The organism is Kribbella sp. NPDC050124 (assembly GCF_044460355.1).
Lineage (GTDB): Bacteria > Actinomycetota > Actinomycetes > Propionibacteriales > Kribbellaceae > Kribbella.
The window spans coordinates 55,530-105,827 of the sequence record NZ_JBITJU010000029.1 but is presented as its reverse complement, the minus strand read 5'-3'; the positions used below and the strand labels follow the sequence as shown (position 1 = coordinate 105,827).

Below are 50,298 nucleotides of genomic sequence, written 5' to 3'. Positions count from 1 at the left end.
TGGTGGTCGGCGTAGAGCTGGGCGTGTTCGAGGAGGCGGGCGTCGAGGCGGTTGGCCTCGGCGCGGTGCGCGGCGGCCGATTCCAGCAGGTCGGCCGTCGCGAGGGTGGTCAAGTCTCCTTCGAACATGTGTTTGATTCTATGGCATGGTGCGGGTTGATTCCAACTCGGTTGTGGCTGGAATCTGTTATCCACAAGGGGAAACGTCACATCCAGCCGAGCGGGCAAAGCGGGTATGCAGGCGAGGTCTCGGGTGGGTTGGTCGATGGGCTGCGTGACGGCCGGGGCGGGCTCGTCGCGGTGGGACCTGTGACGGAGTGTTGCGGTGCGGTGGTGTTGACGGGGAGGCGGCGACTGCGGCTCGGATGGTGGTTGTGTGAGCCTGGTGAGTTGAGGCGGGTCGCGTGGTTGGCGGCGGTGGGGATTGGTGCAGACGCGTGGTGAAGGGTGCTCAGCCACGGATGAAAGTGAAGGCTGCGCGGCGCGGCGCGGGTGAGGATGGGGTGGGACATCGCGTCGGAGGTCCTGGGGCGACTGGACGGTGCTCGGAAGTGGTGAGCGCCAGGGGATGCAGCGTTGCAGTGGGTGGGGACGTGAGCCGCGCAGTTGGTGGCAAACGTCGGAAGCTGTCTGGTGGTGACGTTCGCTGAGCAGCGTCGGGACACTTGAGGTGCTGTGGAGCTGGGGCGGCTCTGCCGTGCGCCCTGACCCACGCAGCTCAGTCGCCGATCGCAGTGCGTCTTGTCCACGGTTGCGGTGGTCGTCCAAAGTTCGTTCGCCGCTTGGGTGGGGCGTGTCCACGGTCCTGCGGCGCCGCCGGAGGCGGCTCCGGGCAGGCAGCCGCCGCGGGGTGGGTCCGGGTTGTACCTGGTGGTAGGTACAGTCGGGGTGTGGAGACGGTGGAGCGGTTGATTCGGGGGGCTCAGGAGTTGTTGTGGGAGCGGGGGTATGTGGGGACGAGTCCCAAGGCGATTCAGCGGGCTGCGGAAGCCGGGCAGGGGAGTATGTACCACCACTTCGCGGGGAAGGCTGAGCTTGCGAAGGCGGCGATCGAGCGGTCGGGGGTGGAGTTGCGGGCGGCGGCGGACGAGCAGTTCGACGCCGGGGGTACGGCGACCGCGCGGATCACGGGGTATCTGGAGCGGGACCGGGAAGTGTTGCGCGGGTGCCGGATCGGCCGGTTGACGGCGGATCCGGACGTGATGGCGGATCCGGAGTTGCGGAAGCCGGTGGCGGAGACGTTCGAGTGGTTACGCGCGAAGCTCGCCGAGATTGTTGCTGAGGGCAAGCGCAATAAGGAGTTCCCGGACACGCTCGATCCGGAGCAGACCGCGGCGACGATTGCGGCTGTGCTGCAGGGTGGGTACGTGCTGGCCCGGGCGGCCAACTCCGACGAGCCGTTCGAGCTCGCCGTGCAAGGATTGATCAACCTGCTCGAGGAGGCCGCGAAGTGAAGATCGGCGCCGTGTTCCCGCAACTGGAGATCGGCAAAGATCCGGACGTCGTCAGAGAGTGGGCAACGACAGTAGAGCGGGCCGGCTACACGCACGTGCACGCGTACGACCACGTGCTCGGCGCCGACCCGAGCAACAGACCCGGCTGGACCGGCTACACGGACAGGTCCTTGTTTCATGAGGTCTTCGTGCTGTTTGGCTACCTCGCGGCGATCACACGCACACTAGAGCTGGTGACCGGCGTGCTGGTGCTACCGCAGCGGCAGACGGCGTTGGTGGCCAAGCAGGCGGCTGAGGTTGACGTGCTGAGTGGCGGCCGCATGAGGCTGGGTGTGGGCATCGGGTGGAACCAGGTCGAGTATCAGGCCCTCGGTGTGCCGTTCAAGCAGCGCGGGGCCTTGCTGGAGGAGCAGGTGGACGTCCTGCGCCGCCTGTGGACAGAGCCGGTGATCTCGTACGACGGCAAGTTCCACCAGATCGAGGAAGCCGGGCTCAACCCGCTCCCCACGAGCACGATCCCCATCTGGTTCGGCGGCAGCGCCGACGGCGCACTGCGTCGTACCGGACGGATCGGCGACGGATGGATGCCGCAGGGCAAACCCGACGACCGTGCCCGCGCCCAGCTCGCCACGATCCGCGAAGCGGCAGCCGAGGCCGGAAGGGATCCGGCGACCATCGGCATCGAGCCCCGCCTCACCCTGGCCGAGATCCCCGAGCGCAGCTGGCCCGACTTCGTCGACGGCTGGCGCGAGCTGGGCGCGACCCACCTGGCCGTCAACACCATGAAGCTGGGCCTGTCCAAACCCGAGGATCACGCGGCCCTGCTCCAGGAAGTCCTCCCCAGGCTAACGCCCACCGGTTGATCCCCGGACCACCAGCGGGCACGGCAGCGTGATGATCTCGGTCGGCCGCTCGGGGTCCTCGATACGGCGGCGGAGCAGGTCCACACCGGTTTCCACGATCGCGTGGATCGGCTGCGAGACCGACGTCAGGTCGAACGCCTCCCACGCGGCCAGTGACGTGTTGTCGAAGCCGATCACCCAGACGTCGTCCGGCACGCGTACGCCGAGCGCGCGAGCGCCGTCCAGGATGCCGAAGGCCAGCAGATCGGTCACGGTGTAGATCGCCGTCGGCGGCTTCTTGCGTGACAGCAGCTTCTGCGCCGCGGCATGGCCGTCCGCGTGCGGTACGCCGACCGACACGACGTTGCTGGGTTTGATCTTCACCCCCGCGTCGGCGAGCGCAGCGCGGAAGCCGAGGTCCCGGTCGCGGGAGGTGTTCCCGGTGTGCGTCAGCGTGACGAGGCCGATGTCGGTGTGGCCGGCCTCGACCAGGTAGCGGCCGGCGTCGTACGCGCCCTGCCAGTTGTCGCCGACTACCTGGTCGCAATCGAGTCCGTCGATCCCGCGATGCAGCAGTACGGTCGGTGTGCCCGACTCGACCGCCATTGTGTGCAAGGACGAGTCGTACGTCGCCGACGTGAGCAGGAACCCGTCGACCAGGCGCTGCTGGATCACCTTGCTGACCGACTCCTCCGGGTCGTGCTCGATGTTCCACAGGATCATGTGCAACCCGAGCGCGCTCAGCACCCGCCCGATCTCATCCAGCAGCTCGGCGTGGAACGGGCTGGTCACCCGGGTCATGAACACACCGATGGTGTCGGTCCGGCCGGTCTTCATCGCCCGGGCCAGCGCGTTCGGCGTGTAGTTCGCCTCCTCCAGCACCCGCAGCACCCGGGCCCGGGTCTCGGCGTTGACCTTCGGGTTGTTCGTCAGCACCCGCGAGACCGTCGCCTGGGACACCCCGGCCAGGCGTGCCAGGTCCCGGCTGGTCGGTTGTCGGCCCATCGCCCCCGCCTCCCCTCCTGGTTCCGAGATCCGAAACCCTACTGAAGAGTGTCGCCGTTCGCCGTTGACCACGCGCAAGACGGTGTGTATACGTATTCATTGTATACGTATTCATCCCTCGCGGATGGGAGATTCCGGTGCAGACAATCCACTCCAACCTGAGTCGCCGCAGGTTTCTCGCCGGACTGACGGGACTCGCGGCCGGCGGCATGCTGGCCGGCTGTGGCGGCAACGGCAACGCAAGTGGTGGCGGTGACGGGAAGGGCCTCACCTTCCTCAACTGGCAGCAGGTCAAGGGCACGCCGCTGGAGCAGGCGATCCAGGCCTACGAGAAGTCGTCCGGCGCGAAGGTCACGGTGCAGCCGGCCGTCACCCAGGAGTACGACACCAAGATGCGCACCCTGCTGGCCGGCGGCAGCCCGCCGGACGTGATGCGGATCAACGACGACTTCGTCCGGGGCTTCTCCGAGCAGGGGGCGCTGCTCGACCTGAAGCCGTACCTCGAGAAGGACGGCGTGGACACCGCGGCGTTCGCCAAGGAGGCGTTCGAGTTCCCGAAGCAGCCGGACGGTTCGCACACCGCCTGGGTGCTCGGCTACGAGCCGCGGCTGATCTTCTACAACGTCGATCTCTTCAAGCAGGCCGGCGTACCGCTGCCGCCGACCACCTGGTCGCCGGACGGCTGGACCTGGGCCGACTTCGCGGACCGGGCCAAGAAGCTGACCGACCCGGCCAAGAAGCAGTACGGCGCCCTGGTCTACCTGGACACCGGCTACGAGCAGACGTTCACGGTCAACCACGGCAGCGAGACCGGCATCTACTCCACTGACGGCGCGCAGTTCACGCTGCCCGGCGCCAAGGAGGTCGAGGCGCTGCAGTGGGCGACCGACCTGACCTGCAAGGACAAGGTGCAACCGCCGTGGTCCGCGCTACAGCAGGACAACGTGCAGAACCAGCTGTTCGCGCAGGGCAAGATCGCGATGATGTTCGCGACCTTCGGCACGGTGCCGTACATGCGGACCACGGTCAAGGACTTCACCTGGGACGTCGCGCCGCCACCGGCCGACGTGCAGCAGAAGACCGAGGCCAGCGTGATCGTGTTCTGCATCCCGAAGACGGCGAAGAACCCCGACCAGGCCTGGGAGCTGCTCAAGTTCCTGGCCGGCGAGGAGGGCGGCAAGATCCTCCTGCAGGGCGGCGCGTTCACCCCGATCAACAAGAAGGTCGCAGCCCAACTCGCGCCCGGAGGCAAGATGCCCGAGCACATCGGGCTGTTCGGTGAGGCCGCGAACCACCTGACCGCGACCAACCAGACCAAGAACACGCTCGGCGCCCGGGAACTGTACCGGCCCGCGCTGGACCAGGCCTACAACTGCGAGAAGCCGGTCGGCGACGTCCTGAACCAGATCAAGCCACAGGTGGAGACCGCCTTGAAGGGTTGAAGCCAATGGCAACGACAACGCAGGCGAGACAGCCGGTCGCCGAGGTCGCGGCGCCGAACCACCAGGCCGAGGTACGGCGGGCGCGCCGCAGGCAGACCCTGGTCGGCTGGTTGTTCATCAGTCCGATCGTGGTCGGCGTGGTGGCGTTCCAGTTCTTCCCGATCGTGGTCTCGATGGGCGCCTCGCTGACCGACTGGAACGGGATCTCGGCGCCGAAGTTCGTCGGGATCAAGAACTTCACCGACCTGTTCGGCGACGACCCGCTGTTCCTGCAGACGTTCAAGAACACCATCTACTTCACCCTGGCGAGCATTCCGCTGACGATCGGGATCGGCCTGGTGCTGGCGCTGTTGTGCGCCCGGCCGATCCGGGGGGTCGCGTTCTTCCGGACCGCGTACTTCGCGCCGTACGTGACGAACGTGGTCGCGATCGGGTTCGTCTGGTTCTGGTTCTTCCAGCCGGACAACGGCGTGGTCAACGGGCTGCTCGGGCAGGCCGGGATCACCGGGCCGCAGTGGCTGTCGAGCTCGACCTGGGCGATGCCGGCGGTGATCATGGTCAGCGTCTGGCAGGGCATCGGCTACCCGATGATCATCCTGCTCGCGGGGCTGCAGGGTCTGCCGAACGAGTACTTCGAGTCGGCGAAGATCGACGGCGCGAACGCGCTGCAGCGACTGCGGTTCATCACGCTGCCGTTGCTGACGCCGCACTTCCTGTTCCTGCTGATCACGCAGTTCATCACGTCGTTCCAGGTGTTCGGCCTGATCTACGTGATGACCAAGGGCGGGCCGGGCCACGCCACCAGCGTCTACATCTTCAACATCTACCAGAACGCGTTCAGCTTCGGGAAGGTCGGCTACGCCTCGGCGATGGCGTGGATCCTCTTCGCGGTGATCGCGGCCGTCACCTTCCTGCAGTGGAAGCTCCAGAAGAGGTGGGTGTTCTACTCATGAGGCTGGTGAGCCGGACCTCGCAGTACGTCGTCATGTCGCTGTTCGCGGTGGTCTTCCTGGCGCCGCTGGTCTGGATGATCAGCGCGTCGCTGCGACCGGAGGCCAAGGTGCTCTCGGTGCCGCCGCAGTTCCTGCCGAAGGACGCGCAGTGGGAGAACTACCGGCAGATCTTCGAGCTGATCCCGGTGTTCCTGTGGAACAGCGTCAAGCTGGCCGGGCTGAACGTGGTCGGCATCCTGATCGTCGCGTCGATGGCGGGGTACGCGTTCGCGCGGTTGCGGTTCGCCGGCCGGGACTTCGCGTTCATGGTGCTGCTGGCCACCTCGATCATCCCGGGGATCGCCTACCTGATCCCGCAGTACATCGTGTTCCGCCAGATCGGCTGGGTGGACACGCAGTACCCGCTGTGGGTGCCGAAGGTGCTCACGCCGGTGTTCGCGACGTTCCTGATGCGGCAGTCCTTCCTGACGATTCCGCAGGAGCTCGAGGACGCGGGCAAGATCGACGGGGCGTCCACGTTCGGCATCTACTGGCGGATCATGCTGCCGCAGACCAAGCCGGCGCTGGCCGCGATCGGCGTGTTCACCTTCCTCGAGTCGTGGAACGACCTGTTCGGTCCGCTGATCTACATCAATTCCGAGAACCTGCAGACGCTGCCGGTGGCGCTGGCCCAGTTCCAGGGCGAGTACTTCACCCAGATCAGTCTGCTGATGTGCGGGGCGACCGTCTCGGTGGTGCCCGTCATCGCCGTCTTCCTCTTTGCGCAGCGCTATTTCATCCAGGGCATCACGATGACAGGAATGAAGGGGTGAGCACCGTGCCGGACCGGCTCGTTGCCATGCAGATCGGAGCGGTTTCGTTCGTCGACGAAGGCGTCGACCAGACACTGGACATCCTGGCCGACCGCGGCGCGGTGAACGCGCTGTTCCTGGCCACACCGACCTGGACCCGGGGCACCGGCGGACGCCAGATCCCCGGCCACCCGATTCCCGACCACGGCGGCGCCGAGTACGACCTCGGCTGGGTCGGCGGCAACTACGCCACGCCGCATCCGCAGTACTACGGGAACACCGTGCTAGGCGCGGTCGGCAAGGCACCGGAGAACCCGGAGTTCGACCTGCTCGGCGAGGTCGTGCCAAAGGCCCGCGAGCGCGGGATGAAATCGTTCGCCTGGATGGAGGAGAGCGGTGGCGCCCGCCAGCTGCGGACCTACCCGAACTTCGTCAAGGTGCTCGAGGTAGACGCCTGGGGACTGCCCGGCCGCCGGCCGTGCTTCAACAACCCGGACTACCGCAACTGGCATCTCGGGTTCGTCGAGGACTACCTGCAGAGCTACCAGCTGGACGGACTCGCCTGGTGCTCGGAGCGACCGGGTCCGCTGAACATGCTGATGCAGGGCACCGTCGACGTACCCGAGATCGGTTGCTTCTGCCAGCATTGCCGGCAGATCGCTCGTGACCGGGGGATCGACGTCGAGCGGGCGATGCGGGGATACCGGGAGTTGGTCGAGTGGAACCAGCGAGTCGGCGCCGGTGAGCGGCCGGTCGACGGGGCCTTCGTGACGTTCTGGCGGATCCTGCTGAACTTCCCCGAGGTGCTCGCCTGGCAGACGCTGTGGACCGAGAGCCAGCGCCAGCTGTATCGCGACATCTACGGCGTCGCCAAGGCGATCTCGCCCGAGGTCCAGGTCGGCTGGCACGTCTACCACAACATCTCGTTCAGCCCGTTCTACCGGGCCGACCAGGCCTACACCGAGATGGCGAAGTTCTCCGACTTCATCAAGGTGGTCATCTACAACAACTGCGCCGGGCCGCGGTTCTTCACCTGGGTGAAGAGCATCTGCGGCGCGCTGTTCGCGGACGCGGACCCCGACGACGTCTACCCGCTGATGATGAAGCTGCTGCAACTCGACGAGGGCGACTACGAGAAGCTGCCGCGGACCGGGTTCACCGCCGACTACGTCCGCCGCGAGACTGCGCGCGCCGTCGCGGGTGTCGCCGGGCAGAGCGCGATCTACCCCGGCATCGACATCGACATCCCGGTCGGCGTCACGAAGCAGCGGCTGGAGCAGCCTCGCGACCTCGGGACGAAGATCAACTGGGACGACAACGAGGGGGAGTTGACCCAGTGCACCCGCGAGTCCGTGCGGGACGCGACGCTGGCCGCGTTCGAGGGTGGCGCGGAGGGCGTCGTACTGAGCCGGAAGTACTCCGAGATGCTGCTGGAGAACCTGTCCGGTGCGGGGGACGCGGTCCGGAGCCTCCCGTGAAGCCTTGGTACCAGCGGACCCTGCGGTGGGCGCAGACCAACCTGACCGAGAAGGACCCGGTCCGGTACGACGCCGAGTGGTGGCGGGACCACTGGCGTCGTACCAAGGTCCAAGGGGTGATCGTCAACGCCGGCGGGATCGTCGCCTACTACCCGAGCGAGTTCGAGTTGCAGCACCGCGCGGAGTTCCTCGGCGATCGCGACCTGTACGGCGAGATCGTCGAGCTCGCCCAGCAGGACGGCCTGACGGTGCTGGCCCGGATGGACTCCAACCGGGCCCACCAGCCGCTGTACGACGCGCACCCGGACTGGTTCGCGGTCGATGCCGACGGCAACCCTCATCGGGCCGGGACGCTGTACGTCGCGTGCGTGACCGGGCCGTACTACGAGGACTTCCTGACCGGGATCCTCGAGGAGATCATCGAGCGGAGCGCGCCGGACGGGATCACCGACAACAGCTGGAGCGGTCTCGGCCGGGACAGCATCTGCTACTGCCCGAACTGCCGCGACAGCTTCGGCCAGGAGCTGCCGACGGGCGTCGACTGGGCGGATCCGGCGTACCGGCAGTGGATCCGCTGGAGCTACGAGCGGCGGCTCGCGGTCTGGGATCTGAACAACGAGGTGACCCGGCGCGCAGGCGGTCCGGACTGCCTGTGGATCGGGATGAACGGTGGCGACCTCGTTGCGCAGAGCAAGCGACTGCGTGACGACGTGGAGATCTGCAAGCGCACCCCGATCTTCATGCTGGACTCGCAGTGGCGGCACGAGGAGTCCGGCTTCCAGGCGAACGCCGACAGCGGGAAGCGGCTGCACGGCCTGCTCGGCTGGGACACGCTGATCCCGGAGAGCACGGCCATGTACGACGCGGGGACGCCGACGTTCCGTCTCGGGAGCAAGCCGGAGCCGGAGGCCCGCATGTGGGCGGTGGAGGGGTTCGCCGGCGGGATCCAACCGTGGTGGCACCACATCGGTTCGGTGCACGAGGACCGGCGGCAGTACGCGACGGCTGAGCCACTGTTCGGCTGGCATGCCGCGCACGAGACCTACCTGGTCGACCGCGAGCCGGTCGCCACGGTCGGGTTGCTGTGGAGTCAGCGCAGTGTGGACTTCCACGGCAAGGACTCTCCGGAGACCACGAGCCAGTTGCCCTATCGGGGGTGGGTCGACGCCCTGGTCCGGGCCCGGATCCCGTACCTGCCGACCCATGAGGTCGACTCGCGCTTCGCCGTACTGGTCGTGCCGAACGTCGGTGTGCTCACTGATGTGCAGTGCGAGGCGTTGACGGCGTACGTCGAAGGCGGCGGGCGGCTCGTGGTCACCGGGGAGTCGAGCCTGTACGACGAGTGGGGGGATCGGCGGGACGACTTCGCGCTCGCCGAACTGCTCGGCGTCCGGCATCAGGGCAAGCGGCTCGAAGCGGGGAAGGTGGACTGGGAGACGTACGACGCGCACACGTACCTGCGGATCGAGGACCGGGCGATCGCGGACGGCTTCGACGGCACGGACCTGCTGCCGTTCGGTGGGCAGTTGGAGCTCGTCGAGGCGGCTGCGACTGCGGCGGCGCTGACCTACGTCCCGCCGTTCCCGATCTATCCGCCGGAGCTGTCGTGGATGGCGGAGCCTCGGAGTGACATCCCGGCGCTCGTGGTCGGGGAGCGGACGGTCTATCTCGCGGCGGACCTCGACCGGCAGTACGCGCTGCACCATCATCCGGACCACGGCCGGTTGCTCGCGAACCTGGTGCGGCACGACGGGATCCCGCTGCAGGTCGAGGGCACCGGCGTACTCGACTGCCAGCTCTACAAGAAGGGTGACGCGCACATCCTGCACCTGGTCAACCTCGACCAGGGCGGTGCGTGGCGGGGTCGGCTGGAGGAGCTCACGCCGGTCGGGCCGTTCACCGTCCGGGTGCGGGCGGGCGGCAACCGGGCGCGCTTCCTGGTCGCCGGGGTGGAGGCGGAGGTGACCGAGCAAGACGGCTGGATTACGGTCGGAGTAGACCGGATCACCGATCACGAAGTCGTAGTACTCAGCTAAGGAGCCTTCTGTGTCAATCGACGTCACCGGGCCGATGAACGAGCGGTACGACGAGATCCTCACCGAGCGCGCTCTCGGGCTGATCGAGACGTTGCACCGGGAGTACGGCGCTCGCCGGCTCGAACTGCTCGAGCGCAGGCGGGAGCGGGTGGCGGCGATCGAGGGCGGGGCGTCGCTGGAGTTCCTGCCGGAGACGAAGGACGTGCGGGACGATCCGGACTGGCGGGTCGCGCCGGCGGCGCCCGGGCTGGTGGACCGGCGGGTGGAGATCACCGGTCCGACCGACCGGAAGATGACGATCAACGCGCTGAACTCCGGCGCCAAGGTCTGGCTGGCCGACCAGGAGGACGCGAACACCCCGCTGTGGGAGAACGTGATCGGCGGCCAGCTGAACCTCCTGGACGCGATCACTCGGCGGATCGACTTCAGCACCGACACCAAGAGCTACGCCCTGAAGCCGGACGACGAGCTGGCCACCATCGTCGTCCGGCCCCGGGGCTGGCACCTGCCGGAGAAGCACCTCGTGGTCGACGGCGAGCCGGTGTCCGGTTCGCTGGTCGACTTCGCGCTGTACCTGGCGGCCTGTGGACAACTGCAGCTCGACCGCGGCCAGGGACCGTACTTCTACTTGCCGAAGATGGAGTCGCACCTGGAGGCGCGGCTGTGGAACGACGTGTTCGTGACCGCGCAGGACTACCTCGGGATCCCGCGCGGCACGATCCGGGCGACGGTGCTGATCGAGACCTATCCGGCCGCGTTCGAGATGGAGGAGATCCTCTACGAGCTGCGTGAGCACTCAGCCGGGCTGAACGCGGGGCGCTGGGACTACATGTTCAGCGTGATCAAGACGCACCGGACCCGGGGTACGAACTTCCAGCTGCCGGACCGCAACAGCGTCACGATGACGGTGCCGTTCATGCGCGCGTACACGGAGCTGCTGGTCCGGACGTGCCACAAGCGTGGTGCGCACGCGATCGGCGGGATGGCGGCGTTCATCCCGAGCAAGGACCCGGCGGTGAACGAGCAGGCGTTCGCGAAGGTGACCGCGGACAAGCAGCGCGAGGCCGGTGACGGGTTCGACGGGTCGTGGGTCGCGCATCCCGGGATGGTTGAGACCTGCCGGACCGTGTTCGACTCGGTGCTCGGTGCGGAGCCCAACCAGCTCGGCAAGCTGCGGGAGGACGTGTCCGTCACCGCTGCGGACCTGCGCGACGTTGCCGCGACACCGGGTGCGGTGACCGAGGCGGGGCTGCGGAACAACGTCAGCGTCGCGATTCAGTATCTGGCCGCATGGCTGGAGGGCACCGGCGCAGTCGGCATCTTCAACCTGATGGAGGATGCCGCGACGGCCGAGATCTCCCGCTCCCAGATCTGGCAGTGGCGCCAGAACAACGTGGTCCTGGACACCGGCGAGACCGTCACAACCGACCTGGTCCAGCGGATCGCCGACGAGGAGATCGCCAAGCTCGGCGACGACCCCGATCGCTTCAAGGCGGCTCGCGAGCTGTTCCTGGAGACGGCGCTGGCCGACGAGTACACCGACTTCCTCACGCTTCCGGCGTACGAACGCATGTCCTGAGCGTCAGCGTGGCGGACCTGGCGGCGGCGGGCCGAGGCGGATCCGCGTCTGCGCGTCCGCCACGGTGAGCGCTTGGGTCAGCAGCCAGTTGACGCCGTAGCGCTCGTACTGGCGGAGGCTGGGCTGGGTCGGCTCGGTGGCGTCGGTGTTCCCGATCAGGACGAGGTCGAACGGACGAGCGGATCGCGTGGCCTGCAGGTCGGCGCCGATCGCGGCGTACGTCTCGAGCGGGATGACGACGGTCGGCCACTGCTCGCTGGCAGGAGCGAAGCCGTCCCAGCGGGCGGCTCGGCGGCGAGGTGCGCGGTACGAACCGCCGGCGCCGATCCAGATCGGGATCCGTGGCTGCTGGACCGGAGTGGGCCGGAGGGCGGTGCCGAGGCAGTTGTAGAAGTTGCCTTCGAAGTCCACGCGTTCCCCGGTCCACAGCCGGGTCACGAGGTCGAGGAACTCGTCGACCATCGCCGCCCTGGTCTTCAGGTCGGCATCGATGCCGAAGGCGGTGAACTGGTCGTCCGGATGGCCGAGCCCGACCCCGAGGATCAGTCGGCCGCCGGACAGTCGGTCCAGCGTCGCCGCCTGCCGGGCGAAGGCTTCCGGCCGCAACCGGGCCACCGCGGTGACGAGCGTGCCGAACCGGATCCGTTCGGTCGCCGTCGCCACCGCGGTCAGCGCTACCATCGCGTCCGCTGCATCGTCGGAGTCGCCGAGTGTGGCCGCAACCGCCTCGCTGTGGCCGTGCAACGGCAGCAGCTCGTCCCAGATGAAGAACCCGTCCCAACCCGCCGCCTCGGCCAACCGTGCGAGCTCGACCAGTACGGCGGGATCCGCGAACGGTCCCTGGTTCGGCAAGTAGATTCCGTGCCGCATCCACCCCACCCCCCACCGGCCAGCGTACGCCGGGACCCCGGTGGGAGCGGGGTCCCGGCGAGCTGATCAGCGCTCGGCTGGGTAGGCCGCGTCGACCTCGACCTCGACCAGCCAGCCGTTGACCGGCAGGTTCTCGATCTCGAGGGCGAAGCGGGACGGGCGGGCCTTGTTGACCACGAACGGTTTGGCGGGCGCCGCCGTACCGAGTGGGACGGGAACGAACTGGCCCGTGGTCAGGTCGGTGTTGGCGAAGTACTGACGGTAGGCGCGGTTCCAGCCGGCGAAGTCGGCCGTGGCCGCGCCGGACGGATTCTGCAGGAACACCCGCATCGTGTAGACGTCGTCGTACGAGAGGCCCTGTGCCTGCAGGTTCTCGCCGATCCGCCGCAGCACGTTGATGCCCTGAGCCTCGGTGATCGTGACACCGGCCGGCAGCGTCCCACCCGGGAAGACGACAGTGTCGATGTACGCCGCCTCCGTCCCGGCCGGAGCGCCGGTGTTGAGTGCCGACGGCCCGAGTCCGCTGGTCTTGTAGATCGGTGTGTTGGCCCCGATGCCGACGCCGCTGGCGATCATCGGGTTGGCCTGACCGGCAGGCAGGACGGGGGCGACCGTGCCCGGCCGTGGCGGCTTGGGCATGTCCCACCAACCGGCCGCCGTACCCGCGCCGGCACTGAAGGAGATCACGACCGCGGCCACGCCGGCGATCAAGGCACGCTTCCTCATCGGCTCGCCACCACCCGGCTGTGCAGAGCGGTCACAGTCGCGCGGGCCGACGTCATCGCGCCGTGCTGCCAGGCGATGGCGTGCGACAAATGGTCACCGGCGAAGTAGATGTTGCCGGTGGCATCGAGCAGCCGGGCGTAGATCCCGTCGGTCTGCGACGGCCAGCTGACCCACGCTGCTTCGGAGTACTTGGTGCCGAGCCAGTTGACCGAGAACGCCGCCTTGACGTCCTTGCCGTACACGCCGCCGTGGATCTTGGTGCCCTGCATCAGAGCTCGCTCCAGTCTCGCGGCCGGCGTCAGCGCGCCGTACACGTTGGCGTTCGCGCCGGTGTTGTAGTAGCCGATGACGGTGCCGCGCCGGCCGTGGAAGCCGGTCGACGGGTACCAGGTGTTGACCGTGTCGAGGTTGCTGTTGGTGATCCCGCCGTAGATCCGGTGGTCCTCCTCCCACCAGCGCCGGCCGTACTCGATGCCGATCTTGCCCGCGTTCGTCGGGCGGGCGTACTTGAGCGCGTCGACGATCGGGGTGGGCAGGTTCGACGGGACCTTCGCGGCCAGGTGCGGCGGCAGCGTGCAGATGGCGTAGTCCGCCGCGATCACCTGGGTCCGGCTCCCGGTCTGGTAGGTGACCTCGACACCGGTCGTGGTGTTGCGCAGACCGGTCACCTCGGCGCCGTACTGGATCTTCTCCTTGCCGATCGCCTTCTCGAACGCGTACGGGATCCGGTCCATCCCGCCGACCGGCTGGAACATCATCATCGCCTGGTCCCAGCCGAACTCGAACGAGAAGTAGTTGCCGACCCCGCTGGCGAACACGTCACTCAGTGCGTACGGCGCGGCCGTCGTACCGCCCTCCAGGCCGGCACCGGGTTCGACCGTGTAGCCCCGGCGGCCGCTGGTTCCGGTGTAGGCGAAGCCGGCGGCCTTGTTCCCGATCGCACCGAAGCTGGTGAGGAAGCCGATCAGCGCCTCCTTGTCGGGCGCGGTCAGCTGGGCATCGAGCGCGCCCTGGTCCGTGGCCTTGGCGAGCATCTCGGCCACGTAGCCGTAGGCGTCCGCCTTGGCGGTGCGGTGCCGGATGGGCTTGTTGGACAGGGCTGTGGTGCCCTCGCGGTACAGGTAAGCGTCCGCGTTCTGGTTGACGAACGGCTCGATCGCCACACCGAGCTCGCGACAGTAGTCGATGGTCACGTGGTGCTGCGGCAGTCGGGCCGGTCCTGCGTTCATGTACTGACCGGACGAGAACGAGGCCCGCTGGGTGTTACCTGCCAGGTCGGTCTCCACGGTGCCGCCGCGCACCGTCCAGTTCCGGCCGCCGGGCCGCATGCGGGCCTCCAGCAGGGTGACCTTGTAGCCGGCCTTCAGCAGCTCGTACGCCGAGGTCAGTCCGGCGATCCCGGCGCCGAGGATGACGATGTGCTTGCGGCCTTGGCCGTTCAGTTCGATCCGCGACGGGGCGGCGTACGCGGGCGTCTCGGCGACGCTTGTGAGGCCGAGCGCCGACATCGTGGAGTACATGACACCGGCTCCACCGGTGATACCGACCTGCTGCAGGAACTGACGTCTGGTCTGCGCCATGCCTTCTCCTCACTGGGCAACGAAGTAGCTGACCAGAAAGGTAAGGACATGGTGTTTTCCCGCTGTGTCCGAGCGGTGACGACCTGAGACCGGTACTGACAGGTATGTTTCGGGTTAACGAACCTGTTGAGCCAGGGTCTCAGCCACTGGCGCGATTTCCGCGTAGACACCGCGGCGCGAGCAGAACGCCGCCGCACCACCGCCGGGTGGGCCGCGACGACTGCGAGTTCGTCAGCACCACCGCCCACGGCGCCTCGCTGACACTCGCCAGCGTCCCGCCGACGATCAGCCGCTTGTCCTCCGACGCGGCGACCGTCCCGGCGGAGACGAGCATCAGGATCCCGGCAAGCACAGCGGCCCGTTTCAACATGACACTGAAAGTAACCGATTAATTACATGGAGATCAGTACGAGGCTGGTGTACGTCGCCGTGTCGCGGGGCACCGCGAAGGCATGAGGCTGACCGAGACCGCGGATGTCTGGTGGAAGAACGCAGTGGTGTACTGCCTCGATGTCGAGACCTTCTTCGACACCGACGGCGACGGGCGCGGCGATCTGCGCGGCGTGAGCCAGCGGATCGACCACTTGGCCGAGTTGGGTGTGACGTGCCTGTGGCTGATGCCGTTCTACCCGACACCGGATCGCGACGACGGCTACGACATCACCGACTTCTACGGCGTCGACCCGCGACTGGGGACGCACGGCGACCTGGTCGAGCTGATCACGCTCGCCCAGGACCGCGGGATGCGCGTGATCGCCGATCTGGTCGTCAACCACACCTCCGACCAGCACCCGTGGTTCCAGAGTGCGCGGGCGTCGCGGGAGTCGCCGTACCGGGACTGGTACGTCTGGCGGGACGAGCCGCCGCCGGACGCGGACAAGGGCATCGTGTTCCCGGACCAGGAGCAGAGTCTCTGGCAGTACGACGAGGAGGCCGGCCAGTACTACCTGCACCGGTTCTACAAGCACCAGCCCGACCTCGACATCACCAACCCGGCGGTGCGCGAGGAGATCATGCGGGTGATCGGCTTCTGGCTGCGGTTGGGGCTGTCCGGGTTCCGCGTAGACGCCGTACCGTTCCTGATCGACCCGGCGGGTTCACTGGATGCGGCGGACCTGCCGGACCCGCACGACTACCTGCGTGACCTGCGGGCGTTCCTGTCCCGGCGCAGTGGACAGGCGATGCTGCTCGGCGAGGTCAACCTGCCCTACAAGGAGACCCGGCGTTTCTTCGGTGACGAGGACGGCGATGAGCTGACCATGTCGTTCGACTTCATCGGTATGCAGCGGCTCTACCTGTCGCTGGCGCGCAGTGACCCGGCCGAGCTGGTGAAGGCGTTGCGCGAGCGACCGGACCCGCCGGAGGAGGCGCAGTGGGGCACCTTCGTGCGCAACCACGACGAGCTCACGCTGGACAAGCTGTCCGACGAGGAACGGCAGGAGGTGTTCGACGCCTTCGGGCCCGAGGAGGACATGCAGCTCTACGGGCGCGGTCTGCGCCGCCGGCTGCCGCCGATGCTTGGCAACGACCCGGACCGGCTCAAGCTCGTCTACAGCCTGCTCTTCTCGCTGCCAGGTACGCCGGTGCTGTTCTACGGCGAGGAGATCGGCATGGGCGAGAACCTCGCAGTCGAAGGGCGGAACGCGGTCCGCACCCCGATGCAGTGGACCGCCGAACCGAACGGTGGCTTCTCGACCGCGGACCCGAACGACCTCGCCGTACCCGTCACCGAGGGCGAGTACGGACCGGAGCAGGTCAACGTCGCCGCCCAACGCCGCGACCCTGACTCGCTGCTGAGTTGGATCAAGCAGTTGGCGCTGCGCTATCGCGAGTGCCCGGAGCTGTCGTGGGGCAAGTACACGATCCTCGAGTCCGAGTCGCCGTCGGTGTTCGCTCATCGGTCCGACTACGAGGGCGGCCGTGTCGTCGCCGTCCACAACTTCGCCGACCAGCCTGCCCACGTGACGCTCGCGGTCGCCGGCAACGGAGTCGGCGTCCGAGCCACGGATCTCCTCCAGGACGGTACGGCGACCGTGCGCGAGGACGGCGTACTCGAGCTGGACCTGGATCCCTACGGCTCCCGCTGGCTCCGCATCACCCAACTGGGCGATCGGTACGTCCTCTGAAGGTGGCCACCCCGGCCACGCATGCCGGGGTGACCACGCGTCACAGACTAGGCCCTGTAGGCGGTCCACATGTTGCTGATGCGGGTGCTCTGGTCAGGGGTGAACTGGTTGTAGCAGGAGTCGTACGAGTAATCCATGTAGTTGTGGATCGGGTCGAGGCCCGGCAGTGAGCAGGAGTCGCGGCCCTCGGGGCAGCCGTTGGTGGAACTGCTCTGCGCCGGAGTGTCCGCGACCTCGTCGTTCGTGGCGGTGCAGCCGCCCTGGAACGTGTGGTACAGACCGAACCAGTGCCCGGCCTCGTGGGTCGCGGTCTCACCCAGGTTGTAGTTGGCGATCCCGCCGCCCGGCAGCGAGTCGTAGTGCACGCGGATGCCGTCGACACCCGGGTTGCGGTCGTAGTCCCACGGGAAGGTCGCGATGCCGAGGTAGGCGAAGTCGACCAGCCACATGTTCAGCGCGTTCGCACCGCCCTTGCGGGTCTGCTTGCGGTACGTGCTGCTCTGCTTGTCCTTGTGCCAGTTGTTGTTGTTGTACCGGAACGTGCCGGCCAGCGTGAAGGTGAAGCCGGTGTTCGCCGCCGCCGACGACTCCTGGCCGCCGAACGTCGTGTTCAGTACGGCGATCTGCTGCGCGATCTGGGTGTCGGTCACGTCGCCGTTGCCGGCCGCGTCACGCATCACGTGCACGTAGACGGGGACGCTCGCGGCCGCCAGCGCACCCTTCGGTACGCCGATACCGCGGGCGGCCTTGGCCTTCAGGATCTGCGCGGTCCGGGCCTCGATCGCCTTCTGCTCGGCGGCCGACACGTCCCGCGTGTCCGGGCCGTGCCCGCCCTTGGCCGACGCACTGGCCGGTGGGACGAAGCAGTCGGGTGACTCGGCTGGGAGCCGGGCGGAAGCCTGGCCGCTGAGGGAGGTGAAGATGAGCGCCGTTCCGGCCAGCAGGGCTGCCGCGACGCGCGGGCGGGTGATGAGAGATCGCATGGACTGCGCTCCTCCGGGTCGGGCCGCTGGGCGGGCGGCCGGTTGCCGGAGATCTTGCGTGGGCGAACCGCTGATCCGGAAGCCATCACCGAGGATTTTCCGGGGATTTAGGGAAAACCTTCGGTGCCCGGGCGGGCGGTCAGACTTCCGTAGCGTTCCATCCTTTGCCAGCGCAGCCGGGAGCCGGCCAGCGCGGTGACCACGGACTGGATGACGACCAGGTACATCAGTTGCCGGTAGACGAACTGCTGCAGCGGCAGCGTCCACAGCGGCCCGGCCCGTTCGCCGTCGAGCCGGAACGCGTAAAGCCCCATCCCGAACTGCAGCGCCAGGAAGCCCAGCCAGACCAGCCCCACCCGCAGCGGATCGAGGAAGAGCAAGCCGTAGAGCGCGAAGATGTCCACCACCGGTGCCAGCAGTGGCAGCAGGACCTGGAACAGCATCAGGTAGGTCAGGCCGCGTCGTCCCAGCTTGCCGGCCTGGCCGCGCTGAACGAGTGCACCACGGTGCTTCCACATTGCCTGCAACGTCCCGTAGCACCAGCGGTACCGCTGCCGCCACAGCGCGCCCAGTGAGGCCGGCGCCTCGGTCCACGCGATCGCACGCTCCTCGTAGACCACATGCCAGCCGTCCCGGCACAGTGCCATCGTCAGGTCGGTGTCCTCGGCGAGGGTCACGTCACTGAGTCCGCCGATGCGTTCCAGCGCCGTACGACGGAATCCGCCGATCGCACCGGGGACGGTCGGCATGCACTCGGCCAGGTCGAACAGCCGCCGGTCCAGATTGAAGCCGATCACGTACTCGATGTGCTGCCAGCGACCCAGCAGACCACGCCGGTTGCCGACCTTCGCGTTCCCCGACACCGCGCCCACGGACGGATCCGCGAACGGCTGCACCAGCATCCGGATGGTTTCCGGCTGGAAGACCGTGTCGCCGTCGACCATCACGACCAGATCGAAGTGGGCGGCCCGCAGTCCGGTGTTGAGCGCGACCGGCTTGCCCGCGTTCGGCTGCCGGATCACCCGGACGCCCTGGATCCGCATCGCCTCGACGATGTCCGCCGTACCGTCGGTCGAACCGTCGTCGACGACGACCACTTCGATCGGGTGGTCCGAGGCGACCAGCGAGCGGACGGTGGCCTCGATCCCGGCGCTCTCGTTGTACGCCGGGACGATCACGCTGACCGGCTCGGTGACCGGATCGCCCCACGACCAGTCCCGCTGCCGCGCGTGCCGCCGGGCCGCGATCACGGTGGTGATCGCTCGCAGCACGCTCAGCGCGCCGGCGGCGTACAGGAACCAGGTCAACAGCGTCAGTGCCCCGTCGCTGATCCGGATCGCCCCGATCGCGGCCAGCCCGCGCGCGCGCTCGAGCAGGCTCGCCTTGTGGACCGGTTGGGGCAGGCCGACGGCGTCGCTCACGGTGGCGAACGTGAACCCGCGCGCCTTCAGCGTCGGGATCAGCTTCGCCAGCGCGGCGACGGTCTCAGTCCGGTCGCCGCCCGCGTCGTGCATGAGCAGCACCTGCCCCGCGGTCCCGCGCGGCATCGAGTTCGCGATGATCTTCGTCGTTCCTGGCCGTCGCCAGTCCTCGCTGTCCTGGGTGCTCAGCACGGTGAGGTACCCGTCTCGGCGGGCGGCCTCGATCGCGGTCCAGTCCGCATCGGTGAGTGCGTCGGGCTCGGAGGAGTACGGCGGCCGGAGCAGCGGCGTACTCATCCCGGTCGCGCCGGCGAGGATCAGTTGACTCTGCCGCAACTCGAGTGATCGGCGCCAGCCGGCCGCCGTACTCAAGTTGGCGTGGGTGAACGTGTGCACGCCGATCTGGTGGCCCTCAGCGACAATTCGGCGGGTCAGGTCCGGATGGGCGGCGACCTCGGTGCCGACCACGAAGAAGGTCGCCCGCACCTGCTGCTGCTTGAGCAGATCGAGAATCTTCGGGGTCCAGACCGGATCCGGCCCGTCGTCGAAGGTGAGCGCGATCGTGCGGGCCTTGGGCGCCACGGACCGCGGGCGGTCCGGCACGGCGTCGACCACCGGTCCGCCGGTGCGGATCGCCTCTGGCACCGATGCGGCCGACCCCGCCGACTTGACTGCCCCGTCCGGCTCGGCGCCGAACATGTGGTGCGTGTAGCCGTTCAGCAGCAACATGCTCGACAGGCAGACGAGCAGCACAGTCAGCACGATCCAGTGGGAACGCAGTGGGACCTGCTTCGCGCGTCGCGCGACCGGACGTCGACTCACGGTTTGGACGGCGACTTGGTTCGACCGGGTGGCGCGGTCGGCTTGTTGCTCGGGTGAGTTGTGGTGGATCTGCCGGGCGGGGTCGTAGAGCCGATCACCGGGGTGGACGGCGCGATCGTCGGGGTAGGTACGACGGTTGGCGTGCTACTGGGTGTGCTGCTTGGAACCGGTGTGCTCGCGCGGACCGGGGTGACAGCCGCCTCACTCGGACGCACGGACTGCGCGGCAGCCGGTCCGGGCGTGACCGCCGGCTTCCTGGGCGCAGACTTACCGCCCTCCGGCAACGGGACCAGTGGAGTGTCCAGACTCGGCCCACCGAGAACACTGCTGAGCACAAGGATCAGATAACCCGCAGCCGGTACGGCGAGAACCGCACCGGCGCGCCGGATGGCGCGATGGCGACGCCCGGTCGAGTCCAGAAAAACCGGCCGCCGAGCGGAAGGCGACTTCACAAGCGCGAGATCCTACTAGTCCCGCCCTGATGCCAAAACCCGACCCTTGAACGTCAAACGCTTGCATTACAAGACTTTTCGTCGCGCGTGATCGTTCGAAAGGGCCACCGCGTTACAGGGATTGCAGCAAGTGACATGACCAGCCGGTAGCGATATCGCCGATCACGGTCTGCGTGCGAGCATTCACACGCCGCGCCGTCCTCCGCCCGGGACGTGCACCTCACTGCGAGTCCTGGGCTCACTCGAAGGAGCCTGTCCCCGGCATGTCCCGCTCCCGTGTGCTCACCGCCCTGTCCGTCGCCACCGCCCTGGTGGTTCCGATCCTCCCGATCCAGGCCTCCGCCCGGCCTGCTCAGGTGACGACGGCTGCACAGGCCGCCGACCTGCAGGGCTGGCGCAGTCAGTCGCAGCAACCCGATCCAGAGCTCAACGCCGTGCTGCCCGCTGGGGTCCCGCGAGCCGAGCAGACCCCGTCGCCGGTCAAGCGCGACGGACGCCGGGTCAAGGAGCTTGCCGGGCTGCGGACGCCGACCAACAAGGTGTTCGAGCTGGCCGACGGTCGGCGCGAAGTGGAGTTGTCAACCGAGCCGGTGCACTTCCGCGCGTCCGACGGCAGCCTGCAGCCGATCGACACCACAGTCCGCGCGAGCAAGGCGACAGGCTTCGGCCTGGCCAACGAGACCAACAGCTTCCGCAGCTACTTCGGCAACCGGCCCGATCAGCTGGTCCGGTTCGAGCTGGACGGCCGCGGCCTGACGCTGGGCACGCCGAGCACCAAGGTCCTGACCCCGGTGAGCGCCGGTGACACGGTGACCTATCCGGATGTCTTCGGTGACGCCGATCTGGTGTACCAGGTCGGCCCGGACCAGCTGAAGGAAAGCATCGTCCTGGAGTCGGCGCCCGCCGATCCGACGTACACGTTCTCGCTGAAGCTGGCCGGGGTGAAGGCCGAGCAGCAGCCCGACGGCTCGATCGCCTTCTACCGGCAGAGCGGGCTCGGACGGCCGCTGTTCACGATGCCCCGGCCGTTCATGACGGACGCTCGCGACGACGCGTCCTCGCCGTACGGCAAGGCCTTCAGCGAGCAGGTGACGCAGACCGTCACCCAGCGCGGAGCGAACATCGACATCACCGTGCGCGCGGACGCCGCCTGGCTGAGCAGCCCGGACCGCCAGTACCCGGTCGTGATCGACCCGACGATCGCGATCGAGCCGGCGCCGGACCAGGCGCAGGACGCGATGGTCGACTCGGGTGACCCGACCAACAACTACGGCGGCATCACCGGCCTGTACGCCGGGACGACCGCCTCGGCCAAGCGGCGCAGCCTGTTGAAGTTCGACATCTCCAGCCTGCCGGCCGGAACGACGGTCGACTCGGCGCAGCTCAAGCTGTACTTCGACCAGACCTTCCACACCAACACGAACGCGGTCCAGCTGGAGGCGCGCCTCGGCGCGTCGGCCTGGACGGAGTCGACGGTCAACTGGAACTCGTCGGTCAACACCACGTTGGGCAGCCTCGGCTACAACATGTCGTACGTCGACGACAGCTACACCAGCAAGACGTCGATGGTCGGCGCCTGGCTCGCCGGTACGTCGGCGGTGGCGGACGGCGGCGGCTACAAGTACCAGAACGACGCCGCGACCGGCTCGTCGTTCACCTGGATGCCGGACGTCACCGAGACGGGCTACTACGACGTCTACGCGGGGTACATCCAGGGATCCGACCGCGCGACGAACACGCCGTACAGCGTCCTGCACGGCGGCGGTACGGCGAACTACACGGTCGACCAGACCCAGGGCAGCGGGAACGTCCTCAAGGCGCTCGGATCGCTGCCGTTCAACCTGGGCGGCGGCTACCGGATCACGATGGGCGATGTCGCCGGCAAGGTCACGACGGCCGACACGCTGCGAATCATCAAGCGCGCCTACGACACGAAGGACGCCGGCGAGAGCAGCGTCTGGCACACGTTCAGCGTGCGCAACATGGTGCAGTTCTGGCTCGACGGCTCGCCGAACAACGGCATCGTGGTCAAGGCGACGGACGAGACCCTCGGGCGCGGCGGACCGGTCTACCAGGCCAGCGAGTACGCGTACAACGGCTCGGACGTCCACCGGCACGCCAACCGGCCCAAGCTGGTCGTCACCTACGGCCGACCGGGCGTCACCGTCAGCACGCCGACCACGATCTCCGCGACCGGTGCCACCCTGAGCTGGAGCGCGTACGCCGACCCGAGCACCAGCACCGCGGACGACATCGTCGAGTACCAGGTGCACCGCAGCATCTACCAGAACTTCACGCCGACCGCGGACACGCTGGTCTCGCCGGTGTCCACCGGGACGACGACGTACGCCGACACGAGTGCCGAGCCGACTCCGGCCGACGACACCTCCGACGAGGGCGACGGCTACTACTACATGGTCGCCGTCAAGACGAGGGACGGCGGCCTGACCCCGTCCGCGACGCAACTCGCCCGCCTGCCCAAGGCGGGACAGGTGGTCAAGTACTTCCAGGCGTCGGCCGACTCGACGCTGTCAAGCGTTCAGTATGCGACCAACCTCGACCGGATCGAGGGCGAGGCCTGGCTCGAGGTCGGCAACAACACCACCTACGGCAAGACCCGGGCGGTCGTGAACTTCGGCACCGTCACCTCCGGCATCCCGGCCGGATCGACGATTCTCGACGCCAAGTTCGGCCTGTGGAAAGCCCACTACGAAGGTGGTCCGGCGCAGCTGAACGCGCACGCGCTCAGCAAGACCTTCGTCGAGTCGTCGACGACCTGGCAGAAGGCGAGCTCGTCGACGAACTGGACGACGGCGGGCGGCGACTTCGGTGCGCAGCTGGACTACGTGCCGGCCGCGAACATGGGGCCGGATCCGACCTGGCACTGGTGGCAGGCCAAGAGCGCCGTACAGGGCTGGGTGAACACGGCCGGCAGTGAGCACGGCTTCCTGATCAAGCAGGCCACCGAGACCACCACCGGGCACGGGCTGTTCCTGAGCGCCGAGGCGGCTGAACCGCTGCTCCGGCCGATTCTGAAGGTCACCTACCTGACGAAGACGCCCGAGTCGGCGTACCACGCGCCGAAGACGCCACAACGGCAGTCGCCGGCGGCGCAGTACCCGGTCGACGTCACGATCACGAACACCCAGGCCTTCGCACTGAAGTCCTCGGACTACGCGTTGTCGTACCACTGGACGTTGCCGGACGGGACCGAGGTGACCTCGGCGGCGAACCGCCTGGACACCGCGTTGCCCACCGACCTGGCACCGGGAGCGGTGGCCAAGGTCACCGCTCAGGTGAAGAGTCCGGTCGCGGCAGACCCGAGCAACAAGCGTGAGGACTTCGTCCTGCGGTGGGACCTTCGGCACAAGACGACCGGCGCCTGGCTCTCCCAGACCGCCGGTGGCGTGGGCGCGCTGGACCAGCACGCCGCCGTCGAGGACCCGACCTCGGACCAGCTGGGCCTGGAGAAGTTCTACCAGTACGCCGGGAAGAACACCGGCGGCGGCTCGTCCGCCATGGTGAACCTCGCCACCGGAAACGTTGCCTTCAGCTACAACGCGCTGTCGAACCCGAGCCGGGGCGCCTCCACGTTCGTGCGGATGACCTACAACAGCCTGGACACCTCCGCGTCCGCGATGGGCTACGGCTGGTCGCTGTCGACCTCGACGCTGAACCGCCTGGGGTCCGCGCTGGACTTCCACCCGCGCGGCCAGAAGTGGCCGACCGAGATCACCCTGACCGACGGCGACGGCACCAGTCACACCTTTGCGCTGAACAAGCACGGCACGACCGACGAGACCAAGTGGGACTACGACCACCCCAAGGGTGTGCACCTGTACCTGCAGAAGGTCGCGGACCCGCCGGACAACAAGACCTCCGTCAACCGCGCGTGGGTGCTGACCCGGCCGGACCGCACCCAGTTCTTCTTCGACGACCAGGGCTTCCAGTCGGTCATCCGGGACAAGAACGGCAACGAGACGGTCTTCACCTACGAGGAGCGCAAGAGCGCCAACAAGCCGGTCAAGTTCCTCGACTACATCACCGATGCGGCGAGCCGCCGTACGCTCACGCTCGACTACTTCGAGAAGGGCCAGGCGTACAGCTACATCAACGACGCCGGGGTGAAGACGGCCGCGACGAACCTGACGAACCCGAAGATCATCGACCAGGTCGAGTCGATCACCGACATCTCGGGCCGGAAGGTGACGTTCACCTACACCGACAAGGGCCTGATGGCCGAGCTGGTCGACGGCGCGGGGACGAGCCTGGCGAAGACGTTCAAGTTCGTTTACGACGCCACCAACACCAACAAGAACACCAAGCTGGTCCGGATCACCGATCCGCGGGGCAAGTCGACGAACCTGTCGTACTTCGCCGCGACCACGGATCCGAAGGACAAGTGGAAGCTCGAGAAGCTGACCGACCGGCTCGGCAAGACGACGACGTTCGGCTACGTGCCGGTGACCGTGCCCGGCGCCACCGTGGAGACGACCGTCACCGACGCGACGCCGCGCGCGACCAAGTACCTCACCGACAGCTTCGGCCGGCCGGTCCAGACGACCAACGCGAAGAACGAGGTCACGAAGCTCAGCTGGGACGACGACCACAACGTCACCCAGCTGGAGGAGCCCAACGGCGCCAAGAGCACCTGGACCTACGACCCGAAGACGGGCTTCCCGCTGACGATCAAGGATGCCGAGGCCAACGCCAACGGCACGCCCGCGACGGTGCTGAGCTACAACGTCGGCGGCAACGGCTTCTACGGTGAGCTGATCCGGAAGACCAGCCCGGAGGGACGGGTCTGGACGTTCGGCTACGACCCGCTGGGCAACCTGACGTCGGTCACCGACCCCAAGGGCAACGCCACCGCGACCGCCGACGACTACACGACCAAGTACGCCTACGACGCGCTCGGCCAGCTGAAGACCTCGACCGACGCGAACAACAACACGACCTCGTACTCGCTGTACCACGACACCGGGTATCCGCAGCGGATCACGGACGCACTGACGCGGTGGACGGACTTCGGGTACGACGTCCGCGGCAACGTCCTGGCCGTCACCGACGCCAAGCTCAAGACGAGCAGCTACACCTACGACCTCTTCGGCCGCCCGATGACGACGAAGGTGCCGAAGGACGAGGCGGCGAATCTCTACATCAACACCCCGGCGCCCGTGTACGACGCCAACGACAACGCCACGCAGGCCACCGCCCCGAACGGCGCCGTCACGACTAACGCCTACGACGACGCTGACCAACTGATCTCCTCGAAGGCGCCCAAGGACGTCGCGACCGGTCCGGAGCGGGAGACGAAGTACGAGTACGACGTGGTCGGCAACCTGCTGAAGCAGACCGAGCCGAAGGGCTCCTCGACGCCGGAGACGACGGACTTCGTCACCACCTACACCTACGACCCGATCTATCAGTTGCTGTCGGTCGACAACGCGCAGAACGACAAGATCAGCTACGAGTACGACAACGTGGGCAATGTCGTGACGGTCGTCGACCCGCGGAAGTCGAAAACCACGGACCCGGCCGACTTCACCACGAAGACGACGTACGACAAGGCGCACCGGCCCAAGGTGTCGACCGATGCCGCGGGCAAGACCACGTCCCAGGAGTACGACCGGGACGGCAACGTGATCGGCACGACGGATGCCGATGGCAACAAGACGCTGATCACGCTGGACGAGCGGGGCAAGACCGTCCAGGTCAAGGTTCCGCACAGCAAGGACGCGGGCGGCGCCGTGACGTACCGCACGACGCAGGTGGAGTACGACCAGGTCGGCAACCAGACCAAGGTGATCAGCCCGCGGGGTGTCGAGACCACGGACGATCCGGACGACTTCGCCCAGGTCACCGTGTACGACGCCCTGAACCGGCCGGCTGAGCAGATCGCGCCGTACGACAAGGACGACGCGCGCTACAACACGCCGGACAAGACCGTCATGACGTACGACCAGGTCGGCAACGTGACGAAGGTCAGCGCGCCGGCGTCCGAGGGTCAGACGACGCGTAACGACACGTCGTACACGTACTTCGACAACGGATGGGTCAAGTCCAGCACCGATCCGTGGGAGATCGCCGCCACCTACGGCTACAACGATCTGGGGCAGCAGACCGCGCGGACGCTGACCAGCGCGGGCGGCTCCTCGTCGCGCACGATGACGTGGGACTTCTTCCCCGACGGCAAGCTCAAGTCGCGCAGTGACGACGGTGTGCCGGTGGGGTTGCACGTCTCGCTCGTGGACAACTCGGACACGGGTGATGTCGAGGCGACCGGGACCTGGGCGACCGCCACGACCGGCACCGGGTTCCAGGGGACGAACTACCGGACCCACGCCGCGGCGACCGGGAGCACGGACAAGCACACCTGGAAGCTCAACGTCCCGGCTGACGGCAAGTACACCGTCTACGTTCGGTATCCGGCCGTTGCGGGTGCGTCGACGGCAGCGCCGTACGCCGTGAGCACCGGGTCGACACCCGTGGCGAAGCCGGTCAATCAGACCACCGGCGCCGGCACGTGGGTGAGCCTCGGCGAGTTCACCTTCGCGGAAGCGACCACTGGCTCGGTCACGCTGGCTCCGGCGACCACCGGGACCGTCGTCGCCGACGCGGTGAAGCTTGTGCGCGACAACACGGGTGAGGCGGACACCGAGAAGAAGGACTTCACCTACACGTACGACGCGAACGGCAACCTCCTGCAGATCGCCGACACGCAGCCGGGCGCCAAGGTCAGCGACTACGTCGTCACGTACAACGGCCTGAACCAGGTCGCCAAGGTCGAGGAGAAGAAGGGCAGCACGCTCCTCAAGACGACGACGTACACCTACAACGAGAACGGTGCGCCGGTGACGCGCACCTTCGACGACGTCACCGACAAGAACGACCAGTACTCGTCGTACAGCTACGACATCCGTGATCTGGTCGAGCAGGTCAAGAACGCCAAGACGGCGTCGGATCCGGCGCCGAAGATCGCGTCGTACACCTACACCGCGCGCGGCCAGACCGACGTCGAGACGAAGGCGAACGGCAACACGGTCGACAGCGAGTACTACCTCGACGGACTGGTCTCGTCGCAGGTCGAGAAGAAGTCCAACGGCACGCTGGTCTCCCAGCACGCGATGGAGTACTCACCCAACGGACACCGGATCAAGGACACCGCCAAGGTCCAGAACGCCGACAACCACTCGGCCTACCTGGAGGACGTCTACGCCTACACGTTCGACCCGCTCGACCGGGTCGCGATGGTGGAGAAGAAGGACGCCGGCGGCTCGAACGTGGTGTCGTCGGAGAGCTACACCCACGACGCAGCGGGCAACGTGATCTCCCAGGTCGTCAAGGACGTGCCGACCACGTTCAGCTACGACCGCAACCGGCTGCTCACGGCGACGAGCAGTGGCTCGACGGCGTCGTACACCTATGACCCGTTCGGCCGCCTGACGCAGGTGTCGTCGGCGGGCAAGGTGATCGAGCGGAACACGTACGACGGCTACGACCGCGTCGTCAAGCACCGCCAGCTCCAGGACGACGGCTCGACGAAGACGACCGAGACCAGCTTCGACGCGCTCGACCGGACCAGCGCGAAGGTCGAGGGCTCGAAGACCACGGAGTACACCTACCTCGGTCTGTCCGGTGAGGTGCTGTCCGAGGAGGTGGCCGGCCAGGTCACGGCGTCGTACCAGTACTCGCCGTGGGGCTCGCGGCTGTCGCAGGTGAAGTTCAAGGCGGACGGGAGCTCGGAGGACTCCTACTACGGCTACAACCCACACACCGACGTCGAGACCCTGACCACCGAGACCGGCGACACCCGCTCGACCTACGGCTACACGGCGTACGGCAAGAACGACGACGACCGCTTCACCGGCGTAGACAAGCCCGAAGCCCAGAACCCCGGCAAAGAGCCCTACAACGTCTACCGCTACAACGCCAAACGCTGGGACCAGTCCTCGTCCTCCTACGACATGGGCTTCCGCAACTACTCCCCCAACCTCAACCGCTTCCTGACCCGCGACGCCTACAACGGCGCACTGGGAGACCTTGGTCTCGGCACCGATCCCTGGAACGCCAACCGGTACGCCTTCGCCGGCGGCAACCCGATCAGCCGGATCGAGCTCGACGGCCACATCAACGCAGCCGAGACCGACGGTGGCGGCGGCGCGACGACGACCACGACGTCGAGCAGCAGCTGCCCGCCCCCGCGACTCACCTGTGGCGACGACACGACGATCAACTTCCTGCCGGTTCCGCCGAAAACGATCACGATCCCACCCGGGCGCACCCCGATCCTTTATCCGCCGAAGGCACCCCCGGTGGGACCGGCCGTCATTCGCGGTGCCAGCAGGGCACTCGGCTGGATAAGCCTCATCATGATGACGTCCGGTGATTCCGTTCAAAACCAGCTACTGCACGTTGACAAGGACAAGCAGCGCGACAGGTGTATGAATGCGGCGGGGAACCACAACGAGATCTTCTACCACGAGCTCGACCGGAACAAGCGCGCCACCGGAGCCGAAGCCTGTCTGCGTGGCGGGCCGGTTGCGGACGAGTATCTGGACGACGAGCCGCGCTTCGAGCCGCCTGGATACATAGGTGGAAACGTCATGCACAAGAGTCACCTGATCGCGCGACGTTTCGGCGGCAGCAACGAGGCACCGGAGAACATCGTGGCACTGTACAGGCGTGCGAATCTGTCCGGCATGAAGATCTTCGAGAACAAAGTGGCCGCCGAGGTGAACGCGGGTGCGTCCGTCTATTACTTGGTCCGGCCGGAGTACAGTGCGTACAGCAAAGACCCACGAGTCCCCATTGGCGTGTCGATGTACTACTGGAGCAGTTCCGGCGCGCATCACGAAGATTTCGTACCGAATCCGACTCCTTAGTAGGTAATCACAGTGAATCTGGACGCGTTCTTCGCGACGTACCGGGGATGGCTTCAGGGGGTGGCGCCCGGGGTGGACGCCACCTTGCGAGGGCCTGCGACGGAGGCCGAGGTCGATCGGTACGAGGAGACCGTCGGGGCGGAGTTGCCTGCTGAGCTGCGGCAGTTGTGGGCGATTCACGACGGTGAGGCCGAGGCCGAGCCCAGCGGGGGAACGATCGGCGGGCTGGTGTTCCTCGGGGTCGCGGAGTCCTTGCGGGAATGGGCCGATTGGTCATCGCTGCGGGACGAGACGTCCGACGAGGACATGCAGGCTCTGCGCATGTTCTCCGCGTCGGTCCCGGCCGACGCAATTCAGCAGGAGTACACAGCCGCCGGGTGGCTGCCGATCCTGAAGGAGAGTATGGAGGGCAACTACCTGGGGCTGGACCTCGCTCCGGGACCTGGTGGTCAGCCCGGACAGGTCATCAACTTCGGCCGTGACGAGGACCGGAAGGCTGTGATCTCCCGGTCGATGTCCGACCTGCTGGGCTTCATCGCATCGGAAGCCCAGCAGGGTGAGATCGTCGTCTCGTCGGTCGAGCCGAGAGGTCTGCCGGTGCTGGCCCACCGGCGCGGGAGGCTCATCTCCGTCGTTCGTCGACTCGCCGAGTCTCGCGGCCCTCTGGCGTAGCCGGCGTCGTCCCAAACCGTCGGAACATGTGATGCGGGCGCAGATGGTGGCGATGTACTGGGGGTGGGTGGTGGGTATCGTGCGCACGCTCTGATGTGGGCTCCGGATGGGTGCTGGGTGGGTCCGAGGCTAGAACTTCGACGTTTTGCTCTCGTCGTTGGGTGAGGATCGTGGTGAGGATGCCGAGTGGATGATCGACGACCTGGAGAATGAGGATCCAGGGATCTGCTCGTCCGCAGAGTGCGCGTTGCATACCGAAGTGCTTTGGGAATCTCGAGTGGTGTTCCGGGCGAGCGCTTGGTTCGGTCGGGCTACCGTCCCGGTGGCTGTGCAGGAAGCCTTTGTCGAGTTCCTCGCGGAGTTCTCCGAAGGTGCTCGTGCTTCGTTCGGCAACGTTGCCGATGACAACGCAGGGGGCAGAACCGCGCTGGAAGTCGACCTGCCCCGGTCGGAGGACCACGGTGTGCTCCAGAGCGACGACGTACTGCGCGGCTACTCCTGGGTGACGGTCTGTCCGCCGGCGCTCGTCGGTCGTCTCGGCGGATACGAGGCGCTAGAGGCGACCGGAGCCTTTGCGGAGGTACGTCGGCTCGACTACGGCGCCGCGCTACTGCGGGCCACCGACAGGCTGGAGCAGTACGACGACGACGCGATCCGCCGGGTGTTCCACGCCCTGGCCCCAGTCCTACCACGAGGAAAGCCACGTCAGTCACCCATCTACGACAATCGGGTCCCGCCCAGGCTCGTCTACGAAGACCCCGCCGACTACAGTTGATTGCGGGTGCCCTGCGCTGCTGCTCGGCGGGTGCTTCCAATCCAGATGCGCGGGCTTATCCGGGAGCGGACTCGGATGTGACCTTGGACGTGGCGCTGCGGGACCATCGGATGGTGCTTGCCCGGGGACGTGTCGAAAGCGCGCTTCAGTGCCTGCAGCGGGTGTGAGTGCAGGTTTCAGGTCCGTGGGGTCGGCGAGGTTCGTGAGCCGTTCGGGGATCGGACTCTTGATCGGGTTCTCGAGCAGGTGGGCGAGTGTTTCTCGGCGGCGCTCGAGGCTGGGGTGAGGACCTCGGCACAGGTGACAGGCCGGTGCTGTTCGGTGGAGGCTGGGCGGAGTGCCTGAGCCGGCAGCTGTGGGTCGGCGTGGCCGGGAACTGGGGTGCACCTGTGACGGTAACCGCGGGTGTGGGGTGGAAAGCGCCTACAGGAGGGGTGTCCGGTCAAGACGTGGGAGCAAAGCACCCCAACGTGCATCCCCTGGGGGCTGCGGTGACTACGGTCGTCTGGTGCAGAAATGGTCTGGCCGGCCTTACCCATTCGGGCGCGGAGTGGCATGAGCGTTGGTGAGTACAGGGTGTTGCAGTGGAGTGGGGGGTTCGATGGGGATTGGGCGGCGGGTGGTGTTGATAGGTATCGGGAAGGGGAGTTCGACGGGCTGAGCCTGTATTCGGGGGGTGGGTGGACGCCGGGCGACCTGGAGTTTCTGGGGGAGTTGCCGGGGCTGCGGTACCTGGACGTGAACGCGAGGGTGTCGAAGGATCTGGCTGCGTTTCAGCTGGACGGGTTGGAGGCGCTGACGCTTGTTACCGGGTCGCGGCGGGCCGTTCCGGACGTGGTTCAGTCGAGCTTGCGGACGTTGTGCCTCACGGATCGGCCGGGGATCGCGGTGGCCGGTATATGGCCGGCGCTGGAGCGTCTGAGACTCGGTGGGTGGCGTGGTTCGGACCTGGAGTTTCTGCGGGGGGCTGAGCGGTTGTCGTCGGTTCAGCTCGAAGGGCGGAGGCAGAAGGGCGGGCTGGCCGGGATCGAGACCTGCCGATCCCTGGTGGAGTTCACCTCGATCAACTACTCGATCGAGGACTCCGCCCCCATGCGGGAGCTCCAGAAGTTGCGAGAGGTGAAGCTCATGGCGGCCCCGCCGACGCATCCGCACCGACGGATCTCGGGTGCCGACCTGGCCGCCGCGACCCTGGAGAAGATCTGGATCTCGAACGCGGACCGTCTCGAGGACATCGACGTACTGTCCGCGCTGCCGCGCCTCCGCAACCTCCGACTCGTCCACTGCCACTTGACCGCCGAAGACACCCGCGCTCTGGCCGCGCTCACGAGGACGAAGGTGGAACTAATCGACTCCCGCTGAGGGGCATCACGAAGTTTGTCCGGCGTGAGGCTTGCCCAAGGACGTCACCGTGAATCTCGAGGGGTGTTCCGGGCGAGCGCTTGGTTCGGCAACGTTGCTGATGACAACGATGGGGTCGGGCCGCGCTGGAGAGGGTCCTGCCCCGGTTGCAAGACCACGGTGTGGGTAGTACGACGACGCGATTCGCCGAGTGGGGTGTACGCAGGGTGATGAGCGGGGCAGGGCGTAGCTGTATGTGGTCTGGTCCGTGGGGTGGGAAGCGCCTACCGGGCGTGTTGGGTTAATTGTCGGGAGCAAAACAGCCCGGTGTGCATGGTCTGGGGGTTGGGGTGGCTACTGTCGTCAGGTGCAGAAATGGCCTGGCCGTCCTTACCCACTCGGAGCCACGTACGACGGCTCCGGGACGAACTTCGCGGTGTTCTCGGAGGTAGCTGAGCGAGTAGACCTGGCCCTGATCGGTGACGACGGGTCCGAGCAGTTGGTACAGCTGACCGAGGTGGACGGTTTCGTCTGGCACGGGTACCTGCCGGCGGTGCAGCCGGGGCAGCGGTACGGGTTCCGGGTGCACGGGCCGTACAACCCGCCCGAGGGGTACCGGTGCAACCCGTCCAAGCTGCTGCTGGACCCGTACGCGAAGGCCATCGACGGCCAGGTCGACGGGGACGAGTCGCTGTTCAGCTACCGGTTCGCCAAGCCGGACGAGCTGAACACGATGGACAACCGCGAGCACACCATGCTGTCGGTGGTGACCAACCCGTTCTTCGACTGGGGCAACGACCGCCCGCCGGGGCACGCGTACCACGAGACCGTGATCTACGAGGCCCACGTGAAGGGCCTGACCAAGACCAACCCGGCGCTGCCGGAGGAGATCCGCGGCACGTACGCCGGGATCGGGCACCCGGCCACGATCGAGCACCTGAAGGAGCTCGGGGTGTCGGCGATCGAGCTGATGCCGATCCACCAGTTCGCCCAGGACGGCCACCTGCAGGAGCGTGGCCTGTCGAACTACTGGGGTTACAACACCATCGGCTTCTTCGCGCCGCACAACGACTACGCCGCCGGCGGCACCCTCGGCCAGCAGGTGACCGAGTTCAAGACCATGGTGAAGGCGCTGCACGAAGCCGACATCGAGGTCATCCTGGACGTGGTCTACAACCACACTGCCGAAGGGAACGAGTTCGGCCCGACGCTGTCGTTCAAGGGCATCGACAACGCGGCGTACTACCGGCTGGTGGACGCCGACAAGCGGCACTACTACGACACCACCGGGACCGGGAACAGCCTGCTGATGCGGCACCCGCACGTGCTGCAGCTGATCATGGACTCGCTGCGCTACTGGGTGACCGAGATGCGCGTCGACGGGTTCCGGTTCGACCTCGCGGCCACGCTGGCCCGTCAGTTCCATGAGGTCGACCGGCTGTCGGCGTTCTTCGACCTCGTCCAGCAGGACCCGGTGGTGAGCCAGGTGAAGCTGATCGCCGAGCCGTGGGACGTCGGCGACGGCGGCTACCAGGTGGGCAACTTCCCGCCGCTGTGGACGGAGTGGAACGGCAAGTACCGCGACACCGTCCGCGACTTCTGGCGCGGCGAGAAGTACACGCTGGCCGAGTTCGCCTCCCGGCTGACCGGCTCGTCGGACCTGTACCAGGACGACAGCCGCCGCCCGCTGGCCAGCATCAACTTCATCACCGCGCACGACGGTTTCACCCTGCGCGACCTGGTCTCGTACAACGACAAGCACAACCAGGCGAACGGCGAGGGCGGCAAGGACGGCGAGAGCCACAACCGGTCTTGGAACTGCGGTGTCGAGGGCGCGACCGACGAAGCCGGGGTGCTCGAGCTCCGCGCCAAGCAGCAGCGGAACTTCCTCACCACCCTGCTGATCTCGCAAGGCGTGCCGATGATCGCGCACGGCGACGAGCTCGGCCGGACGCAGAGCGGCAACAACAACGTCTACTGCCAGGACAACGAGATCTCCTGGGTCGACTGGAAGCTCACCGACGCGCAGAAGGATCTGCTGGCCTTCACCCAGGCGCTGGTGAAGCTGCGCAACGACCACCCGGTGCTGCGCCGCCGCCGCTTCTTCCACGGCGACACCGGCGTCGACGGTCTCGGCGACCTGGTCTGGTTCACGCCCAAGGGCACCGAGATGCAGAACGGCGACTGGCAGCGCGACGACGCCCGCGCGATCGCGGTGTTCCTGAACGGCGACGCGATCTCCGAGCCGGACCCACGCGGTGAGCCGGTGGTGGACGACTCGTTCCTGGTCCTGCTGAACAGCAACCACGAGCCGCTCGACTTCCTCCTCCCACCCAAGCAGTACGGCGAGAACTGGACAGTGGTCGTGGACACGACGACCGCACAGGGCGTCAACGGTGACGAGCCGCACCCGGCCGGCAGCACGATCCGGTTGGAGTCTCGCAGCACGCTGGTTCTGACCCGCTCGAGGCAGGCCGCGGGATGAGCTCGGCCCCCCAGGCCACCTACCGGCTGCAACTGCACGCCGGTTTCGGGTTCGACGACGCCGCCACGGTCGTCCCGTACCTGCAGAGCCTCGGGATCTCGCACGCCTACCTGTCCCCGATCCTCCAGGCCGCGCCCGGCTCCACGCACGGGTACGACGTGGTGGACCACAGCCGGCTGTCCGAGCCGGCCGGGGGGCGGCCCGCGTTCGACCGGCTGGCCGCGCGGCTGGCCGATCACCGGATGGGTGCGGTGGCGGACGTCGTACCGAACCACGTCGCGGTGCCGACGCCGGCGCGGCTCAACAAGGCCCTGTGGTCGGTGCTGCGGGACGGGCCGGGGTCGCCGTACGCGGAGTGGTTCGACGTGGACTGGGGTTCGGGGAACCAGCCGTTGCTGATGGCCGTGCTCGGTCAGCGGATCGGCAAGGTGCTCGCGGACGGCGAGCTGTCCGTCGACGGCGACGTACTGCGGTACTACGACCACGAGTACCCGCTGCGGCCGGGGACGAAGGACTTGCCGCTGGCGGAGTTGGTGACCGAGCAGTGGTACCGCCTGGCGCACTGGCGGGTCGCTGACGAGGAACTGAACTACCGGCGCTTTTTCGACGTCGACACGCTCGCTGCGGTCCGCGTGGAGACGCAGGAGGTCTTCGAGGCCACGCATGAGCTGCTGCTGGAGCTCCTGCACGAGGGGAAGCTCAACGGCTTCCGCATCGACCACCCTGACGGCCTGGCCGACCCACGTGGGTACCTGCGCCGGCTGGCCGAGCGCACCGGTGGCGCGTGGGTCGTGGTGGAGAAGATCCTCGAGGGCGACGAGGAGCTCCCGCGCGATTGGCCCTGCGCCGGCACGACCGGGTACGACGCCCTGCTGCGCGTCGGCGGGCTCTTCGTAGACCCGGCCGGTGCTGCGCCGCTGGCAGCGTTCCACTCCGAGCTGACCGGTGAGCCCGCCGACTTCAGCCCGGTCGTGGAGCAGGCCAAGCGGGAGGTCGTGAAGCACGGGCAGTACGCCGAGGTGCACCGGCTGGTCGAGTTGCTGGCCCGCATCTGCCAGGACGACGTCCGGCTGCGCGACCACACCCGGCGTGCGTTCCACGAGGTGGTCGTGGAGCTGCTCGTCCACTTCGAGATCTACCGGGCGTACGTCGTACCGGGGGAGCAGCCGTCTCCGACTGCTGTCGCCGCGCTCGAGCGGGCGGCCGAGAAGGCGCGGGCGAACCTGGACGAGGACCGGCAGGAGACGCTGGACGTCGTACTCCACCTGCTGCTCGGCAAAGAGACGAGCCCGATCGACGAGCACGCGCGGCACGAGCTGATCGTCCGCTTCCAGCAGACCTGCGGGCCGGTGATGGCCAAGGGCGTGGAGGACACCGCGTTCTACCGCTGGTTCCGCCTCTCCTCGCTGAACGAGGTTGGTGGCGACCCGGAGCACTTCGGTGTCACGCCTGAGGAGTTCCACGCCTACGCGGCCCGGCTGAACCAGCACTGGCCGAAGACGATGACCACGCTCTCAACCCACGACACCAAGCGGTCCGAGGACGTCCGCGCCCGGCTCGGTGTCCTGTCCGAGCAGCCCGCTGCGTGGTCGGAGGCAGTCCGGGAGTGGCGACGGCTGTCGGAGGACCACAGGAGCCCGCTGCTGGACGGCAGCACCGAGTACCTGTTCTGGCAGACGCTGTTCGGCACCTGGGACGACGGCCCGCTGCCGGAGGACCGCTTCCAGGCCTACCTGCTCAAGGCGATCCGCGAAGCCAAGCGACACACCACGTGGACCTCACCGGACGAGGAGTACGAGCAGTCCGTCGCCGCCTTCGCCACCGCGGTCCTGGCCGACGGCGCCGTACTGGACTCGGTACGGCGCTTCGCCGCCGGGCAGACCGAGTTCGTCCGGGCGGCCGCGCTCGGCCAGAAGCTGGTGCAGCTCACGATGCCCGGCGTACCGGATGTCTACCAGGGCACCGAGCTGGTCGACCTGTCGCTCGTCGACCCGGACAATCGGCGACCGGTGGACTACGAGCACCGGGTCGCCCGGCTGCAGCGGCTGGATGAGGGTGCGAAGCCGGACGACCTGTCTGACGAGAAGCTGCTGGTCACCAGCCGGGCACTCCGCCTCCGCAGGCAGTACCCGGAGGCGTTCGCCGGCAGCTACACCCCACTCCCGACCTCCAACGGCCACGCGGTCGCGTTCGCCCGCGGTGACGCGGTCATCACGGTCGCGACGCGGCTGCCGGCGGCCCTGCATCGGCTGGGCGGCTGGGGTGACAGCACGGTGGTGCTGCCGGGCGGTCAGTGGAAGAACGTGTTGACCGGCCGCGAGATGGGTAGTGGAGCAGCCCGGATCCATGAGCTGCTGGAGGATCTCCCGGTGGCGCTGCTCGTAAGGAGCTGAATGCACACGTTCCGCGTCTGGGCGCCGAACGCCGAGTCGGTCGACTTGGTCCTGCGCGACGGCCGTCTGCCCCTGAATCAGGCCGGCGCCTGGTGGGTGCGGGACGTCGTCGAGGCCCACCACGGCACCGACTACGCGTTCACCGTGGACGGAAGCGAGCCGCTGCCCGACCCGCGCAGCGCATGGCAGCCGGACGGGGTGCAAGGCTTCAGCAGGGTGTTCGACGAGAACCGGTTCCGATGGACGGACGGCGACTGGGCGGGCCGTGACGTGCGTGGCTCGGTGTTCTACGAGCTGCACATCGGCACGTTCACCGAGCACGGCACGCTCGACGCCGCAACCGAGCACCTGGACTACCTGGTCGCGCTCGGCGTCGAGGTGGTCTCGCTGATGCCGGTCGCAGCCTTCCCGGGGCGGCACGGCTGGGGGTACGACGGTGTGCACCTGTTCGCCGTCCACGAGCCGTACGGCGGGCCGGAGGCGCTGCAACGCTTCGTCAACCGCTGCCACGAGGTAGGCCTGGCTGTCTGTCTCGACGTGGTCTACAACCACCTCGGCCCGAGCGGGAACCGCCTGGGCGAGTTCGGGCCGTACTTCACCGACCGGCACACCACACCGTGGGGACAGGCGGTCAACCTCGACGACACCGGCAGCACCGAGGTACGGCGGTGGATCTGCGACAACGCACTGCGGTGGTTCCGGGCGTTCCACATCGACGCTTTGCGGCTGGACGCCGTACACGCGCTGGCCGACGACAGCCCGACGCATTTGCTGGCCCAGCTGTCGTCGGAGACGGCTGACTTGTCGGAGAAGCTCGGTCGGCCGCTGGGGCTGGTGGCCGAGTCGGACCTCAACGACCCGCGGATGGTCGAGCCGGTGTCCGAGGGTGGGCTGGGCATGACCGCGCAGTGGAGCGACGACTTCCACCACGCGCTGCACACGTTGCTGACGGGTGAGCGAGCCGGGTACTACGTGGACTTCGGTGAGCCCGGGGTGTTCGCCAAGGCGCTGACCCAGGTGTTCTTCCACGACGGGTCGTACTCGACCTTCCGCGGCCAGGACTGGGGACGGCCGGTCGACCCGGCCCGGCATCGCGGCGGGGAGTTCCTCGCGTACACGTCGAACCACGACCAGGTCGGCAACCGCGCACTCGGCGACCGGCCCGCGCTGACGCCGGGCCAGTTGGCGATCGGCGCCGCGCTGGTGCTCACCTCGCCGTACACGCCGATGCTGTTCATGGGCGAGGAGTGGGGTGCCTCGACGCCGTGGCGGTACTTCACCGACCACGAGGAACCCGAGCTGGCCGAGGCGGTCCGGACCGGTCGGCGGCGGGAGTTCGCGGACCACGGCTGGGACGCGGAGGAGATCCCGGACCCGCAGGATCCCGAGACCTGGCACAGCTCGGTCCTCGACTGGACCGAGCTGGACGAGTCGCCGCACCACGAACTGCTGGCCTGGTACCGCGACCTGCTGGCCCTGCGCGCCCGGACGCCGGACCTCCGCGACGACCGGCTTTCCTCGGTGGGCATCGCGTACGACGCCGACGGCGACTGGCTCGTGGTCACCCGAGGAAGCGTGAACGTTGTCGTCAACCTGGCCGTCGGGGAGGCCGTCGTACCGGTCGACGGCGGGCCTTCGCACGAGCTGCTGAGCTTCGGTACGGCGGTGGCGGTCACGGATGGTGTTCGGCTCTCGGGGCACGGCGTCAGTCTGAGGACGTCAAGCATTTAACGGCTTTGGCCCAGATTTGTGGGGAAACCGAACATATCCGGCTGTTCGAATCCGTTTGTCGATGGGGATTTCCGGAATCGCTTGTGTCGCAGGCCACTCGTGTCGGACTGTGGAATCCGCCAGCAGGGGTCGCGGGGTTGACGGGAGGACATACATGACAGTCGGAGGCGTCGACACTTACTACGACTACGAAGAGAAGCAGTGGAAGAGCCGGCGACTGGGCGGTGGGCCGATCCACCGCGGGCCAGTCTGCCCGGCGCCACGGACGGCCGAGCACACACAGACCCACGAACGCCGTCCGGCCGGTCGCGAGCACCTGAGCAGGGACGAGAAGAAGACCGTTCTCGGCTGACGAACCGGTGGCAGGGCCCGCCAGACCAGGTCACCGAAGGTTCGCCGAGCAGTTCACCACAGCGGCCGTCGAGCCGGAACCCGACGGCCGCTGCGGCATGCCCGCACCGGTTGCTGCTCGCCACCGAGTCCAAGGCCGGGCTGGTCGCATGAAACCTGACAAGCCGGGGTCCCGGACGGTGTAGTGCCTGTATCGCCTAGAGTGATGGAGGTCAGCACAGGATCGGAAGGACCGACGCGATGGCCGACGCAGACAAGCCGCCGTACCCCGGGTTCGACATGAACAAGCCGAGTATCGCGCGGACTTACGACTACCTGCTCGGCGGCAAGGACAACTTCGCCGTCGACCGCGCCTTCGGGGACAGGTTCATCAACGACCTGCCCGGCTCGCAGCAGATCGCGCTGGACAACCGCGCGGCGCTGATCCGGGCCATCCGCGAACTCGTGTCGGGTAGCCGGATCAGCCAGTTCGTCGACCTCGGCAGCGGGCTGCCGACCGCGGACAACGTGCATCAGGTCGCCCAGCGGTACGAACCGGACTCGAAGGTCGTGTACGTCGACAACGACCCGATCGTGCTCGCGCACGGCCGCGCGCTGCTGGCCGAGAACGAGAACACCACCGTGATCCAGTCCGACCTGCGCACGCCGAAGGCGATCTACGACCACCCGGACACCCGGCGGCTGATCGACTTCACCAAGCCGGTCGCGGTCGTGTTCAGCGCGACCCTGCACCACGTGAACGACGACGAGGACCCGGCCGGGCTGGTCAAGTTCTGGAGCGACCGGATCGTGTCCGGCAGCTACGTCTTCATCAGCCACTTCCGCAGTGAGAACGACCCGCGCAGCCAGGAGCTCGAGCAGGTGCTGCAGGGGTCGCTCGGCCGCGGGCGCTGGCGGACCGACGAGCAGATCCTCGCGCTCTTCGGCGACGGCTTCACCGTGCTGGAGCCCGGCCTCGTCCCGGCCGTCGAGTGGCGCAACCCGCAGCCCGCCGACGAACTGACCGACTGGCAACGCCTGATCGCCGCCGTCCTGGCCGTGAAGAACTGATCAGCCTGCTCGCACGGGCCCCAGCGTCCTTAGGCGCCAAGGAAGCGTTCGCGGGTGAGGAAGGCTAGCTGGGCGGTTTTGGTGGTGCCGTCGGGGTAGGTGATCTTGACTTCGGGGCCGGTGACGAAGCCGGTGCGGAGGAAACGGTCGATGGCGCGATCGTTGCGGACGTCCGGGTCGACGACCACGCGGGGGTGGCCGAGGTGCCCGAACACGAACTGGCCGAGGACCTTCAGCAGGTTGCCGGTGAAGTTCGGGCGTGGATCGCCAGGCGCCATCAGGAAGTGCAGGCCGAGGTCGCCGGCCTGGCCGGCGTACGACGCTCCGACCGGATCGGCCTGTGGGTCGTACGTCTGCAGCAGCGCGATCGGCGCCCCGTCGAGATAGGCGAGGTACACGTGATGTGTCGGCACCGAGTCGAGGAAGCGGTAGATCTCCTCGATCTCCTCGCGGGACAGGTGCCCCATCCCCCAGTAGTTCGCCCGCTCGGCCGTCACCCAACCGTGGATGAGATCGAGGTCGCGGTCGGGATCGGCCTCGACGACCCGCAGCGAACCGAACCCTTCGACCTCCTGCGTAAAGCCCTTCTCGACCCGAGTGAGCTCACCCTCGACCGGTGCCAGCTCGCCGCGAAGCCAGTGCGGAAGCTGGTCGTGGTGGTGCGGATCCCCGAGTACGCCGGACGCGCCCAACGGCACGATCCACCGACTGGCGGAGCGGTCCGCAAGGTCCCAGGCGTAGCGCGCAGCGGAAGCGCGGATGCAGACGTCGGTCAGTCCGGGCAGGCTCGACGTCGACATCACGCAATGGTGATCGCCGGACACACCGAGATCGATAGGCTCCTCGTCCGCCCCGAACACCGGTCCGCGCAACATGTGCAGCGGCGCCACCTGGTGAGTCTCACCCCACGGCGGACGGGGCTTGCGTGCGGCGACCTCTTCGAGCGCCTCCCGCGCCAACCAGCTCACGTTCACCTCAACGAGACCCGCGGCCAACAGGTTCTCCAGCGCATAGGAGACATGCGTGAGCGGGTCCATCCACGGCGCGAAGACCTCCGGGCCGTCCGCTCCCTCGAGAACAGGGAAGTGATCCGCCAGCCGGGAGACGAGCGCCTTGCGGATCGCCGCGTACGACGACGCCGTGGTGCTCGCCGCATCCATCCGCCGGTCCCACCGGAGCAACTCGGTGCGCAAGGCAACAGCCTCCGGCGACAGATCTTCCAGGCCGGCCAGGAGATCCAGCACACTGGCCGCCGAGCCGAGATAGGTGTCGGTGTGGATCGACGGCATCTCCTCCACCGCCCAACCCGATCGCGCGGACAGCAGCTCCGCGATCCGCCGGGAGCGATGCGGCGCGGCGAACTCCACGCCCAGCGGCGCGGCCAGCTCACGCGCGTTCGCCATCACGGCCGGCCCGTCGACGGTTGCCCGCGGCATCGGGTCGTGCCAGCCCTGCCACTGGTGGTCCGCCTCCCACCCGGGTACGACGCGCAGCCGGTTCGCGTGATCACGCGTCGGCACCATGCCCGCAGTGCGATGTAGCAGACCACCCGACGTGTCAGCGGCCAGCACCACGTTGACCGGCTCGACCCAACCCTCCAGCGCTGCATCCAGATCGTCCACGCTAGTTGCCCGCAGCAACTTCGGTAGCACCTCGAAGCCGAGACGCCCGGTGACACGTGGTGGGTACCGCAGGCTGACGGTCTGCGACGGCGTGTCGATGATCACCGGGCCGCGCTCGGTCTCGATCACCTCGAGCTCGATCGGATCCGCGCCGGCCACCTCGACCACCTCGGTGTGCGACGATGCCGGCTTCCACCCGTCCGGGCCGAGCGCCTCGACCGTCGACCCGGTCCGCCGGAGCTGCTCGGCGTACAGGTCCTGGTAGTCCGACATCGCGTTGGTGATCGCCCAGGCGACCTTGCCGGTGTGACCGAAGTGGGCGATCCCCGGGACCCCGGGTACGGCGAGGCCGAGGACGTCGTACTCCGGGCAGGTCAACCGGAGCTGCTGGTAGATCCCTGGACTCTCGATGAAACGGTGCGGGTCGCCCGCGATGATCGCCTGGCCCGAGGCCGTCAGCGAACCGGGGATCAGCCAGCCGTTGCTGCCCGCGGTCCGGGGACCCTCCGAGGAGAACAGCTCGAGGTTCTCGTCGCCCAGGTGCTGGGCGACGTGCGTCCGCCACAGCTTGGTCGGGAAACCGGCGAACAGGATGTGAACGCCGAGCCAGATCCCGAGCGGCGCCCAGGGCTCCCACTCCTGCAGGGTCAGGCTGGTCTGCGCGAACTCAGGCGCACGCTTCGCCCCGACCGGCAGCGCGTGGTTGACGCCCTCGGTGTACGCCATGATCCACTCGCGGGTCTCGTCGTCGAGCCCCTCGAAGCAGCGCTGCGCGGTGTCGGCGAGCCGGGACTGCCGCGCGAACACGTCCCACGGCGCGGCCTCCGGGCCGAGGAACGCGGCACTCGTCCCGAGGAAGCGGCGACGCTCGAGCTCCAGCTGCCAGGCGCGGTCCTCGGCGGCGTTGAGGCCCTGCAGGTAGACGAGCGCCAGCGGGTCTCCTGCTTGCAGGTGCGGTACGCCGTACGCGTCGCGGTAGACCCTCGCGTTCACTACAGTCCTCGCTTCAGTTAGGTTAGGCTGCGCTAACTTACAAGTCGGCAACCTGTGGCCGCAACGGCCATTCTCGCGTGGAGGCACCAGTGAGGCATGGCTGGGAAGGCGTCGTACTCAAGCTGTTCCGCGGAAAGGACTTCACCTTCACCGTGACCGGCGGCGAACAGGTGACGGAGCGCTACCGCCGGGTGCACTTCACCGACGGCGGGTTGCTCGAGGCGATCGGCGTCCACCCGACCATGTGGGTGCGACTGTGGTTCGACAACGCCGGCAAGCCCCATCAGCGCGCGTACACGCTGGTCGACCCGGATCCCGTCCAGGGCACGTTCAGCCTGGAGTTCGCGCTGCACGACGGGTGCGCGAGCGACTGGTCGCGCAAGGCGGAGCCGGGGGACACGATCGAGGCGACCGTGCAGGGGAGCGGGTTCGAGGTGCCGGACCCGCTGCCGGAGCGGATGCTGGTGATCGGTGACCCGGCGTCGCTGCCAGCCATCAACTCGCTGCTCGCGGTCGCGCCGAAGCTGCCGGCGACGATCTGGTTCGAGACCACCCACGACGCCGACCACGAGCTGCCGTTCCGGGTCGAGGACCACCACGACCTCCGGACCGTGTCGCGCGCGGAGTTGGTCGAGGGGGTCAAGGCCGAGCTGCCGAAGTTCATCACCGATCGTGCCGGCGCCTTCGTCTGGATCGCCTGCGACACCGCGACAACGCGGGCGCTCACGTCGTACGTCCTGAAGGACCTCGCCGTGCCGAAGCACCGGGTCAAAGCGCTCGGCTACTGGAAGGCGGCCTGACGATAGCCTGGCGCGCGTGATCAGACCTCTCGACCTCACCGACCGGGCGCTGGCCGAACGCCTGCTGGCGATCCAGCACGCCGCGTACGCCGTCGAGGCCGAGCTGATCGGCTTCGACGGCATCCCGCCACTCCAGGAGGATCTCGACGGCCTGATGTCGTCCACCGAGCACTGGCTCGGCCGGTACGACGGCGACGTCCTGGTCGGCGCGGTCGCCTACGAGTTCCCCGACCAGGACACGGTTGACATCACCCGCCTGATCGTCGACCCGGCGCACGCCCGCCGCGGGCACGGACGTGCGCTGCTGGATTACCTCGATCAGCTCGAGCCGCGACCGGTCAGCATCGTCTCGACCGGTACGGCGAACACCCCGGCGGTCAATCTCTACAAGTCTCGCGGGTACGACGAGACCGCGCGGATCGAGATCGCGCCGGGGGTCACCGTCACGCAGTTCAGCCGGCGAGGCTGACTGCGGTCCAGCTCACTGCCGGGAGGGTGATGGTGAGTTTGCCGTCGGCCAGCCGTACGTCGGCCGGCTGTGGGGTGACGCGGTCCGGGTGGTCGGCGGAGTTCGTCGCGAGCAGGTCGTCGTCGTGCACGATGAGCGCCTCGGCCACGGTGCCGACACCGGCGCGGCTGACGTCGACGGTCACCTCGATCGGGCCCTCGGTGGACCGGTTGACCAGGAACACGGCCAGCTTGCCCTCGTCGTCGTACGTCGCGACCGCGTCGACCGCTGCGATGTCGCCGTACTTGGCCGTGCTGATCGTCGGCGAGTCGGTCTCCACCCGCAGCACCTGGCCGGCCGCGAGCCGGGAGGTGATTGCGAACGGGTGGAACGTCGGCTGCCGCCAGGCCGGGCCGCCGCGCTCGGTCATGATCGGCGCGATCACGTTCGCCAGCTGGGCCAGGCAGGCGACGCCGACCCGGTCGCTGTGCCGCAGCAGCGAGATCAGCAGGTTGCCGACGACAACGGCGTCGGTGACGTTGTACTCGTCCTCGATCCGCCGCGGCGCGACCTCCCACTGGTCGCCGGGACCGTCGGTCCGGCGGGAGCGATCGCCGTACCAGACGTTCCACTCGTCGAAGGAGATGTCGATATTCTTCTGGCTCTTCTTCTCCGCGCCGACGGCGTCCGCGGTCGCGGTGACCGCGTCGATGAAGCGGTCCATGTTGACCGCCGAGCCGAGGAACGATGCGGTGTCACCGTCGTCGTTGCCGTAGTACGCGTGGCAGGAGATGTACTCGACGAAGTCGTACGTCTCCCGCAGGACGGTCTGCTCCCAGCTCCCGAAGGTCGGCATCGCCGACGAGGACGAACCACAGGCGACCAGCTGCAGATCCGGCTCGATCATCCGCATCGCCCGCGCTGTCTCGGCCGCGACCCGGCCGTACTCCTCGGCCGTCTTGTGCCCGATCTGCCAGGGCCCGTCCATCTCGTTGCCCAGGCACCACAACTTGATCCCGTACGGCGACGCGCCGTGCTGCTCGCGGAGGTCGGACAGCGCCGTGCCGCCCGGGTGGTTCGCGTACTCCTGCAGGTCGAGCGCCTCCTGCACCCCGCGGGTGCCGAGGTTGATCGCCATCATCGGCTCGACGCCGGCCTTGGCGCACCAGCGGATGAACTCGTCCAGGCCGAACTCGTTCGTCTCGACGCTGTGCCAGGCCAGGTCGAGGCGGCGCGGACGGCCCTCCCGCGGGCCGACCCCGTCCTCCCAGCGGTAGCCGGAGACGAAGTTGCCGCCGGGGTAGCGGACCACCGACACCCCGAGCTCCCGGGTCAGCTCGAGGACGTCCTTGCGGAACCCGTCCTCGTCGGCGGTGGCGTGACCCGGTTCGTAGATACCGGTGTAGACACAACGGCCCATGTGCTCGACGAACGTGCCGAAGGTACGGCGGTTCACCGGCGCGATCGTGAACGCGGGGTCGAGGGTGAGGTTGGCAGCGGGCACCAGGTTGCTCCTGTCGTGATGGATGGTGATCTATCCCTTGATGCCCGCGTCGCCGACCCCGCGCACGACATGGCGCTGGAACAGGGCGAAGACGATGAGCAGCGGGAGTCCGCCCAGCACGGCCGAGGCCATGATCTGGGCGTAGCGCAGGCCGTACGAGCCCTGCACGTTGGCGAGACCGACCGGGATCGTCATCATCGACGGGTCGGTGGTCACGATGAACGGCCAGAGGAAGTTGTTCCAGGCGCCGATGAAGGTGAAGATGCCGACGGCCACGAGGATCGGCCGCGACATCGGCACCATCACGCTCCAGACGATCCGCCACCGGGTCGCGCCGTCCACCCGAGCGGCGTCCTCGTAGTCGCGGGAGATGCCGTCGAAGAACTTCTTCAGCACGAACACCATCACCGGCGCGACCACCTGCGGCAGCACGATGCCCCAGTAGGTGTCGACCAGGCCGAGGCCGGTCATCTCCTGGAACAGTGGCACGATCAGCACCTGCGGCGGGACCAGGATGCCCGCGATGATCAGGCCGAACAGGATCCGCCGGCCCGGGAAGCTCGTCCGCGAGAACCCGTACGCCGCCAGCACCGAGACGAGCAGCGTCAGTGTCGTCACCAGGACTGCCACGACGGTGCTGTTCATGAACCAGCGGAGCAGGTCGCCTTGGTCGACGACACTCCGGTACGCGTCTGTCGTCGGGTCCTGCGGCAACCAGGTGATCGGTGACCGCGTGGTCTCCGGCTCCGGCTTGAGCGACGTGTCCAGTGCCCACAGCAACGGCACGAGCCAGACGATCGCGAGCAGCACCGCGCCGACAACGGTCGCCACCTTCGGGAAGGTCCACGTCGTCCTCATGCGCCGGCCTCCTTCCGGCCGGAGAACAGCTTGAACTGCGCGATCGCGACGACCACGATGATCGCGAAGAACATGTACGAGATCGCCGACGCGTAGCCGATCCGGTAGTTGGTGAAGCCGTTCTGGTAGATGTACTGGATGATCGGCCGGGTCGCGTAGTTCGGCCCGCCGTTGGTCATCAGGTAGATCTGGTCGAAGATCTTCAGCGACGCCACCAGTTGCAGGACGACGATCAGGCCGGTGGTCCGGCTCAGCAGCGGCAACGTGATCCGGAACAGCTTCTGCCGGCCGTTCGCGCCGTCGATGTCGGCGGCCTCGTACACCTGGGCCGGAATCCCTTGCAGGGCGGCGAGATAGAGCAGGAAGTTGAACCCGACCGTCCACCAGACGGTCGTGATCACCACGGCCAGCATGGCCCGGTTCTCGGTGTTCAGCCAGTCGATCTCGGCGAACCCGCCGGCCGTCAGCAGACCGTTCACCAGGCCGAACCCGGGCTGGTAGATCCAGACCCAGATCAGCGTCACGACGGTCGCCGGCAGCACGAACGGGGCGAAGTACGAGAACCGCAGCAGCCAGCCGAGCAGGCCGCGGCGGTTGGCGAGCAGGGCCATCACGAGCGCGATGATCACCAGCGGCGGAGTGCTCATCGCGGTGAAGACGAGAGTGTTCTTCAGCGACGACCAGACGGCCGGGTCGCCGAACATCTCCCGCCAGTTCTGCAGGCCCAGGAACTCCTGCTGGACCCCGGCCAGGCTGGTGTTGAAGAAGCTGTTCCAGAGTCCGGAGATCGTCGGCCAGATCAGGAAGACCGCGAACAGCAGCAGGAACGGCGCGACGAAGAACAATCCCGCCCAGCGTTCCTTCCAGGGCTGCCCGGTCGCCGGTTTCGCCGTCGCGGGCGGCGTACCAGGGGTGGTGACTCGAGGTGGTGTCTGCACAGCCATGGGGGTGACCTCCTGTCAGACCGGGGACGGGGTGTCGAGCAGCGTCTGAGTCGCTGCCTTGAACTGTGCGAGCGCAGCCTTGGGCGTCGCCTGGCCGGAGAACACCCCGCTGAACGCGGCGCCGGCTTCGTTCTGCAACTGCGCGCCCGAGCCGCTGAACCACGCGTCCGGGTCGAACAGCACGTCCGGCGCGACACTGCGGTACTCCGCCTGCGGCTTGAGGTTCAGGTACTTCTCGCTCTCCGCCACCGGTTGGTACGCCGGGATGTGCCCACCGGCCGCCCAGTCCGCGCTGTGCTTGAGCATCCAGGCGATGTACTCCACCGTCGCCTTGGTGTCCTCCGCCCTCCGGTTCGCCTGGTGTGGCAGCACGAACGTGTGCGCGTCACCGGCGTACTTCGGCACGTCGTACACGACCGGGAACGGCGCCATGCTGAACGGCATCTTCGCGGTCTGGTACGTCGTCACCTCCCACTCCCCGTTGAAACTCAGGCCGACGTCGCCGCTGGTGAACTGGGCCACCAGGGCCGGGTAGTTGGCCGAGCGCGGGACCAGGCCGTCGGCGGCGAGTTTCGCCATCAGCTCCAGGGCTTCGAGCGCCTTCGCGTCGTCGAGGACGAGCTCCGTGCCGTCCTCGTTGAAGAACTCGCCCTCGAGCTGTCCGTACAGCGTCCACCACATCCGCCACGGGTTGGTGGTCTCGATCGAGGCGCCGTACTTCCCGGTGGTCTCCTTGGCCGCCCTGATCATGTCCACGAACGCGTCGACGCCCTTGACCGGCTTGATCTTGCCGTCCGGGCCGAGCAGTCCGGCCTTCTTGCAGATGTCGGTGTTGTAGTAGAGGACGAACGGGTGCTGGTCCAGCGGTACGGCGTACAGCTGCCCGTCGACCACACAGCGGTTCCAGGTCGCGGGGAGGAAGTCCTGCTCGCGGATCCCGGCTGCGTTCAGCAGGTCGACCGGGATCGGGTCGAGCATCGTGCTCGGGCTGAACCCCTTCAACCGGGACAGGTGCAGGGTGGCGATCTCGGGCGCCCGGCCACCGGCCGCGGACATCGCGAGCTTGGTGTAGAACGGCGGGCCCCAGGCCAGGGTGTGCGCCTCGAACCGGACGTCCGGGTGCTCGGCGACGTACTGCTGGTGGATCTGCAGCAAGCGGGCGCCGTCGCCGCCGCCGAACAGGTTCCACTGGCGGACCTTGGGGCGGGCGCCGAGCGTGCCGCAACCGCTGAGCGCGAGTGCGCCGACCAGTCCGCCAAGGACTGCCCGGCGCGAGAGGGGTGGTGGGGATGGGGGCATCTTCGTCTCCTCCTGGCGGTGGTGGAGCACAGCTTTACATCGGTGTACTACATCGGTGTAGAGATGATGCCCGGGTGGTCCGCGGGTGGTCAACCCTTCAGGGACGGTGGCTTTGCGTGACCGGTCAGCCGGCCGTGGACTCGCGCACGTGCAGCTCGTACGGCGCCACGATCTCCTGGTGCTCGGAGTCGTCGCCGGCCATCCGCCGCACCAGCAGCTCGACCGCCTTCCGGGCGATGTGAACGCGGTTCGGGTCGACCGTCGTGAGGGTCGGACTGCTGTAGTTGGCCTCGTCGATGTTGTCGAAGCCCGCGACCGCGACGTCGTCCGGGATCCGCAGGCCGTGGGCCGTCAGCGCCCGGACGGCGCCGAGGGCCAGCGTGTCGTTGAGGGCGAAGACGGCATCGAACTTCCGACCGGTCGCGAGCAGCTCCTCCATGGCGTCCGATCCACTCGAGCGGTGCCACTTCCCGCCCGACACGGCCAGCTGCTCCGGGGCGGACACGCCGTACTCGGCGAGCGTCTCGGCGTAGGCGCCGTACCGGATGGCCGCGGTGCCCACGCCCTCGCCGGGGCGGATGCCGATGACCGCGATCCGGCGGCGGCCCTGGTCGAGCAGGTGCCGCACGACGGCCTTGGTGCCCTCGACGTTGTCGATCATCACGTGGTCGACCGGGCCGTGGAAGATCCGCTCGCCGAGCAGCACCATCGGGGTCGGGGTGCGGAGCTGGTCGACGTCCTCGGGGCCGAGGCCGAGCGGGCTGTAGAGCAGGCCGTCGACCAGGTGGCCGCGGGGCCGGGCGAGCGCTTCCAGCTCGCGCTCGCGGTCGGCGTTGGTCGTCTCGATCATCACGGTCAGGCCGTGCTCGCCGGCGGCCGCGATCGCGGCGTCGGCCAGTTCGGCGAAGTACGGGTTGCTCAGCTCGGGGACGGCGAGCGCGATGATGCCGGTCCGGCCGGACTTCAGGTTCCGGGCCGAGATGTTCATCTGGTAGCCGAGGGCATTGATCGAGGCGAGCACCCTGGTCCGGGTCTCCTCGCGGATGTACGGGTACCCGTTCATCACGTTCGACACCGTCTTCGGCGACACCCCGGCATGCCGCGCCACGTCCCGCATCGTCACCGCCACGACATCACCCCCTCGTCACCCGGTCCTGGTCTCACACACCGTAATGCACCGAGCGGCCGAGCGCGGATCAGGCGCCGTACGGCGGGCGGTACAGCGGGGTGAGCTGGATCCCGGCCTGGACGGCCTTGGTCAGGATGGTCGACTCCGGCCGGCCGAGGCGGAGGCTGATCACCGAGGGTGGAAGGTTGTCGGCGGCCAGTTCCTTCAACTTATGCAGTTCCTTTGTCGTCCAGGGTTCCGCAGCGTTGCGGATGGACTGTGGCAGTCCCATCGTCCTCACATCTCTTCAGCGTGTTCTGCCACCCCTGTGCCCGATGATCAACGTTTGAAAAGTCAATACGACTGGAGCTCGATCAACGTGCCGTCGGGCGCCCGCAGGTGAGCGGTCCGCAGGTTCGGACCCCACTGTGGCCGGTCCTGCGCGGGCGCCAGCACGGTCGCACCCAGCTTCTCCAGGAC

The 50,298-nt window shown here is 67.7% G+C and carries 35 protein-coding genes (1 of these 35 cut by a window edge); 20 read left to right on the top strand and 15 right to left on the bottom strand.

What is annotated here, in order from left to right:
* Window positions 1-889 precede the first annotated feature (889 nt).
* Together ACIBL3_RS41015 and ACIBL3_RS41010 are read left to right on the top strand one after the other, a co-directional pair.
* Window positions 890-1,453 (top strand): TetR/AcrR family transcriptional regulator, encoded by a 564-nt coding sequence (locus ACIBL3_RS41015; protein WP_396359396.1) that lies wholly within the window; start codon window positions 890-892, stop codon window positions 1,451-1,453.
* On the top strand, window positions 1,450-2,316 hold the full coding sequence (locus ACIBL3_RS41010; RefSeq protein WP_396359395.1) for an LLM class F420-dependent oxidoreductase: 867 nt from the start codon (window positions 1,450-1,452) through the stop codon (window positions 2,314-2,316). The genes ACIBL3_RS41015 and ACIBL3_RS41010 overlap by 4 nt, the downstream gene beginning before the upstream one ends.
* On the opposite strand, the gene ACIBL3_RS41005 is transcribed toward ACIBL3_RS41010, so the two are convergent.
* A complete protein-coding gene (locus tag ACIBL3_RS41005) occupies window positions 2,299-3,300 on the bottom strand; it encodes a LacI family DNA-binding transcriptional regulator (protein WP_396359394.1) in 1,002 nt (333 codons plus the stop codon). The two genes, ACIBL3_RS41010 and ACIBL3_RS41005, sit on opposite strands and share 18 nt — an antisense overlap.
* Before the next feature lie 137 nt (window positions 3,301-3,437).
* Between ACIBL3_RS41005 and ACIBL3_RS41000 the strand changes: the two genes are divergently transcribed.
* Genes ACIBL3_RS41000 through aceB form a run of 6 tightly spaced genes read left to right on the top strand, consistent with a single transcriptional unit; the run spans window position 3,438 to window position 11,579 of the window.
* Window positions 3,438-4,742, top strand: coding sequence for an ABC transporter substrate-binding protein (locus ACIBL3_RS41000; protein WP_396359393.1), 1,305 nt, complete (start codon window positions 3,438-3,440; stop codon window positions 4,740-4,742).
* A 5-nt stretch (window positions 4,743-4,747) separates the two neighbouring features.
* Window positions 4,748-5,695, top strand: a complete 948-nt coding sequence (locus ACIBL3_RS40995; RefSeq protein ID WP_396359392.1) for a carbohydrate ABC transporter permease — start codon at window positions 4,748-4,750, stop codon at window positions 5,693-5,695.
* Entirely contained in the window at window positions 5,692-6,507 is an 816-nt protein-coding gene (locus tag ACIBL3_RS40990) for a carbohydrate ABC transporter permease (protein WP_396359391.1), read from the top strand. Before ACIBL3_RS40995 ends, ACIBL3_RS40990 begins: the two co-directional genes overlap by 4 nt.
* A complete protein-coding gene (locus tag ACIBL3_RS40985; RefSeq protein ID WP_396359390.1) occupies window positions 6,504-7,964 on the top strand; it encodes a hypothetical protein in 1,461 nt (486 codons plus the stop codon). Before ACIBL3_RS40990 ends, ACIBL3_RS40985 begins: the two co-directional genes overlap by 4 nt.
* Window positions 7,961-10,000 (top strand): alpha-amylase family protein, encoded by a 2,040-nt coding sequence (locus ACIBL3_RS40980; protein ID WP_396359389.1) that lies wholly within the window; start codon window positions 7,961-7,963, stop codon window positions 9,998-10,000. Before ACIBL3_RS40985 ends, ACIBL3_RS40980 begins: the two co-directional genes overlap by 4 nt.
* A 10-nt stretch (window positions 10,001-10,010) precedes the next feature.
* Window positions 10,011-11,579: a malate synthase A gene (gene aceB, locus ACIBL3_RS40975; RefSeq protein ID WP_396359388.1), complete on the top strand. Its 1,569-nt coding sequence runs from the start codon at window positions 10,011-10,013 to the stop codon at window positions 11,577-11,579.
* A gap of 3 nt (window positions 11,580-11,582) precedes the next feature.
* Here aceB and ACIBL3_RS40970 read toward each other — a convergent pair whose 3' ends face one another.
* The 4 genes from ACIBL3_RS40970 to ACIBL3_RS40955 form a co-directional block, all read right to left on the bottom strand.
* A complete protein-coding gene (locus ACIBL3_RS40970) occupies window positions 11,583-12,449 on the bottom strand; it encodes an LLM class flavin-dependent oxidoreductase (protein WP_396359387.1) in 867 nt (288 codons plus the stop codon).
* A gap of 66 nt (window positions 12,450-12,515) precedes the next feature.
* Window positions 12,516-13,175, bottom strand: coding sequence for a Rid family hydrolase (locus ACIBL3_RS40965; protein ID WP_396359386.1), 660 nt, complete (start codon window positions 13,173-13,175; stop codon window positions 12,516-12,518).
* Window positions 13,172-14,755: an FAD-dependent oxidoreductase gene (locus ACIBL3_RS40960; RefSeq protein WP_396359385.1), complete on the bottom strand. Its 1,584-nt coding sequence runs from the start codon at window positions 14,753-14,755 to the stop codon at window positions 13,172-13,174. Before ACIBL3_RS40960 ends, ACIBL3_RS40965 begins: the two co-directional genes overlap by 4 nt.
* Window positions 14,756-14,894: 139 nt before the next feature.
* The gene (locus ACIBL3_RS40955) at window positions 14,895-15,125 is read right to left on the bottom strand and encodes a hypothetical protein (RefSeq protein WP_396359384.1); all 231 of its coding nucleotides are present in this window, start codon (window positions 15,123-15,125) and stop codon (window positions 14,895-14,897) included.
* 82 nt (window positions 15,126-15,207) lie between these two features.
* Between ACIBL3_RS40955 and ACIBL3_RS40950 the strand changes: the two genes are divergently transcribed.
* A complete protein-coding gene (locus ACIBL3_RS40950) occupies window positions 15,208-16,881 on the top strand; it encodes an alpha-amylase family protein (RefSeq protein WP_396359383.1) in 1,674 nt (557 codons plus the stop codon).
* A gap of 47 nt (window positions 16,882-16,928) precedes the next feature.
* Here the strand turns inward: ACIBL3_RS40950 and ACIBL3_RS40945 are convergent, their stop codons facing one another.
* Both ACIBL3_RS40945 and ACIBL3_RS40940 read right to left on the bottom strand, forming a co-directional pair.
* Window positions 16,929-17,864 carry a zinc metalloprotease gene (locus ACIBL3_RS40945; RefSeq protein WP_396359382.1) on the bottom strand — a complete coding sequence of 312 codons (936 nt, stop codon included), beginning with the start codon at window positions 17,862-17,864 and terminating at the stop codon, window positions 16,929-16,931.
* A gap of 107 nt (window positions 17,865-17,971) precedes the next feature.
* Complete coding sequence (locus ACIBL3_RS40940) at window positions 17,972-20,107, bottom strand: bifunctional polysaccharide deacetylase/glycosyltransferase family 2 protein (RefSeq protein ID WP_396359381.1); 2,136 nt, start codon at window positions 20,105-20,107, stop codon at window positions 17,972-17,974.
* A 715-nt stretch (window positions 20,108-20,822) separates the two neighbouring features.
* Here ACIBL3_RS40940 and ACIBL3_RS40935 point away from each other — a divergent pair.
* The 9 genes from ACIBL3_RS40935 (at window position 20,823) to ACIBL3_RS40895 (ending at window position 40,242) form a co-directional block, all read left to right on the top strand.
* The gene (locus ACIBL3_RS40935; RefSeq protein ID WP_396359380.1) at window positions 20,823-29,444 is read left to right on the top strand and encodes a DNRLRE domain-containing protein; all 8,622 of its coding nucleotides are present in this window, start codon (window positions 20,823-20,825) and stop codon (window positions 29,442-29,444) included.
* Window positions 29,445-29,456: 12 nt separating this feature from the next.
* Window positions 29,457-30,116: an SMI1/KNR4 family protein gene (locus tag ACIBL3_RS40930; protein WP_396359379.1), complete on the top strand. Its 660-nt coding sequence runs from the start codon at window positions 29,457-29,459 to the stop codon at window positions 30,114-30,116.
* 190 nt (window positions 30,117-30,306) lie between these two features.
* Window positions 30,307-30,891 (top strand): hypothetical protein, encoded by a 585-nt coding sequence (locus ACIBL3_RS40925; protein WP_396359378.1) that lies wholly within the window; start codon window positions 30,307-30,309, stop codon window positions 30,889-30,891.
* A gap of 555 nt (window positions 30,892-31,446) precedes the next feature.
* Entirely contained in the window at window positions 31,447-32,253 is an 807-nt protein-coding gene (locus ACIBL3_RS40920) for a hypothetical protein (RefSeq protein WP_396359377.1), read from the top strand.
* A gap of 346 nt (window positions 32,254-32,599) precedes the next feature.
* The gene (gene glgX, locus ACIBL3_RS40915) at window positions 32,600-34,717 is read left to right on the top strand and encodes a glycogen debranching protein GlgX (protein ID WP_396359376.1); all 2,118 of its coding nucleotides are present in this window, start codon (window positions 32,600-32,602) and stop codon (window positions 34,715-34,717) included.
* Entirely contained in the window at window positions 34,714-37,110 is a 2,397-nt protein-coding gene (gene treY / locus ACIBL3_RS40910) for a malto-oligosyltrehalose synthase (RefSeq protein ID WP_396359375.1), read from the top strand. The genes glgX and treY overlap by 4 nt, the downstream gene beginning before the upstream one ends.
* Window positions 37,111-38,841: a malto-oligosyltrehalose trehalohydrolase gene (gene treZ / locus ACIBL3_RS40905; RefSeq protein WP_396359374.1), complete on the top strand. Its 1,731-nt coding sequence runs from the start codon at window positions 37,111-37,113 to the stop codon at window positions 38,839-38,841.
* 154 nt (window positions 38,842-38,995) lie between these two features.
* Window positions 38,996-39,193 carry a hypothetical protein gene (locus ACIBL3_RS40900; RefSeq protein ID WP_396359373.1) on the top strand — a complete coding sequence of 66 codons (198 nt, stop codon included), beginning with the start codon at window positions 38,996-38,998 and terminating at the stop codon, window positions 39,191-39,193.
* 239 nt (window positions 39,194-39,432) lie between these two features.
* A complete protein-coding gene (locus ACIBL3_RS40895; RefSeq protein WP_396359372.1) occupies window positions 39,433-40,242 on the top strand; it encodes an SAM-dependent methyltransferase in 810 nt (269 codons plus the stop codon).
* Window positions 40,243-40,271: 29 nt separating this feature from the next.
* Here ACIBL3_RS40895 and ACIBL3_RS40890 read toward each other — a convergent pair whose 3' ends face one another.
* Window positions 40,272-42,857: a GNAT family N-acetyltransferase gene (locus ACIBL3_RS40890; RefSeq protein ID WP_396359371.1), complete on the bottom strand. Its 2,586-nt coding sequence runs from the start codon at window positions 42,855-42,857 to the stop codon at window positions 40,272-40,274.
* A gap of 89 nt (window positions 42,858-42,946) precedes the next feature.
* On the opposite strand from ACIBL3_RS40890, the gene ACIBL3_RS40885 reads away from it, so the two are divergent.
* Together ACIBL3_RS40885 and ACIBL3_RS40880 are read left to right on the top strand one after the other, a co-directional pair.
* Window positions 42,947-43,657: a siderophore-interacting protein gene (locus ACIBL3_RS40885; RefSeq protein ID WP_396359370.1), complete on the top strand. Its 711-nt coding sequence runs from the start codon at window positions 42,947-42,949 to the stop codon at window positions 43,655-43,657.
* A 16-nt stretch (window positions 43,658-43,673) separates the two neighbouring features.
* Entirely contained in the window at window positions 43,674-44,126 is a 453-nt protein-coding gene (locus ACIBL3_RS40880) for a GNAT family N-acetyltransferase (protein WP_396359369.1), read from the top strand.
* Here ACIBL3_RS40880 and ACIBL3_RS40875 read toward each other — a convergent pair.
* The 7 genes from ACIBL3_RS40875 to ACIBL3_RS40845 form a co-directional block, all read right to left on the bottom strand.
* A complete protein-coding gene (locus tag ACIBL3_RS40875) occupies window positions 44,110-45,609 on the bottom strand; it encodes an alpha-N-arabinofuranosidase (RefSeq protein ID WP_396359368.1) in 1,500 nt (499 codons plus the stop codon). The genes ACIBL3_RS40880 and ACIBL3_RS40875 overlap by 17 nt on opposite strands.
* A gap of 30 nt (window positions 45,610-45,639) precedes the next feature.
* Window positions 45,640-46,467 carry a carbohydrate ABC transporter permease gene (locus ACIBL3_RS40870; protein WP_396359367.1) on the bottom strand — a complete coding sequence of 276 codons (828 nt, stop codon included), beginning with the start codon at window positions 46,465-46,467 and terminating at the stop codon, window positions 45,640-45,642.
* Window positions 46,464-47,411: a carbohydrate ABC transporter permease gene (locus tag ACIBL3_RS40865; RefSeq protein ID WP_396359366.1), complete on the bottom strand. Its 948-nt coding sequence runs from the start codon at window positions 47,409-47,411 to the stop codon at window positions 46,464-46,466. The genes ACIBL3_RS40870 and ACIBL3_RS40865 overlap by 4 nt, the downstream gene beginning before the upstream one ends.
* A 15-nt stretch (window positions 47,412-47,426) precedes the next feature.
* Complete coding sequence (locus ACIBL3_RS40860; protein WP_396359365.1) at window positions 47,427-48,710, bottom strand: extracellular solute-binding protein; 1,284 nt, start codon at window positions 48,708-48,710, stop codon at window positions 47,427-47,429.
* A gap of 124 nt (window positions 48,711-48,834) precedes the next feature.
* Complete coding sequence (locus ACIBL3_RS40855; protein ID WP_396359364.1) at window positions 48,835-49,839, bottom strand: LacI family DNA-binding transcriptional regulator; 1,005 nt, start codon at window positions 49,837-49,839, stop codon at window positions 48,835-48,837.
* A 67-nt stretch (window positions 49,840-49,906) separates the two neighbouring features.
* On the bottom strand, window positions 49,907-50,047 hold the full coding sequence (locus tag ACIBL3_RS40850; RefSeq protein ID WP_396359363.1) for a hypothetical protein: 141 nt from the start codon (window positions 50,045-50,047) through the stop codon (window positions 49,907-49,909).
* Window positions 50,048-50,172: 125 nt separating this feature from the next.
* Window positions 50,173-50,298 carry the end of a VOC family protein gene (locus ACIBL3_RS40845; protein ID WP_396359362.1) on the bottom strand. Its footprint extends 303 nt past the window's final position, so 126 of the gene's 429 nt are visible here — the last part of the coding sequence; its start codon lies off the right edge, out of view — the gene reads right to left on this strand; the stop codon is at window positions 50,173-50,175.

Excerpts from the sequence above, each read along its gene's own strand:
- ACIBL3_RS40960 (WP_396359385.1), bottom strand. The coding sequence starts at position 14,755 with ATGGCGCAGACCAGACGTCAGTTCCTGCAGCAGGTCGGTATCACCGGT.
- ACIBL3_RS41005 (WP_396359394.1), bottom strand. The coding sequence starts at position 3,300 with ATGGGCCGACAACCGACCAGCCGGGACCTGGCACGCCTGGCCGGGGTG.
- ACIBL3_RS40920 (WP_396359377.1), top strand. The coding sequence starts at position 31,447 with ATGAGCGTTGGTGAGTACAGGGTGTTGCAGTGGAGTGGGGGGTTCGAT.
- ACIBL3_RS40970 (WP_396359387.1), bottom strand. The coding sequence starts at position 12,449 with ATGCGGCACGGAATCTACTTGCCGAACCAGGGACCGTTCGCGGATCCC.
- treZ (WP_396359374.1), top strand. The coding sequence starts at position 37,111 with ATGCACACGTTCCGCGTCTGGGCGCCGAACGCCGAGTCGGTCGACTTG.
- treY (WP_396359375.1), top strand. The coding sequence starts at position 34,714 with ATGAGCTCGGCCCCCCAGGCCACCTACCGGCTGCAACTGCACGCCGGT.
- ACIBL3_RS40870 (WP_396359367.1), bottom strand. The coding sequence starts at position 46,467 with ATGAGGACGACGTGGACCTTCCCGAAGGTGGCGACCGTTGTCGGCGCG.
- ACIBL3_RS40895 (WP_396359372.1), top strand. The coding sequence starts at position 39,433 with ATGGCCGACGCAGACAAGCCGCCGTACCCCGGGTTCGACATGAACAAG.
- ACIBL3_RS40950 (WP_396359383.1), top strand. The coding sequence starts at position 15,208 with ATGAGGCTGACCGAGACCGCGGATGTCTGGTGGAAGAACGCAGTGGTG.
- ACIBL3_RS40900 (WP_396359373.1), top strand. The coding sequence starts at position 38,996 with ATGACAGTCGGAGGCGTCGACACTTACTACGACTACGAAGAGAAGCAG.
- ACIBL3_RS40865 (WP_396359366.1), bottom strand. The coding sequence starts at position 47,411 with ATGGCTGTGCAGACACCACCTCGAGTCACCACCCCTGGTACGCCGCCC.
- ACIBL3_RS40995 (WP_396359392.1), top strand. The coding sequence starts at position 4,748 with ATGGCAACGACAACGCAGGCGAGACAGCCGGTCGCCGAGGTCGCGGCG.
- ACIBL3_RS40965 (WP_396359386.1), bottom strand. The coding sequence starts at position 13,175 with ATGAGGAAGCGTGCCTTGATCGCCGGCGTGGCCGCGGTCGTGATCTCC.
- ACIBL3_RS40925 (WP_396359378.1), top strand. The coding sequence starts at position 30,307 with ATGATCGACGACCTGGAGAATGAGGATCCAGGGATCTGCTCGTCCGCA.
- ACIBL3_RS40990 (WP_396359391.1), top strand. The coding sequence starts at position 5,692 with ATGAGGCTGGTGAGCCGGACCTCGCAGTACGTCGTCATGTCGCTGTTC.
- ACIBL3_RS40860 (WP_396359365.1), bottom strand. The coding sequence starts at position 48,710 with ATGCCCCCATCCCCACCACCCCTCTCGCGCCGGGCAGTCCTTGGCGGA.
- ACIBL3_RS40935 (WP_396359380.1), top strand. The coding sequence starts at position 20,823 with ATGTCCCGCTCCCGTGTGCTCACCGCCCTGTCCGTCGCCACCGCCCTG.
- ACIBL3_RS40955 (WP_396359384.1), bottom strand. The coding sequence starts at position 15,125 with ATGTTGAAACGGGCCGCTGTGCTTGCCGGGATCCTGATGCTCGTCTCC.
- ACIBL3_RS40945 (WP_396359382.1), bottom strand. The coding sequence starts at position 17,864 with ATGCGATCTCTCATCACCCGCCCGCGCGTCGCGGCAGCCCTGCTGGCC.